Annotated in this window: 41 protein-coding genes and 1 tRNA gene (2 of these 42 cut by a window edge); 13 read left to right on the top strand and 29 right to left on the bottom strand. The window is 45.4% G+C overall.

Going from position 1 to position 57,671, the window contains the following annotated elements; translation table 11 throughout:
- From HQ43_RS03435 to HQ43_RS03415, 5 genes are all read right to left on the bottom strand, one after another.
- On the bottom strand, positions 1 to 450 hold the start of the coding sequence (locus tag HQ43_RS03435) for a hypothetical protein (protein ID WP_036789683.1). 561 nt of this gene lie to the left of the window's left edge; 450 of the gene's 1,011 nt are visible here — the first part of the coding sequence; it begins with the start codon at positions 448 to 450; the stop codon falls past the left edge of the window.
- A 43-nt stretch (positions 451 to 493) separates the two neighbouring features.
- Positions 494 to 916, bottom strand: coding sequence for a 5-fold beta-flower protein (locus HQ43_RS03430; RefSeq protein ID WP_036789679.1), 423 nt, complete (start codon positions 914 to 916; stop codon positions 494 to 496).
- A 41-nt stretch (positions 917 to 957) separates the two neighbouring features.
- A complete protein-coding gene (locus tag HQ43_RS03425; RefSeq protein WP_036789677.1) occupies positions 958 to 2,124 on the bottom strand; it encodes a TPM domain-containing protein in 1,167 nt (388 codons plus the stop codon).
- 817 nt (positions 2,125 to 2,941) lie between these two features.
- The gene (locus HQ43_RS03420) at positions 2,942 to 3,574 is read right to left on the bottom strand and encodes a hypothetical protein (RefSeq protein ID WP_036789676.1); all 633 of its coding nucleotides are present in this window, start codon (positions 3,572 to 3,574) and stop codon (positions 2,942 to 2,944) included.
- Positions 3,575 to 3,610: 36 nt separating this feature from the next.
- The gene (locus HQ43_RS03415) at positions 3,611 to 6,121 is read right to left on the bottom strand and encodes an outer membrane beta-barrel family protein (protein WP_036789674.1); all 2,511 of its coding nucleotides are present in this window, start codon (positions 6,119 to 6,121) and stop codon (positions 3,611 to 3,613) included.
- A gap of 151 nt (positions 6,122 to 6,272) precedes the next feature.
- On the opposite strand from HQ43_RS03415, the gene HQ43_RS03410 reads away from it, so the two are divergent.
- From HQ43_RS03410 to murI, 6 genes are all read left to right on the top strand, one after another.
- A complete protein-coding gene (locus HQ43_RS03410) occupies positions 6,273 to 7,886 on the top strand; it encodes a DUF4139 domain-containing protein (protein WP_036789672.1) in 1,614 nt (537 codons plus the stop codon).
- A 71-nt stretch (positions 7,887 to 7,957) separates the two neighbouring features.
- Positions 7,958 to 8,749 (top strand): YjjG family noncanonical pyrimidine nucleotidase, encoded by a 792-nt coding sequence (locus tag HQ43_RS03405; protein WP_052103048.1) that lies wholly within the window; start codon positions 7,958 to 7,960, stop codon positions 8,747 to 8,749.
- Entirely contained in the window at positions 8,746 to 9,315 is a 570-nt protein-coding gene (locus HQ43_RS03400; RefSeq protein WP_036789671.1) for a 1-acyl-sn-glycerol-3-phosphate acyltransferase, read from the top strand. The genes HQ43_RS03405 and HQ43_RS03400 overlap by 4 nt, the downstream gene beginning before the upstream one ends.
- 36 nt (positions 9,316 to 9,351) lie before the next feature.
- Positions 9,352 to 10,179: a nitrilase-related carbon-nitrogen hydrolase gene (locus HQ43_RS03395; protein WP_036789837.1), complete on the top strand. Its 828-nt coding sequence runs from the start codon at positions 9,352 to 9,354 to the stop codon at positions 10,177 to 10,179.
- Positions 10,180 to 10,205: 26 nt separating this feature from the next.
- Positions 10,206 to 11,453, top strand: coding sequence for a nucleoside recognition domain-containing protein (locus tag HQ43_RS03390; RefSeq protein WP_036789669.1), 1,248 nt, complete (start codon positions 10,206 to 10,208; stop codon positions 11,451 to 11,453).
- Between the two features lie 6 nt (positions 11,454 to 11,459).
- Positions 11,460 to 12,314 (top strand): glutamate racemase, encoded by an 855-nt coding sequence (gene murI / locus HQ43_RS03385; protein WP_036789667.1) that lies wholly within the window; start codon positions 11,460 to 11,462, stop codon positions 12,312 to 12,314.
- A 159-nt stretch (positions 12,315 to 12,473) separates the two neighbouring features.
- Here murI and HQ43_RS03380 read toward each other — a convergent pair whose 3' ends face one another.
- The 3 genes from HQ43_RS03380 to rfbD form a co-directional block, all read right to left on the bottom strand.
- On the bottom strand, positions 12,474 to 12,950 hold the full coding sequence (locus HQ43_RS03380) for a Dps family protein (RefSeq protein WP_036789665.1): 477 nt from the start codon (positions 12,948 to 12,950) through the stop codon (positions 12,474 to 12,476).
- 96 nt (positions 12,951 to 13,046) lie between these two features.
- A complete protein-coding gene (locus HQ43_RS03375) occupies positions 13,047 to 14,627 on the bottom strand; it encodes a peptide chain release factor 3 (protein WP_036789663.1) in 1,581 nt (526 codons plus the stop codon).
- Positions 14,628 to 14,701: 74 nt separating this feature from the next.
- Complete coding sequence (gene rfbD / locus HQ43_RS03370) at positions 14,702 to 15,598, bottom strand: dTDP-4-dehydrorhamnose reductase (RefSeq protein ID WP_036789662.1); 897 nt, start codon at positions 15,596 to 15,598, stop codon at positions 14,702 to 14,704.
- A gap of 145 nt (positions 15,599 to 15,743) precedes the next feature.
- Here rfbD and HQ43_RS03365 point away from each other — a divergent pair, with 145 nt between their 5' ends.
- The 3 genes from HQ43_RS03365 to HQ43_RS03350 all read left to right on the top strand — a co-directional run bounded on the left by HQ43_RS03365 (position 15,744) and on the right by HQ43_RS03350 (position 21,172).
- The gene (locus HQ43_RS03365; protein ID WP_036789834.1) at positions 15,744 to 16,706 is read left to right on the top strand and encodes an endonuclease/exonuclease/phosphatase family protein; all 963 of its coding nucleotides are present in this window, start codon (positions 15,744 to 15,746) and stop codon (positions 16,704 to 16,706) included.
- Between the two features lie 759 nt (positions 16,707 to 17,465).
- Positions 17,466 to 19,217 (top strand): single-stranded-DNA-specific exonuclease RecJ, encoded by a 1,752-nt coding sequence (recJ, locus tag HQ43_RS03355; protein WP_036789659.1) that lies wholly within the window; start codon positions 17,466 to 17,468, stop codon positions 19,215 to 19,217.
- Positions 19,217 to 21,172: a RecQ family ATP-dependent DNA helicase gene (locus tag HQ43_RS03350; protein WP_036789658.1), complete on the top strand. Its 1,956-nt coding sequence runs from the start codon at positions 19,217 to 19,219 to the stop codon at positions 21,170 to 21,172. The genes recJ and HQ43_RS03350 overlap by 1 nt, the downstream gene beginning before the upstream one ends.
- On the opposite strand, the gene HQ43_RS03345 is transcribed toward HQ43_RS03350, so the two are convergent.
- Positions 21,169 to 21,777 carry a hypothetical protein gene (locus HQ43_RS03345; protein ID WP_152565485.1) on the bottom strand — a complete coding sequence of 203 codons (609 nt, stop codon included), beginning with the start codon at positions 21,775 to 21,777 and terminating at the stop codon, positions 21,169 to 21,171. The genes HQ43_RS03350 and HQ43_RS03345 overlap by 4 nt on opposite strands.
- Before the next feature lie 166 nt (positions 21,778 to 21,943).
- Between HQ43_RS03345 and cmk the strand changes: the two genes are divergently transcribed.
- Positions 21,944 to 22,669 carry a (d)CMP kinase gene (gene cmk, locus HQ43_RS03340; RefSeq protein ID WP_036789656.1) on the top strand — a complete coding sequence of 242 codons (726 nt, stop codon included), beginning with the start codon at positions 21,944 to 21,946 and terminating at the stop codon, positions 22,667 to 22,669.
- Positions 22,666 to 23,547 carry a 4-hydroxy-3-methylbut-2-enyl diphosphate reductase gene (locus HQ43_RS03335; protein ID WP_036789654.1) on the top strand — a complete coding sequence of 294 codons (882 nt, stop codon included), beginning with the start codon at positions 22,666 to 22,668 and terminating at the stop codon, positions 23,545 to 23,547. Before cmk ends, HQ43_RS03335 begins: the two co-directional genes overlap by 4 nt.
- Before the next feature lie 83 nt (positions 23,548 to 23,630).
- Here the strand turns inward: HQ43_RS03335 and HQ43_RS03330 are convergent, their stop codons facing one another.
- Positions 23,631 to 24,515: a mechanosensitive ion channel family protein gene (locus HQ43_RS03330; RefSeq protein ID WP_052089712.1), complete on the bottom strand. Its 885-nt coding sequence runs from the start codon at positions 24,513 to 24,515 to the stop codon at positions 23,631 to 23,633.
- A gap of 202 nt (positions 24,516 to 24,717) precedes the next feature.
- Here HQ43_RS03330 and fabD point away from each other — a divergent pair, with 202 nt between their 5' ends.
- A complete protein-coding gene (gene fabD, locus HQ43_RS03325; RefSeq protein ID WP_036789652.1) occupies positions 24,718 to 25,599 on the top strand; it encodes an ACP S-malonyltransferase in 882 nt (293 codons plus the stop codon).
- A gap of 270 nt (positions 25,600 to 25,869) precedes the next feature.
- Here fabD and HQ43_RS03320 read toward each other — a convergent pair whose 3' ends face one another.
- The 5 genes from HQ43_RS03320 to HQ43_RS03300 all read right to left on the bottom strand — a co-directional run bounded on the left by HQ43_RS03320 (position 25,870) and on the right by HQ43_RS03300 (position 34,341).
- Positions 25,870 to 26,823: a PorV/PorQ family protein gene (locus tag HQ43_RS03320; protein WP_036789650.1), complete on the bottom strand. Its 954-nt coding sequence runs from the start codon at positions 26,821 to 26,823 to the stop codon at positions 25,870 to 25,872.
- A 4-nt stretch (positions 26,824 to 26,827) separates the two neighbouring features.
- Complete coding sequence (locus HQ43_RS03315; RefSeq protein ID WP_081964530.1) at positions 26,828 to 29,560, bottom strand: S8 family serine peptidase; 2,733 nt, start codon at positions 29,558 to 29,560, stop codon at positions 26,828 to 26,830.
- A 9-nt stretch (positions 29,561 to 29,569) separates the two neighbouring features.
- Positions 29,570 to 31,045, bottom strand: coding sequence for a BACON domain-containing protein (locus tag HQ43_RS03310; RefSeq protein ID WP_081964529.1), 1,476 nt, complete (start codon positions 31,043 to 31,045; stop codon positions 29,570 to 29,572).
- A 34-nt stretch (positions 31,046 to 31,079) separates the two neighbouring features.
- Positions 31,080 to 32,699: a PL29 family lyase N-terminal domain-containing protein gene (locus HQ43_RS03305; RefSeq protein ID WP_081964528.1), complete on the bottom strand. Its 1,620-nt coding sequence runs from the start codon at positions 32,697 to 32,699 to the stop codon at positions 31,080 to 31,082.
- Positions 32,700 to 33,297: 598 nt separating this feature from the next.
- Positions 33,298 to 34,341 carry an NAD-dependent epimerase/dehydratase family protein gene (locus HQ43_RS03300; protein ID WP_200879547.1) on the bottom strand — a complete coding sequence of 348 codons (1,044 nt, stop codon included), beginning with the start codon at positions 34,339 to 34,341 and terminating at the stop codon, positions 33,298 to 33,300.
- A 547-nt stretch (positions 34,342 to 34,888) separates the two neighbouring features.
- Between HQ43_RS03300 and HQ43_RS03295 the strand changes: the two genes are divergently transcribed.
- Positions 34,889 to 34,959, top strand: a tRNA-Cys gene (locus HQ43_RS03295).
- 883 nt (positions 34,960 to 35,842) lie between these two features.
- Here HQ43_RS03295 and HQ43_RS03290 read toward each other — a convergent pair.
- From HQ43_RS03290 to HQ43_RS09430, 14 genes are all read right to left on the bottom strand, one after another.
- Positions 35,843 to 36,856 carry a hypothetical protein gene (locus HQ43_RS03290; RefSeq protein WP_036867213.1) on the bottom strand — a complete coding sequence of 338 codons (1,014 nt, stop codon included), beginning with the start codon at positions 36,854 to 36,856 and terminating at the stop codon, positions 35,843 to 35,845.
- 223 nt (positions 36,857 to 37,079) lie between these two features.
- Positions 37,080 to 37,532: a YhcH/YjgK/YiaL family protein gene (locus HQ43_RS03285; protein ID WP_036789634.1), complete on the bottom strand. Its 453-nt coding sequence runs from the start codon at positions 37,530 to 37,532 to the stop codon at positions 37,080 to 37,082.
- A gap of 21 nt (positions 37,533 to 37,553) precedes the next feature.
- Positions 37,554 to 38,816 (bottom strand): MFS transporter, encoded by a 1,263-nt coding sequence (locus HQ43_RS03280; RefSeq protein ID WP_036789631.1) that lies wholly within the window; start codon positions 38,814 to 38,816, stop codon positions 37,554 to 37,556.
- 92 nt (positions 38,817 to 38,908) lie between these two features.
- Positions 38,909 to 40,405, bottom strand: coding sequence for a RagB/SusD family nutrient uptake outer membrane protein (locus HQ43_RS03275; RefSeq protein WP_036789630.1), 1,497 nt, complete (start codon positions 40,403 to 40,405; stop codon positions 38,909 to 38,911).
- 20 nt (positions 40,406 to 40,425) lie between these two features.
- Positions 40,426 to 43,680, bottom strand: a complete 3,255-nt coding sequence (locus HQ43_RS03270) for a SusC/RagA family TonB-linked outer membrane protein (RefSeq protein WP_081964527.1) — start codon at positions 43,678 to 43,680, stop codon at positions 40,426 to 40,428.
- A 50-nt stretch (positions 43,681 to 43,730) separates the two neighbouring features.
- Complete coding sequence (locus HQ43_RS03265) at positions 43,731 to 44,909, bottom strand: AGE family epimerase/isomerase (RefSeq protein WP_036789629.1); 1,179 nt, start codon at positions 44,907 to 44,909, stop codon at positions 43,731 to 43,733.
- A gap of 11 nt (positions 44,910 to 44,920) precedes the next feature.
- Positions 44,921 to 45,850: a dihydrodipicolinate synthase family protein gene (locus tag HQ43_RS03260; protein ID WP_036789626.1), complete on the bottom strand. Its 930-nt coding sequence runs from the start codon at positions 45,848 to 45,850 to the stop codon at positions 44,921 to 44,923.
- Positions 45,851 to 46,436: 586 nt separating this feature from the next.
- Positions 46,437 to 47,414: a tRNA epoxyqueuosine(34) reductase QueG gene (queG, locus tag HQ43_RS03255; RefSeq protein ID WP_052103046.1), complete on the bottom strand. Its 978-nt coding sequence runs from the start codon at positions 47,412 to 47,414 to the stop codon at positions 46,437 to 46,439.
- Between the two features lie 15 nt (positions 47,415 to 47,429).
- Positions 47,430 to 48,065, bottom strand: a complete 636-nt coding sequence (locus HQ43_RS03250; RefSeq protein WP_036789624.1) for a polysaccharide deacetylase family protein — start codon at positions 48,063 to 48,065, stop codon at positions 47,430 to 47,432.
- Between the two features lie 10 nt (positions 48,066 to 48,075).
- Positions 48,076 to 51,372, bottom strand: a complete 3,297-nt coding sequence (locus HQ43_RS03245; protein ID WP_052103045.1) for a glycosyltransferase family 117 protein — start codon at positions 51,370 to 51,372, stop codon at positions 48,076 to 48,078.
- A 654-nt stretch (positions 51,373 to 52,026) separates the two neighbouring features.
- The gene (locus HQ43_RS03235; protein ID WP_081964526.1) at positions 52,027 to 54,939 is read right to left on the bottom strand and encodes a M16 family metallopeptidase; all 2,913 of its coding nucleotides are present in this window, start codon (positions 54,937 to 54,939) and stop codon (positions 52,027 to 52,029) included.
- Entirely contained in the window at positions 54,905 to 55,615 is a 711-nt protein-coding gene (gene pepE / locus HQ43_RS03230) for a dipeptidase PepE (RefSeq protein ID WP_036789618.1), read from the bottom strand. The genes HQ43_RS03235 and pepE overlap by 35 nt, the downstream gene beginning before the upstream one ends.
- A 31-nt stretch (positions 55,616 to 55,646) precedes the next feature.
- Complete coding sequence (cobA, locus tag HQ43_RS03225; protein ID WP_036789617.1) at positions 55,647 to 57,170, bottom strand: uroporphyrinogen-III C-methyltransferase; 1,524 nt, start codon at positions 57,168 to 57,170, stop codon at positions 55,647 to 55,649.
- Positions 57,171 to 57,172: 2 nt separating this feature from the next.
- Positions 57,173 to 57,671: the 3' portion of an ATP-binding cassette domain-containing protein gene (locus tag HQ43_RS09430; protein WP_052103044.1), read on the bottom strand. Its footprint extends 1,508 nt past the window's final position; 499 of the gene's 2,007 nt are visible here — the last part of the coding sequence; its start codon lies beyond the right edge, outside the window — the gene reads right to left on this strand; it ends in the stop codon at positions 57,173 to 57,175.

The raw sequence follows: 57,671 nt of genomic DNA, 5'->3' as shown, positions 1-57,671 counted from the left end.
CATGAAAGCATCATTACAAAGCAGAGCATAGACCCACTCGTACTCATCTACCTTTATGAAGTTTTTTGTAGTCTCGAACAAAGCTCCACTCATATAGTAGAAGTTCTGGGTCGTTTCCCTTCCGTTATCTCCCGGATGCTGCCGTTTCATTTTGACGAAGCGTATCGGATAAGTTTTACCCTCATATATCGAGTGGGTAAAATGCTTAAAGAACGAAGAACCTTTACCGTTATTCTGTGCAATGAACTGCTTTCCGTCATCGCTCCCAACCGCCATGGTTACCATGTATTCATTGGTAGGAGTATGATCTTCCTCCGTATAGACTTGAATAGAATCCTCCTTCACGACATCCTCTTGAGTCGTTTGCTCGGATTCATGACTCTTATTGGTTTTACCGCAGGATGCTATCAATAAAAATACGATAGCCAAGCCAATGTATCTCTTTAGCATATCTGTTTCCGTTTTACTTCTGTGCTACACTAATATGGTCTCCTTAGAACGAGAAAAAGAAGAAAGCGACCGCAGCCCACTCTTTCTTCACTCCCGATGCACGACCAATGCTGGAGTTGCTACTGTTACGTACAGTACCATCCGACTCTATCTTGCCTAAATATCTGTTTCCGGAGTCTCTCACTGTTCCGTCAGAGTTGATCCTCCCTATATTGGAGCCACTGCGATCTCTCACTGTACCGTCAGACCCTATCTTGCCGATCTGCTTATTGCTACGATCATAGATATTCCCGTCGGAAGCAATCTTCCCTGCATAGGCTCCGTTTTTACTTCTTATCTCTCCGCTTGAGCTGATACTTCCGATCTGCTCATTGCTGTTTCCGCGAAGGATCTGACCATTAGCACACAGAGGCATAGCCAAACAGAGCAGTATGCCAACAATAAAGATGTAAATTGAATGTCTCATTTTTCATTATGATTTTAGAAGTTAATATTTTATGTCCCAACTTAAAATCTGCTCGAAGCACCACCTCCACCGGAGCTGCCGCCCCCCCAAGAGCCTCCACTGCTTGAGCTTCCGCCTCCGCTCCAACCATCTCTATAAGAGCTTCTAACAGCAGAAATCTGTGTGCGATAATCCACTACTCCATCCCGATAACCTCCTCCGAAGAGTTTTTTATCCGAGAGTCTGATGGAGGTTTGCTCTATATGATTGTGCCCGCAAGCGGTACATCGAAACTCGTGTATCTTTATTCCCGAAGAGGCGACAGAGGGTTCTTTCGGGACGGAATTGCCCACATACTTGGTTGTTCCTGCTTTTCCGCAAGCCTCACAGACAAAAGCTCTTCGGAAGCGGATCTTAATGACCCAAAACCATACAACCATTACAATCAGAGCCGGAATGGAACAACACAAAATGGTACTCCAAACTATGGTAGAGAAGTAAAACGGCGACTCTCTGAGCTTGACCATCGTAAGGTAGGGGTCGTGGACAGACTTCTTCATCTCTTTAAGTACCAACTCGATGCTCGTACCATAAAGAAACACTCCTCCGGCAAGCAGTAAAATGACAATAAAAGCCCACATCATAACCTCTCCGATCCAGTCATCTCCGGCAGACTCCTCGTACTCTTTTTTCAGAGACGACTCCCCGCCAAAGACCTTATCCACCTCTTCCACACCGGCAATAAGCCCTTCGGCTGTGTTACCCTCTTTCAGTAGAGGGATCATAGCCTCTTGCTGAATGAGATAACAGAGTCCGTCCGGAAGGTCGGCTTCCAATCCGTACCCCACCTCGAAGGTGATACTCCTCTGGCTTTTATCGGTGATATAAACCATCAGCAATCCTCTATCGGTCTCTTTGTTCCCAATCTTCCAGGTATTGAACAGCTTGTTTGCAAAATCTCTTTCGGACGGATACTTTGAAGTATCTATCCGCGGTATCACCACGACAGCTATCTCAACGTCTCTTTCCTTCATTACTTTTGCAATGGCAGCATTGAGGCGCTCTCTCATAGATGAGGACATCGTCTCCAACGGATCGCTGACATACTGATCTTTATCTTGAAGATGAACATTGGGGACATCTTCCACATCGTAAACTTCCTGTCCGTATAAGGAAAAAGAGAAGAGAGAAGCAGCTAAAAGTAAGGTAATTAAGATATGTTTTCTCATTATTCTGTCGATGTGATGCGCTACAGGTTCTAAGCTGTGGAAAGGTTTCACAGTGCAAACATACAAGAAATTGCATTTATCTCTGCCACATTTGCCGAAGAAATTGATTTTTTTTAAGATATGAGATACTTTTACTGCTCTTCTCTTTTACTCTTTTTATCCCCTTTTTCTCCCCATACCGCGCCTCTTTTCAAAAGAGATTTTTATACATTCCGCCCCGAAAAATGCTCCCTTTTTTCTTGCTCTCTATTTTGATCGGAGGGGTAGTTTTCAGAGCACGAGAGAATTGTTAAATTCGGGCTGTTTTATTAACACAAATTCCGATACCTGTTCATCCAAAACAGTAAACGAGCATATTGTTTCGGCTTAACGTGTTTAATTTTTCAACGAACACGTTTACCGATTTCATTTAATACGTTTACCGGATTCGATTAAAGCATTTAGCCAAAACCATTAAAACGCTAACAATCAATCACCTACGTATTTCCACCCCAAAATGCACCTAAAAAGGCAGATTTCTTTATTAAGAAACGTTTACAGGTTTAGGCGTTAAAATTCACACCAATTAACGCGAAAAAGCCCCATGAAATGGACTGAGAAAAAAATTTTTCCAAATTCGCGATTTCCCATAAGATTCTGATTACAAAAAGATTGCAAGGGTCAAGCAAAAATCCGGAGTAGAAAAAGCGATCCAAAAAGAGCTTTTTCGCCCTCCGACCGATGCTCCATTTTTATATAAAAACTCCCTTTCAAGAGCTCCAAAACAGAGGCTCTCAAAAGAGAGTTTTCTATATTTAGACAGGGAGAAAATCCGGTTTCAGGTCAGATTCAGATAGCCTCGAAAAAGCTGTGTTTCCGCTCGGTGTCCGCCAATGACCAATGCGCAATGGTAGAGATCCAGGACAATGCAGTGAGAGACCCGCTTCCTGAGACACTCTCTCCATATCCGATACTCCTCTTTGTTACGACGGATGCCGTCGATAAGGAGCATGGGACGATGAATAGACGCTTCACTTCTGTGCAGCAATCCCTCGTTGGTCTCAAGAAGATCCGCAGCAAGAGAGGGGGTGGGCGCATAAACCAGCAGCGGAGAAGCGGTCGGTGCTATCTCTTCGGGACGCTTCACTTCAGTGTGTATGCTGTCGGGGGCTGCACGCTTTCCCCATAGAGGTATTCCGGTGGAGGCGTTGTCCGTGAGGTAAAAAACCTCTCCTTTCGGAGCATGAGCCAGAAGACGAAACAGAAACTGCCCTACTCGCACCTCTCTCTCAGGCGTATCTTCCGGCAGACTCTCCGCTATCTCATCAAAAGCATAAAAGGGTATGGAGCAGGACGAGACACTGCCGACAAGAGTAAATGCCAAGGGAGAGTGTACGCCATGCCCGGCTCTGTATCTGAATCGACGCAGAGCATCTATGGCATAAATCGTATGGTATCCGAACGGTTTCATGCTCCGGCAAAAGTAGTAAAAATATCTGCCTCTTCGCTAAAAACGTTGTTCCACAGCCTTATGGCTGAGCTTTCTTCCGGGAGAGCTCTCTTTGGCTTTTCCAAACTTATAGGAAACAGAGAGGTAGAGCGTGGGAAAAGAGTAGTTGTTATCAAACTCAAACTTTGTGTCTCCCACATAAGCAGTACCGCTGTAACTCGAATTGAGCAGTTCGAGACCGGCAAGAGAGAGAGACAAAGCTCTGTTGAAAAAGAATGCCGTAACTCCGCAACTCAACTCATATTCCGGATCAATATCCGCTATCACGGTAGATCTCTTGCCCATATAAGAGCCGGAAAGAAATCCCGTAAAGGTTCTCGATTTGTTGAAGACAAAGTTGAGGTATCCGTCCACGCCCCACTTCACGCTCTGTTTGCTCTTTTGGAGTTCGGGCAGATGGCTTGTGTAGAGCGTGCCACCATAATAGGCATCCAAAGATGCGGTCATCCACGAAAGTTTATCGAAGTAGTAAGAGCCTTTTAGAGCCAAGAAGCGACTCTGCTGGGCATTCATCGGAGTTTTGTAGATCACACCATCCTTTATACGGGTAACGGATGCAATGATATCCCGTTCCCATTGAGCCTGAGCGGCAAGAGAGAGCACGCCTCTGAATGTATAGCCCAAGTCCATCCGATAAGCGGTTTGCGGTTTAAGATCGGGATTGCCAAAGAGGACGGAGAACGTAGTAGTCTTCCACTCGAACGGGTTCAGATTGTCAAACTGCGGACGCTGTATATCGGAGTTGAGCGTGTAGTAAAACTTATGTCTCCGGGATGGTGTATAGACGATATATGCAGAAGGGAGGAGATGCATCCGTCCTTTCCCCTCTTTGTAGCCGGCATTATCGAGAGACGTTGCCGTAGAGGTGTAGGGAAGTTTGGCTCCAAGACGCAAGAGAACCTCATCGCTCACGGCAAACGTGGTGCTAAAGTAGGGAGAGTAGATGCGCTCCACGACTGAAAAAAGAGCTTTCTGCCTCTGCTCTTCTGCGTCAGACTTGTCCAGATCGGCATAAGGATAGTAGGGTGCTAATGGGTTGTTCGCAGGCTTCCAATAGGCATGGGCATGAGATCTGCGGTTGTCGGTTGTGGAGATCTGCGCACCAAAACCGGCATCCAATACCCACTTGTTGTCCGGGAGAAGCGGTATGGAGAGGTCTATGTTGGAGGCAATTCCGGATGTTTTGACCCTGTCCAAGTCTCTGTAACCGAAGTAGGGCGACTGCACTCTGCTTATAAAAGAGGGATTTCCCGGATCGGGCGAAACAGGTGTATAGGATATTTTGCTTCCGAAGTCCGTTTCTCTGCTTTCGGTATAGCTGTAATAGGAGAGATCAGCCCAGATCTTTGCTCCTTTTGGAGACAGCGTGTGTTCCCAATAGGCGGCTACGGCATACTTCGGCACGGTATCTCTGTAAATGTTATGGTTGTTCAGAGTGGAGTCTGTATGGAGCGTCTCTCTGTTACGAAAAAGCTCGGTACTCTCGAAAATATTTTCCACTCCGGTGCGTTTAAGCTCGGCATGAAGACCTATGTTGCCTAAGCTGCTGTAATCGTACTGTAAGTTCAGATTGAGACCCGCATTGCGTCGCTCTCCGGTACTTGGATTGTTGATGCTGTGTAAGGACTTGGGATGATAATAGACCGCATTCTCAAAAAATTCGGTCTCGCTCCGGTTGGAATAAGGACTTACGGCGAAAGAAAATCTACCCAGATTGAGAAAAGCAGAAGCATATCCACCATAACGAGAGTTCTGCATCTCTCCCGTCATAATCTCCGTTCCAACCACTCCCCCGACATAGTTCAGAAACTCCGACTCCATGGATAGAATAATCATAGCCGTGTTGCCGTCCTTGTCATACTTCAAAGGGGGTTGCATAAGAACCTCCACACTTTTTATGAGTCGGGCATCGTAGCCTTTCAATATACGTGGCAGGCTCTCCGGAGTTGCACGCTGAACAACATTGCCAATCTTGAGTATGATCTGCTTCTTTCCTGGAATGAACAGCTCCTCTCCACGCACAAATATATTGGGAAGCCCTGCCAGCAGATCCAGAGCATTGTTTCTCTCCTCCCGTATCTTCGTTACATCAACCTTGAATCCGGTTTGAGTACTCTTTACGGTCATGGATCTGCCTTGTACCACAACGGTTTGCAGCTCTGTGGGATCTTCTTGAAGGGTAATCTTCCCCATATCCAGATCTTGGTTCGGAAGCAGAGTTATCTTGGAGACATAGAGTTTATAGCCCAAATGACTGACGCCGAAAAAATAGTTTCCCGGAGCCATCGAGAGCGAGAAACGCGCAGAAAGATCCGTATGTGTGCGTTGCAGGATCTTCTCTTCGCCGTCTCTGACTTCTCCTACAAATACTTCCGCGTAAGGGATAGGGGCATTCTGGCTGTCCATGACCGTGCCCGAAATTTGGGATAAGGAGGTCTTATTCTGCGCCGATACGGATGTAAAAAGCAGAACAAACAGCGTTAGTATGGTGATGATTTGCTTTTTCATGTCAAAGATTTTTGTCTGTATTACATAGAGCTCAAAGGTAGTATTTTTCTTAAAAATAGATGGATATAAAGTATAAATGGTGAGTATCTTGTTCAAATGATTAACTTTGTTACAACTACATGAATGTCTAACCTTTTGATAACTTTGAGATATGATGAAATGCAAAAGCATTATAGCAGTATCCGTTCTGCTTCTATCGGGTGTGGCAAGTCTGTTTGCACAGAGCCCTATCTACACCGCAGCCCAACTGCAACAAGCCAAAGTATATAGAACAGGTGCCGAGATGAAGCACCATGTCTCCACTTCCGTCCCTAAAGGAGCGTCTGAAATAGTAATAGGGCAAGTATCCAATGTGATGGACATCTCCACCTTAAGAGTATTGACCAATGCTTCGGGATTGATGGTGTTATCATCGGAGTTTGTTTCAGAATACAAATGGCCTTCTAACATTGACGTCAATACACCGGAAGGAAAAGTTTTTGCCGAAAAAGTGGCAACACTGGAACAGAAACTTGAAAAAGCCATCATCGAAAAAGAGACAAAGAGCAAGGCAATAGAGATGATGGACGGAAATGAGTTTGTTGGTAACAAAGGAGCAACTAATGTCGCACAGTTTCGCGAGCTCCTCTCTTTCTACACCTCACAGCGTATCCAACTGAGCCTTGAAGTGAAAAAGTTGGAGAAAGAGATAGCTGCACTGAAAGCAGAACTGAGTACCCTTAAAGGCAATACCCAAGAAGACGAGACAGAGAATAAGAGTAACAGCAGCAAGAGTGCCATAGTGGTGCGCGTCTCAAGCAGTGTGGCTCAGAACGTGAAGCTAAATATCGAGTACCTGACTCGCTCTGCTTCTTGGAGCCCATCGTATATGCTGCGTGTTGCATCCGAGAAAGAACCGGTGGAGATGTCGCTTAGAGCAAATGTGAGACAAGGCAGCGGTATCAACTGGAAAGGCGTAAACCTGACACTTGTAGACGCAAGACCGACAAAGCGTGTGAATGCACCATCCGTACACCCATGGTTTATCCGCTTGGAAAATCCGAATCACATGAGGCTGGAATCTATGGAAAAGTCTGCTCGAACGATAGCATACAATGCTGTTGCCGAAGAGATCTCCTATGCGGAGTATGATGTGGGAGCGCAGTCTGTGTCCAATATGATGAATCAGAGCTTTGTCGTAAGTACTCCTTATGATATTTATAGCAACAACAGAGACCATCTGATAGTTCTAAACAGCGAGCGCATCAAAGCCTCCTACCGCTACTTCGCTTATCCTGAAGGTGATAGCCGGGCTTTCCTTATGGCTCATATCAAAGATTTGGGTAAGAGTGGACTGGTCGTGGCTCCGGCAACAGTGATCATGCAAGGTATGCAGGTAAGCGAGACTTATATAGATCCGGTGAAGTTTGAAAACGGATTGGATCTCACCCTTGGAGAGGATACCCGCCTGAGTGTTTCTCGCAAACAGATTTCGGATAAGAGCGGTACAAAATTCTTCTCATCGGAAAAAGAGGAGACTCGCACGTATGAAATCTCTATCGTGAATAATAAGAGAGAGAGTGCCGAGATAGAAGTGAAAGATAGAATACCGGTAAGCACGGCGAACAATATTAAGGTAGAACTCCTTGAACAAAGCGGAGCCGAACTGGATGCAGAAACAGGAATATTGACATGGAAACTGAATCTATCCGGTAACTCTACGAAGAAACTTCGGGTGAGCTTCAAAGTAAGATACCCTAAGGATATGAATCTTTCAGGATTCTGATCCCCTATTATATAAGGTATGGAAAGCGGACAAATCGGAGAGTTTGTCCGTCTTTTCATATCTTTGCAGTTATGATAAAAGCAGTTTTCATAGATTTAGACGATACTCTTTGGGCAACAAAGCAAAACAATAGAGAGGCTTTAGAGGAGCTTTTTCATAAGTATGGTTGGGGTGGTAAACCCGGAGATTTGTATCCCTCATTCGAGAAATTCTACGAGGTTTATCTCCCTTATAACGATCTGCTATGGGGAAGGTATGCACGGAAAGAGATTAGCAAAGATGTGTTGAAAATAGATCGCCTTCGTTATGTCCTTTCTCCGCTGTACGAGTATAGCGATGAAACCTATATGGAGATCCATAATGAGTACTTTGCTATTGCAAATAACAAAGAAGCACTTATACCTCATGCTGTTGAGGTGATGAAAGAACTTCATCACAGCTATCCCGTTGTGATAGTAAGCAATGGATTTATAGAAGTTCAACACAATAAGCTTGCAAAAGCCGGACTTACCCCTTACGTGGATCATGTAGTACTTTCTGAAGATGTAGGAGTGAGTAAACCCTTTAAGCAGATCTTTGCAAAAGCACTTTCGTTGGTAGGTTGCAAGCCTGACGAGGTAGTTATGATAGGAGATGCTTGGGAGACTGACATCGAAGGAGCTTTACGCATCGGCATTCATCCGATCTGGCTTAGGCATGACTACACCCCCTCTTCTACGAAAGAGAAAGATGTAACGGAGATAACATCGCTGCAAGAAGCTCTCCCGGCTATCAAAGCAATCAATATGCGTTTACTGGTACACCGGACTTCGGTACGGTTTCCCGGCAAGAGCAAAATGAAATTAGGAATACAGAATATATGACCCAAAAGAAAAGAAAGACATTAAAACAGCGAATAGCACAAACACTCCTGAAGTGGCTGGGATGGAAAGCTCTTGTACCGGAATCACGTCCTCTGAAGAGTGTGATCTGTGTAGCTCCGCATACCAGCAATATTGATTTTATCATCGGGAAACTCTACCATAATTTTACCGGTGTTGGAAGCCATTTTATGATGAAAAAAGAGTGGTTTGTATTTCCTTTAGGACATATTTTCCGTGCAATGGGCGGTATTCCAATAGATAGAAAACATAAAATGTCACTGGTAGATCAGGTGGCAGAGACCATACGCAAAGCAGAGCGATTTCACTTGGGAGTAACACCGGAAGGTACTCGCTCGAAAGTGGCAAAGTGGAAAACCGGATTTTACTACATGGCACTGAAAGCAGGTGTCCCCATAGAGCTTGCCAAAATAGACTACGCACAGAAAGAGGTGGGGATATTTGAGATATTCAATCCGACAGGTAATGCCGAACAGGATATTGCCTATATCCACTCTCGCTACAATAAAAATATGGCCCGTGTTCCGGAATATTTTTCGGAATATTAAATGCACTCATTCAAACAGATAACATCGGAAACTTTTATGAAACCTATCACATATAAAGGGGAACCACAAGAAGAACTCAATGTAGCCATTATACAGATGTCTTTGGAACATCTTAACCCGGCAGAAAATGCCCACGTCATAGATATTCTACTCAAAGATCTCGAACCGATAGAGGATGATCCCATCGACCTTATCGTACTGCCGGAAATGTGGAATACCGGGTATGTAACCGGAGATGAAAAGATTGAGCCTGAATGGTTTTACGAAAGTCTGGAGTGGATGAAGCAAAAAGCCCAACACTACAACACCGCTATCTTCGGCTCCATGATACATATAGAGAATGATGTCCGTACGAATAGAGGGGTGTGGGTATATCCCAACGGAGAGACTCTATACTATGACAAGATGCACCTTTTCGGCCCGGGAGGAGAAGCCAAACACTTTTCTTCCGGCTCTGAACGCTTGTTGGTAGAGTATAAAGGGTGGAAACTGTTCCCGATTATCTGTTATGATCTTCGCTTTCCGGTATGGTGCCGATGGACTAAAAAGCATGATTATGATGCAATAGTCTGTGTGGCAAGCTGGCCTCAAGCGCGTCGTTCTCCTTGGAAAGCTCTTCTAAGAGCAAGAGCATCTGAGAATCTCTGCTATGTTTTGGCTTGTAATCGTGTGGGCGTAGACAGCTACCGACAGGTATATAGCGGGGATAGCCGGATAATAGACCCAAAACTTTCGTTGGTGAAAAAGCTGAACAAAGGAGAGATAGGCATACTATTAGGACGTATAGACAAGAGACAGGTAAGCGATCTACGCAAGAAATTTCCTGCTCTGGAAGATGCCGACGAGTTCACACTACACTTCTGAGTTAATCCCGTAAGGCGATATAGAGAATGATTCTGAACTATATTTGGATCGGTTTTTTCGTCCTTGCTCTGATTGTCTGCCTTTTCAAGCTGATATTTACGGGCGATTTAGAGACCTTGAATGAGGTATCTAAGGCTCTTTTTAGCAGTGCTACCACAGCTTTTGAACTCGCTCTCGGTCTGTCCGGAATACTTACACTCTGGATGGGACTCCTTAAAGTAGGAGAAAAGAGCGGGATGGTTTCTGCTTTGGCAAAAGGGACATATCCTTTCTTTAGAGTGTTGTTCCCCTCTCTCCCCAAAGATCATCCTGCCCTGGGAACCATAATGCTGAACTTCTCTGCCAATCTTTTGGGAATAGATAATGCTGCTACTCCTCTCGGATTGGAGACGATGAAGCATCTGCAAAAAGAGAACAGCACTACACCGGATCGCATCTCGGATGCCATGATTATGTTTCTCTGCATCAACGCATCCGGTCTTACACTTATTCCGATCTCGATCCTGATGTACAGGACAACCATGGGAGCCGCTGTGCCGACGGATGTCTTTATCCCGATATTCATTGCCACAGCAGCCAGCACCCTGTTTGCTATATGCGCCGTAGCTTACAAACAGAAGATTTCCCTCTTTCAACGAGCGTTTCTGATACCCTTATTGATACTGCTGTTCGCCATTGTACTCAATTTTATTCCTTGGGGCGGTGATGGAGAAGTAAGTGGAGAGTCTCTTCAAAAAATATCTGCTCTCATCGCCAATGGTATTATCTTATCTGTCGTTGTAATATTTCTCGTATATGGATTATGGAAAAAGCTGGATGTCTTTTCCGTTTTCATAGAAGGTGCAAAGGAAGGATTCAAGACAGCGATCAATATTGTTCCATATCTTGTAGCCATTCTTGTCGGAGTGGCAGTCTTTAGAGCTTCGGGAGGGATGGATTATATTGTTTCCGGTATAGAGGCTTCTTTTCGCTTCTTCGGCTTACCAAGCGATTGGGTTGGAGCACTTCCAACCATGCTGATGAAGCCTCTGAGCGGAAGCGGAGCACGTGGACTGATGATAGATGCCATGCAAAATTATGGCGCAGACTCCTTTATTGGAAGACTTGCTTGTATGTGTCAAGGAGCATCCGACACTACTTTTTACATCATTGCACTCTATGCCGGCAGCGTAGCAATACGTAACACACGCTATACTCTTGGTATCTGTCTGTTGTCCGACCTGGTCGGCATGACTGTTTCCGTACTATGTGCCTACTTTTTCTTTGCCCCTTAAGAGAGTATGAACAGGTTCCCGATAGGTATATTCGACTCCGGTTATGGAGGCTTGACGATATTGAAGGCTTTAGAAAAGGCTTTCCCTCAATACGACTTTGTCTATCTGGGAGACAATGCGAGAGCACCATACGGTCCAAGATCCTTCGAAACCATCTATAAGTTTACCTCTGAAGGCGTAGCCTTTCTCCTTAAAGAAAAGAAGTGCAGGCTCATTATCTTAGCTTGTAATACAGCATCCGCCCGAGCATTGAGGCAGATACAGCAGACCTCTTTTCAGCCTTGGGCAGAAGAGGGATACCGTGTACTTGGAGTCATAAGACCTACAATAGAATCGCTTGCACCTTTCAGCCGGACGAAACATATCGGTCTTTTGGCAACCTCAGGCACGGTAGCTTCCGAAACCTATCTTCGTGAAGGAGAAGAGTATGCCCCGGATCTCACTATCATACAACAAGCATGTCCGATGCTCGTCCCCCTTATAGAGAGTGGCGAATGCCATTCTGAAGGGACACGTTTCTTTGTCAAGACCTATCTTGAAGAGCTTTTGAGTAAAGATGTGGAAATAGATACCATTCTACTGGCATGTACTCACTATCCGCTTATCAAAGAGATGATTTCGGAGATTGCGCCCCCTCATATCACAATTTTGCCACAGGGAGAGATCATAGTGAACTCTCTTAAATCCTATCTCGAACGCCATCCCGAAATGGAGCAACTACTCTCCAATGGAGGGCAACACCTTTTCTTTACAACGGAAGAGTCTCATGCCTTCGAGCAGGCAGCTCGTCAGTTTGTCGGAAGAGCCATTTCTGCTACGACAGTCAATATTGCCGGAATGACTCTTGACAGAGATTGCTGATCCGTTTTTTCCATACCACTGCTTATTTCGCACACTGTTTTTCTTTCGATAAGATCTGTTCAGACCATAAAAAAGTCTGCAAACCTCTCTACCTCTATAGATAGATAAAGTTTGCAGACTTTTATTCTTTAAGAGTTTGGATAGTCTCTCTTCTCGTTCTTACTTCTTAAGGTAAGCTGTAAGCATCCAAACTAATTTTTCTTGTCCTTGAAGATACTCTGAAAGTAGTCCTACAGTAGTATCGTCTCCATTTTCGGCAGCCAAAGCAAGTCCTTCTCTTTCGATCTTTATGAATAGAGAGATAGATTCCAATACCTGCTCTATGATATCGCTTTCCTTACTTACGTTTACGGCTTGCTTCAGTGTCGCCAACGATTCGATGTCTTTGAAGAAACGTACAGGAGTACCACCGAGTTGGAGGATGCGTTCTGCCACTTCGTCTATATTCTCTGCAAGTTCATCGTACATCTTCTCAAGCTGTTCGTGAAGGACAAAGAAAGAGCGACCTTCTACATGCCAGTGAAATGCTCTAAGGTTTGAGTAATAAATGTGGAAGTTTGCAGCAAGCTGGTTCAACTTCTCTACTGCTTTTACAGTATAGGCTTCATCCAAGTGAAGATAGTTTGTTGTTTTCATATCTTGTAATTGTTTAGTTATCATGTTTATACTGCAAAGATATAAATATATGTATGCAGATACAACAGATACAATCTATAACTGTATAGACAAAATCTAAAACTCGCTTGTGAAGTGGAAACGAATATCCGGGAAATCCTGCCTTGCCATCTGAAGCACGTATGGAGAGTCTGCAAGATAAACGTCTCTTCCCTCTCTGTCGACAGCCATATATTGTGCCTTACGCTTCTTAAAGTTTTCAAGGATGGCAAGATCATCGCTCTCTATCCAGCATGCTTTGTAAAGGCTTACCGGCTCCCAGCGACACTTTGCCTGATATTCGTGCAAAAGTCTATACTCTATCACCTCGAACTGGAGTTGCCCTACCGTTCCGATAATCTTACGACCGTTGAACGTACTGGTAAAGATCTGAGCAACGCCTTCCCCCATAAGCTGTTCAACTCCTTTCTGTAGCTGTTTAGTGCGCATGGGATCCGCATTTTCAAGATACTTAAACATTTCCGGAGAGAAGCTGGGCAGACCTTTGAAATGAAGTATCTCTCCCTCCGTGATAGTGTCTCCAATCTGGAAGTTTCCCGTATCGGGCAGACCGATGATATCCCCTGCAAATGCTTCGTCCACAGTCTCTTTCTTCTGCGCCATAAAGGCAGTAGGACTGCTAAAACGAAACTGTTTTCCGAGAAAACGCATATGGGCGTATGGTTTATTCCGCTCAAAGCGACCGGAGCATATCTTCAAGAATGCGATACTGCTGCGATGATTCGGATCCATATTGGCATGAATCTTAAATATAAATCCGGTCAATGCCTCCTCGTAAGGATCTACGATTCTCTCTATTGCATCAATAGGTCGGGGCGAAGGCGCAAGACGGACAAAACAGTCGAGAAGCTCTTTCACCCCGAAATTGTTCAGAGCAGAGCCGAAGAATACCGGAGCCACCCGTCCTGCAAGATAAGCCTCCTCATCAAGCGAAGGATACACTTCCGAAAGAAGCTCAAGATCATCCCGGAGCTTATCTGCCTGTGCATCAGAAATGTGTTGGGTCAGTTCGTCGGACTGCAAATCATCTATGTGCACACACTCTGTTACTTGCTGCTTGCTCGGTTTATAGAGATCCAATCCACTCACATATCGGTTGTAGACTCCTTTGAAACGTTCTCCGGAATCTATTGGCCATGTTTGAGGAGAGACGGCAATACCGAGTTCTTCCTCTATTTCATCCATCAAATCGAACGGATCCCGTCCTTCGCGGTCCATCTTATTGACAAAGACCATCACAGGAGTATGTCGCATACGACACACCTCCATCAGGCGGCGAGTCTGTTGCTCCACCCCTTTGGCAGAGTCCACCACGATGATTACACTATCCACAGCAGTAAGTGTACGGTAAGTGTCTTCGGCAAAATCCTGGTGACCGGGCGTATCGAGGATATTCACTTTATACCCTTCATACTCAAAACCCATGACAGAAGTTGCTACGGAGATACCTCTTTGTTTTTCTATCTCCATCCAGTCACTGGTTGCGCTCTTCTTTATCTTATTGCTTTTTACTGCGCCGGCTATATGTATCGCGCCTCCGAAAAGGAGTAGCTTTTCGGTCAGAGTAGTTTTCCCCGCGTCGGGGTGAGAGATAATCGCAAACGTTCTGCGACGTTTTATTTCTTCTATATAAGACATCTGTATAATATTCGTCAAAAAGGAAAGATAAGGCTACCTGAAAACCTTGTTCTCCGAACCTCTTGGGTTGTAGCTTATTCCTGATTGTACACCTGCTCCAAAGAGCTTTTCCAGTCGTGTACCGAGTCCGGAAGTATTGCCTCTATCTTACTTGTATCCAATACACTGTATAGAGGACGGACAGCTACCGTATCATAATCTTTTTGCAGACACTTCTCCATGGATAAAGAAGCTGTTTTAGGATCCAAATCCAATATGGCACGAGCAAAATCGTAACGAGAGACAGCGCCTCTGTCGGCAAAGTGATAGAGACCGAACGGAATCTTTCCCTCTTTGGATTTGATGCGCAAAAGAATGCGTATGATAACGTCTGCAAGATTGAGTGCGGAGGTCGGGCTTCCGACTTCATCCGTAACGAGACGCAATTCACCCTGACTAAGGGCTACGCGACGTATCTTGGTGTAAAAGTTGTTGCCATAAGCAGAGTAAAGCCATGATGTACGAATGACATACGAACGCGGACAAGACTCCTGCACAGCAACTTCTCCCTCATGCTTGCTCTTTCCATAAGCATTGCAGGGAGCGGCAGGATCTTCCTCTTTCAGTGGTGAAGAAACCGGCTCTCCACCGCCAAAGACATGATCCGTACTGATGTGCATCAAAATCTTCCCTTTATTATGACACAGCTCGGCAAGAAACTTGGGCACCTCATAGTTGATCCTCCGCAATTCATCGGGGTTATTCTCGGCGGCATCCACCGAAGTAAAGGCTGCGGCATTAAGTATCACATCCGGCTTATAGAGGTCAAAGAAGCGTTGGACATTGGCTCTATCGCTCAGTTCTATCTGATCTCTTGTCGTTGGTAACCACTCTATCTCATCATTCGGAGAGTAGTTCCGCATGATAGCGTTCCCCAACTGACCTGCGGCTCCGGTAAGCCACACTCTCATCTTTTTCTTTATTCTGCTCATATCTGCCACAAAAATACAAAAAGAAAGGGATATTTTCGCGATTCTTTCTACATCTTTGAACGCAAAAATATCTCATTAAAAACTCATAATTAGAGAGTTGTACAACAAACAAGAAAATACTATCTTTGGAAAAACCTTCAATACTATGGCAAAAATATTAGACACCCCACCTCAAGAGGTACAAGAGAACCTCAACACACTTAAAAGAGATCTGGATGAAAAGATTCCATCCAAAAAGTTAGACAAAAACCTGCTTATTGCCAGCTGGAACATTCGTGGTTTCGGCGACCTGACACGAGAATGGGCAAGCAAAGAGAACGACTCCCCAAAACGAGATCTGCACTCCACCCTCTGCATAGCCGAGATCATCAGAAGATTCGATGTTGTTGCCGTGCAGGAGGTCAAAGCCAACATACGGGCATTAAGGGATACGCTGAAAGTTTTAGGAAGCGACTGGTCCATGATCCTTACGGATGTCAATAAAGGCGATGCCGGCAACGGAGAACGGATGGCGTACCTCTTCGACACGAGGAGAGTAAATCTTTCCGGGCTTGCCGGCGAACTCGTCGTGCCGGATCAGTGGCGAAAAGGTGTTTCGGAGAATGTAATGACGGAACAGTTCGTGCGCACCCCTTATGCCGTAAGCTTCAGATCCAAAAATCAAACCTTTATCCTCATCACTCTGCACGTGATCTACGGGAAAAAGTCTAAGGACAGACTCGGAGAGCTGAAAGGGATAGCCCAATGGCTCTCCGGTTGGGCAAAGGACGTTAATGCCTATCACCAAAACCTCATTGTCTTAGGAGACTTCAATATAGATGCTCGTGGAGATCTGCTGAACAAGACTTTCCTTTCGGAGGGGCTCTATGTCCCGGAGGATTTGCAGAATCCGGAGGTTACCCGTTCCATATTCGATAAAACCAAATTCTACGATCAGATCGCATGGTTCAACGGCAAAGATGGAGAGCCGAAACTCTCTTTGGAGTTTATCCGAGGCGGTAGTTACGACTTTGTTCCAACGGCTTTGAACAATAGAGGACTCACCAAACAGCAACTCTCATTCATGATTTCGGATCACTATCCGTTGTGGGCAGAATTTAAGCTCTAACGCCTCGACACAAAAATATAAAAATGCCACCCGATACACTCTTCTCAAAAAGGTATATGGGGTGGTACTTTTATATAAAAACGAGAGCTGAATTTTCCCGAATACAGAATCTCTTCTTCAATTGTTTTTGCTCCCGCAACACACTCTGAAAAACCACAACAAGCTAATAGATAGAGAGATAAAAGAGAACGTCATCTTTCAAACTTTTCTCCTTTCGGTCGGATTTAGGGCTCATTTTACGCACAATAAAAGTTAAAAACAACACCTTTAATCGTAAACATTCTCTAACAACAAAAATTGGATCAAAGAGGGCAAAAACAGGAGAAAACAGCTAAAGCACTAATAATCAAACAAGTAATCAAAATTTCTAAACACGTTAATTGAATCCGGTAAACGTGTTTAATGAAATCACTAAACGTGTTCATTGAAAAATTAAACACGTTAAGCCGACAAAATATGCTCGTTTAGTGTTTTTGCTTAACAGGTATCGGAATTTGTGTTAATAAAACAGCCCAAATTTAACAATTCTCTCGTGCTCTGAAAACGACCCTTCCGATCAAAATAGAGAGCAAGAAAAAAGGGAGCATTTTTCGGGATGGAATATATAAAAATGAAGATTGAAAATCTCTCCCGAACAGAGAGCAAAGAGAGCAAAAAGAAGATAAAGAAGGAGTTATTATATAAATCTCTCATGAAATCCAAGATATTATTGCTATATTTGAGACCTAAGAAAAAAAATGAAAAAAAGAGATTTCACATATGGAATATCTATGGAACTTGAAGAGCTTGACCTCGGAAGAGGAGCGAGTTGCGGCGGAGCTGTCTTCGTCCTCGATGCTTCTACCCATGGTCGCGAAGCTCTTTGTCCAGCGAGGTGTTACTACTCCAGAGCAGGTACGGATGTATCTGCAACCGGAGATAGAGGATCTGCACGATCCGTTCCTTATGCTGGGCATGCGAGAAGCCGTGGACCGTCTCAACAAAGCCTTAGGGCAGAAAGAGAGGATCTTAATATATGGAGACTACGATGTAGATGGAACCACTTCGGTGGCACTGATGTACAAATTTCTCCGGCAATACACTACCCAACTCTCCTACTACATACCCGAACGCTACAATGAAGGCAGTGGCATCTCTTTCCAAGGCATAGATCATGCCGAGAGAGAGGGGTGCAAGCTGATGATTGCACTCGATTGCGGCGTAAAGGCAGTGGAGAAAGTGCGATATGCAAAGGAGAAAGGAATAGACCTTATTATCTGTGATCACCACGTCCCGGATGCAGAACTTCCGGACGCTGTGGCTATTCTTAACCCCAAAATACCCGGATCCACATACCCGTTCGATGAGCTTTCCGGCTGCGGTGTGGGGTTCAAACTCTTACAGGCATTTACTATCGACAATGGAGGTGATCTCCGTCAAGTCTATGATCTATTAGACCTCGTGGCAGTGAGTATCGGCGCAGACCTTGTAAGTCTTACGGGAGAAAATAGGGTAATGGCTTGCCATGGGCTGAAGATTCTGAACAAAAATCCGAGACTCGGACTGCGAAGCATCATGGATGTCAGTGAGATAAAGACCAAACGAATAACCATGAACGAAGTGGTCTTTAAGATAGGTCCGCGAATCAACGCATCGGGAAGAATGCAAAATGGAAGGGAGTCCGTGGATCTGCTTCTTGCCGCAACGGCAGGAGAGGCACGCAAGATGACCAAAAACATAGATAGCTACAACTCCCAACGCCGAGAGTTGGATAAGTCCATCACCGAACAGGCTCTGGAAAGAGTGGAAACGGAGACAGCCACAAGTCCGACAGGAGAACCCCTTGCCAAACAGAAGATTATAGCCCTCTACGATCCGTCATGGCACAGAGGCGTGATAGGTATTGTGGCTTCCAGACTTACCGAGCATTTCAACCGTCCGAGTATTGTCCTCACTCAGACCGGAGGCGGTGAAGATTTGGTCTGTGGCTCGGCAAGAAGCATCGGCGGATTCGATATGTATGCCATCATAGACCAGTGCAAAGATCTGCTGATCAACTTCGGCGGACACACTTATGCCACCGGCTTCACGCTCCATAAGGACAACGTGGAAGCCTTTATACAACGGATAGAAGAGCTGGGAGAGAAAGAGGTGAGCAATGAAGTGCTTACGCCTCAAATCAACATAGACTTGGATATCAAGCTCTCCGATATTACGTCCACTTTCAGAAAGCAATTACGCGAAATGGCACCCTACGGTCCTCACAACGAGAAACCGGTATTCCGCACCACAAATCTGGAGCTTGCCTCCTCGCCCAAGTTTATGGGAAAAACAAAGAGCCACGTGAAGCTGGCCCTTAAAGAGGATGGAACGGACGAGATATTCAACGCCTTTGCCTACAACTCCCAGTATAAGATAGAAGGATATAAGAGAGGAGCACGCATCGACATCGTCTATACCATAGAAGAGTATAGCCGTATGGGTAAGAATATGGCGCAACTCCTGCTTCTTGATTTTAGAGTACTTTCCTGATGGTACGGCAGTCCGTCAATGATGTTGTAAGTGTATCCCCTTTGGATATACTGCGACGCTATTGGGGTTACGATGAGTTTCGCCCGATGCAGGAAGATATTATCTGCTCCATACTGAACGGCTACGACACTCTGGCACTCATGCCTACCGGAGGCGGTAAGAGCATTACCTTTCAAGTGCCGGCTCTTATGTTACCGGGCATTACCATCGTTATCACTCCCCTTGTAGCCCTGATGCGAGATCAGGTAAGCAGGCTTCAAACATTGAAGATCAAGGCAGAGTATCTCCATTCAGGGATGTCGTCCGGCAAGATTATAGAGGCTCTCGACAACTGTCTCTATGGGGAATACAAGCTGCTATACGTCTCTCCGGAACGGCTCGTATCCGAAACCTTCCTCCGCCGAATAACCAACATGAATGTCTCTCTTATTGTCGTAGATGAGAGCCACTGCGTCTGTCAATGGGGATACGACTTTCGACCCAATTATCTTAAAATAGCCGACTTCCGTACTCACTTCGCCGATACGCCGGTCTTAGCCCTTACCGCAACGGCAACGACAGAGGTGGTTGCAGACATTCAGGACAAACTGATGTTTCGGCAACCGGCAAAGCTGTTCCAGAGGAGCTTTTACAGGAAAAACCTCAGCTATGTTGTCAAAACCACGACAGACAAGCTGTCGGATCTGGTAAACATACTCAACAGCGTCAAGGGATCGGGGCTGGTATACGTGCGTTCACGAAAGAAAGCAAAGCTCTATTGTGATCTGCTCAACGAGAACGGTATAGATGCGGCATACTTTCACGCCGGTCTTTCGCACGATAGCAAGGTTAAGAAACAGAAAGCATGGATGAACAATGAGACCCGAATAATGGTCTGCACAAACGCTTTCGGTATGGGGATAGACAAAGAAGATGTTCGGATCGTGGTGCATCCCGAACTTCCTATCGCTTTGGAAGACTATTATCAAGAAGCCGGACGGGCTGCGAGAGACAATCAACCCTCTTATGCCGTTCTGTTATTCGACCCGGCAACAGACCTTTCTGCCGTAGAGAAGAGGGTGGCAAGCGGTTTTCCCCCACGAGAAAAGATACAAAAGATATACGGAGACATCGCCAGCTTTTTGCAGATAGCAGAAGGAGCCGGAACGGGACACCTGTTCGAGCTGAATATTTCTCTCTTCTGTCATCTGTTCCGACACTCTGTACTGGAAGTACATGCCGCTCTTTCGCTCCTGGATATAGCAGGATATATAGACTTTGAAGTGGATCAGAACATGCCGTCAAGAGTGAAGATCACTCTTTCTCGTCATGAATTGTACCAAGTGATGGACGAGTCTTCGGATCTGCATTACAGGGTAATGGAACTGCTGCTAAGGAGTTATACCGGTCTGTTTACAGAGCATGCCATAATAGACGAACCCAAACTCCGTACACAGTTGGATATGGATGCAGATACTTTTTACGGAGCCATGCTGCATCTTAACAGGTGGGGCGTTCTGGACTATATACCGGGCAAGCGAGCCTCTTATATCCGTTACAAAAGACCGCGATGCCTTCCGGAAAACATACATATCTCGCACGACAGCTACGAAAAACGGCTACAAAAAGAACGCGATAGAGCCGAAGCGTCTATCGCGTATGCTTCTTCCTCGGCAAGGAAATGCCGTTCGCAGGTTCTTCTAAACTATTTCGGGGAGACTCACTCCCTGCCTTGCGGTTTGTGCGATGTGTGTCGGGAAAGGAAACCATCCGGACTCACCTTTCGCACGATGGAGGTTATTCTGGATTTTCTATCGCAAGCCTCGTTGCCCATAAACCTGTCCGAGGTATGCAAATCTCTCAATGCCCCGAAAGATTATATACTCCAAAGCATCTCTTTTGCCAAGAGGGAGGGTCATCCTTATGAGGTTCGGGAGGATGGCATGATATTGAAAAAGAGAGCCGAAACGGATTAAAGTATCACAATCTTCATACCCGGATTTTTTCCTCGTACTTCCGGCATTTCGGTAAAGAAGTCGTACTTGATCTCCACATTCCCGATACGGGATATTCTGTCCGAGCTGAAATCATAATCTATCCGGTATGGTCCTATCTGCTCTACCCTGTCGTTGCTGAACTTGTACTTGATCGCGTATGGACCTATCTTTTCCAACTTGTTGTCCCTAAACCGATACTGCAGCTCCCAATTACCTATCCGAGCCAGACGACCACGATAGTCGTATGAGAGTCTTGCGTATCTGTCGTTGTTTTCCCTCATCACATGATCATAAATGACCCTTCTGCGACGGAGGATTTGAAAGTTGGTCAGCTGTCCCTCCACTATCATAAAACGGACTTCTCCATTGATGGTGATATGTGCAGACCTGCCGGTTGGACGAGGCCCGAACGTAAAGTCGGGTTCTTCATCCCTATCCCATTCATCCAGATACTCCCATGTTCCATCGGCATGAAGCAGTACTTCTTCGCCATCTCTGGTTACGGCTATCTTTTGAGCATAAGCAGACGCTGTCGTTCCAAGCACAAGAAAAAACAGGATAAGAATCGAATGGTATCTCTTCATGGTTATGTACAGTTTACTGTTAGGTTTTCTTTTCCGGTCTCTATGCGATCTCTTCACGATCGCTCTGTGGCAAAGGTAAAAATAAAGGGAGAGCTTTGCAAGACTCATACTGTTACTCCCTTATTTTACTATCTTTGTTTTCAACTTATATCAGAATTACAAGTCGATGACAAACAGACAACAAAACGATATTATAGTAGCCATAGACGGACATTCTTCTTGTGGAAAAAGCACTATGGCTAAATGGCTTGCCAAAGAGACAGGATACAGATACATAGATACCGGTGCCATGTTTAGAGCGGTAACACTGCACACCATGCGCAAAGGTCTTTGGGGAACAGACGGGACAGAACCTACCATCTCCGATGTGGAGAAAAGCCTCGGCGATATTTCCATAGACTTTAACCCCGAGAACGGACACACGCTTCTCTGTGGACAAGATGTTGAGCAGGAGATAAGGGGCATGGAAGTCTCGTCCAAGGTTTCGTTCATCTCCACAATACCTGCAGTGCGAACACTGCTCCTGGAACAGCAACGCGCCATGGGTGCTCAGAAGAGAGTCGTTATGGATGGAAGGGACATCGGGACGGTAGTATTTCCGAATGCAGAACTAAAAGTATTTGTAACGGCAAGTGCGGATGTCCGTGCCGAAAGACGCTTCAATGAACTGACAGCAAAAGGAGAAAAGGTCTCTTTTGAGGAGATCCTTCACAACGTTCAAGAGCGAGACCGGATAGACTCATCCCGTGCAGTAGCCCCTCTTAAACCGGCAGAAGATGCAATCATGCTCGATAACAGCGATCTTTCGATAGACGAACAAAATGAAATCATGCTGTCGTACTTCCACGACACCCTAAAAAAAAAAGTTCCTCTAACAGATCCCTCAGCATAGAGATAGATGAAGGATCCGGCTTCTGTTTCGGTGTAATCAATGCGATAAAGCATGCAGAGAAAGAGTTGGAATCGGGAGAAGCACTCCAATGCCTTGGGGATATTGTTCACAACAATCAGGAGGTGGACAGACTCGAAAAGAAAGGTCTCAAAACGATTGACTACTCTAATTTTAATACTCTAAATGGCGGCAAGGTTCTGTTTAGGGCACATGGCGAACCTCCGGCAGTATATGAGTTTGCCCGCCAACACAATATCACTGTGGTTGATGCCACTTGCCCCGTCGTATTGGCACTTCAACGCAACATCAAACGCACCTTTGAGAAAACACGAGATATAGATGCACAGATTGTCATATTCGGAAAGCACGGACATGCGGAAGTGAATGGTCTTGTAGGGCAAACCGGAGGAAAAGCCATTGTAGTGCAGAACATGAATGAAGTTTCCAAGATTGATCTCGACCGCCCTATCGTGTTATTCTCTCAGACCACGATGTCCATAGCTGGATTTGAAGAGCTTATCTCCTACATCGAAACCCATAAAGGTGCAGATGTCATATTCCAATACAAAGACACGATATGTCGGCAAGTTTCCAATAGAATACCTAATATCGAGGAGTTTGCCAAGAAAAAAGATTGGATCTATTTCGTAGCAGGAGACAAGAGTTCCAACGGCAAAGTCCTCTTCGGACACTGTAAAGCGGCAAATTCCAACTCCTACTTCATCTCCTCCGCAGAGCAAATATCAGAACCGCTACCACTATGGGTCAATAGCGTAGGTATATGTGGTGCAACCTCTACACCCAAATGGTTGATGGAAAAGATAGCTGAAAAAGTGGCACAGATCAATAACACAAAGCCCGAGCAGGCAGAACAGTAATCGAAATAAAAACGATACGAAAAAATCCCTAATGGCAGAAGGTCATACCTTGAAGCCATTAGGGATTTTACTTTATGCCCCTCTCAAGAAAAAGGATGTCTACTGCTGTTTGTCCGGATGTGCAGGTCTCTTTGTGGGAATGGCACCTCTATACCATTTGCATTAAATTCATTAAATATCGCATAGTAGAGTTCGCTCTTCAGCACTGTAGGTCTTTGGATGTAGGTAGAAGTCCAAACGATCAACTCAAACTTCAATGCGCTGTCTCCATACTCCACAAACCAAAAGTCCGGAGCCGGTTTACTCAGCACACCGGGGTGATTGCGAGCAACGTTCAACACAATCTCTTTCACTCTCTCCGGCTTTTCCTTATACGCCACACCCACCGGATAACGAAAGCGAACAAGTCTGTCGCTGTGAGACCAGTTGATCACATTTCCATTTATAAACTGTGAGTTCGGCACGATGACCGATATATTATCATTCGTTACCACCGTTGTGGCTCTCATGGAGATCTCTACGACGTCTCCCGAGATATCGCCAACCTGAATGCGATCTCCCACTTTAATGGGACGTTCAAACAGAATAATGATACCCGACAAAAAGTTATTGGTGATATTCTGAAGACCAAATCCGATACCCACACCAAGTGCTCCCAAGAGCCAGCTAAAAGTACCAAGCTCGAAACCGGCTGACTTAAAGATGAGCAGAAATCCCAAAAACAGTATCAAATATCTAATGATGGTAACAATGGCTGCACGTGTTCCCCGCTCGGAGATACGTACCAAAAGTCTGCTATCCAAAAGCTTAGAAATTCTCCGTACAAGAAAGATAAGAACGGTGGATGCTACTATCAAATAAAGTAGCGTAAGCAGCGTAAAGGTGCTTCCCTTTACATCGAATATGACAAAGTTCATAATCTCCTGAAGCTTTGTCCAGATGTCAGTCATTGTAGTAGAAAGGTTCATAAGGTTAAAGATCATCTTGAAAATAAATGGAGAATTTCCCGTGAGAGTCATAAACAAAAATAGGAATAATATTCCACTTTCAATTCTGTTTCCATCACGGATAAGAGACATTATGATGCCTATATAAATGAATTAAAAATGATTATCTTTGTTCAGTTTACCAGTAATAAAGGAAACACTCACAACAAAAAAACTATATCTTATGAAAGCATTTGTATTTCCGGGTCAAGGTGCACAGTTTGTAGGCATGGGGAAAGAGCTTTACAACAACAATGCCGAAGCCAAAGCCATCTTTGACAAAGCAAACGAGGTACTCGGCTTCTCCCTCACAGACATCATGTTTGAAGGAACAGCCGAAGAGCTTAAGCAGACCAAGGTAACCCAGCCTGCTGTTTTCACTCACTCCTATGTTTGTGCCAAGATATTCGGAGCAGACACCCAACCCAATATGGTAGCCGGACACTCTTTAGGAGAGTTCACTGCTCTTGCGGTAGCGGGCGTATTGGAGTTTGAAGATGCACTTCGTCTCGTGTCGGAGCGAGCTCTTGCCATGCAAGACGCGTGCGATGTAGAACCAAGCACCATGGCAGCGATCCTCGGATTGGATGATGCTGTTGTAGAAGAGGTTTGTGCCGGCATCTCCAGCGGTGTCGTCATCCCGGCCAACTATAATTGTCCCGGACAAGTCGTGATATCCGGCTCTAAAGCAGCCATCGAAGATGCTTGTATCGCTCTTAAAGAAAGAGGAGCAAAGCGCGCATTACCTCTGCCTGTAAGCGGTGCATTCCACAGCCCATTCATGGAACCGGCTCGTCAACGTTTGGCGCAAGCAATAGCAGCAGCGACATTCAAGGCTCCAAAAGTACCGGTTTACCAAAACGTGGATGCTCGTCCACATACCGATCCGGAAGAGATCCGCACCAACCTGATAGCTCAACTCACAGCTCCTGTACGCTGGACACAGAGCGTACAACAGATGGTAGCTGATGGAGCAACAGAATTTATAGAATTCGGACCCGGCAATGTCCTTCAAGGTTTAGTCGGGAAGATTGCATCAGGAATGGCAACAAAGGGGTACTCATAAATAGTAACCGGTTTATGGTAAGAACACAGCAATAATTGTAACATAAACATAGAAGCTTAGAGGGTGTGCCCAAACAGTAATTTGTTCACACCCTCTTTCTTTTTGTTGATATTCGATGCCCGTTTTTGAATCGAGGCTGTGCCAAAGTTCAACTTTGACACAGCCTCGACTTATTTTAATTGTAAGATCTGGCCCGAGCACTATATCCTTTCGGATAATTTTGGAAGTCGAACCTAAACCTTCCAAGTTTTGTTTACCATCACATAAATCCTATATATCAATGCGAACAGAGAATGAAAAATTATTAAAATCTTTTTTAGACGCAATCTGATATGCAAAATCCAAAGAACAAATAGAGTATCTATACCCGGCTCCCATTGTATATTTTGAAAAGACTCCTTGGCGATAGTAGCCGGAGCGTAGAGCTATTCCGCTTGAAGTTGAGGCTTCTAAGCCTACCCCTCCATACAGCGGATAACGTTCTGATGAATGAAGTAAGTAACTTCCCATTGCTGCCAAGGTCAATTTATACTCAGTTGAACATTGAACCGATACAGAGCTACCGATCTGAACTTTTGATGAAAAGAACCACTTCTTCTCAGCTTTAGGAGCAAATAAAGCACCAATATCCGCCATTTTTACGGTAAAAATATAGTCCGCCGGCAGTGTTTTGTTAGCTAAGTGGAATCTTCCCTTATAGGAACTACCAACTGAAGCCACAAGAGCCCTGCTAAGATCTCCATAATGACTCTGAAGATATGAAATTCCGGTAAAGGCTGATAGCTGTTTGGAAATCATGGTTGATGTCCCAAAATCCGCACTCCAAACGATAGGATGAATAGTGGCTCCTTCTCTTCCACTCATATCGACAGAGGGAATAAACAGCCCTGACTGGTACCTCATCCCAGCCATGATATTGAAGCGATCAGATATGGGACAACCTAATTCAATCGCATGTGTCTTAAGCCTTCCATTATCGCTCCGAGGAAGAAGTCCCAAGGAGTAATTGGCATAAGGTCCAACGGAAGCACTGCGAGAAATTGGCTGACTGCCATATAGACTTAAAGTATTACCTAAGCCTAAGTATGCCTCACCAAGAGCCGCCCCTTTTACATTGACATTTGTCTGTAACAGATCAAATATCGGTCTTTCTTGTGCGTGAACAGAAAGAGTGATACCACTAAATAAAAGCAGACCAACAAAAATATTCTTTATTCGTATCATTATCTTAGTTGATTTTTATAAAAGGACGCTTTACTCGCTTGCCATTACCCTCCACAATTAAGAAATAAGTTCCGGCAGAAAGATGCCCGATTTGAAGTGGAATCAATCTACCTTCTTCATTCTCTATTGATACATGTTGTAAAAGCATTCTTTGTCCGTTTTGAGAGTAAACTTCGACTTTGGCAGAATATATATCATCCGATAGTCTGACATTCAACTCTTTCTGAGCCGGAATCGGATAGACCAAATAGACAATATCATCCTCTACAAGTTGGAGATCAAATTGAATTCTTGCTACCGCTCCATGAGGATCCTTAGCTGTAACCTCCATGTGAACAAGCCCTTTCTTTTCCGCTTTTATTGATAATTTATCACCATTTATCACCGGAATGGCAATTGTTGGATTATAGGAATGTGCCTCAAAGCTTAAATCCTCACCCTCAAAGTCTGAAAAATACTTCATCAACTCAAGTTCAAAAGAAGAAGCTTTGGTAATAGGTATTATTTTAGAAGAAATCTTCTCTACTACATTAGGTGCTTTATTGACTGCTACTGTGAAAGGAATATCCAAAACACTCCGACTAAAATCATTAAAGACTATCAGCTTGATGTTATATCTTCCAACAGGCAACACTCTGTGAAAACGGAATTTAATAAGATTTCCTTTCCTTTCAGCCTCTACGCCTTTTGTTTCTCCTTCTATTTTATACTTCCAATCATATCCGTCAGAATCTTCGACTGCAACATCAAGACACGCAGGATCCGATCCCACGAGAAGGATATCTTTATTGCTAGAACGGGAAAGTTTAGGAGGAATTGTTTTCAGAGTTGTAGAATGAAAAAAGTATGGTTTAGATTGATGTCCCCATCTGTCCATTGAAATAATAGCCATTGAATATTCAGAGTCTTGTTCAAGAGAAGATAGCCTATACTTTACAACATCTCCGGACTTAAGCTGAGGTTGGCAAATCTCAATTCTCTTTGCTTTCAAAATATTTTTCTCATTCAACTCTTTATCTTTAAGACAGTACAGATAGTAAAGAATGGCAGTTTCGTCATCTTCATCGGCAACTGCTCGCCATGTGAGGTCTAAATAGTTAGGTCCTCTTTCGACATTAACATTTTCAACCATCTCCGGCTTCTTGTTTTCATCTATGCTAAGGGCCTTTGCGGCATCTATAATCCCGATCCCTAATTTTCCCACAAAATTGGGATTAAAAGAATAAAGATCAAACGGTCTCAATGAAGAGAGCAAACGCTTCTTCAAATCTTCATTGGTAAAGCCTTTTCCTCCAAATTTTGAAAGAACCAAACCGGCAACTCCGGATACCAACGGCGCCGCTTGAGAAGTCCCTTGCATATAGCCATACTGATTGTCCGTAACAGTGCTTAAAATGAGAGCATCCGGATTTCCATAGTCATAATCCCCTCCAGGAGCAGCAATATCTACCCAAACTCCACTATTGGAATAAACAGCACGTTTTCCTGCCGGTCCGATAGAAGAAACTGCAACAACCCGGCTGTAAGATCCGGGAATATACCAGATCTCCTTCGCATTGTTACCTGCGGCAAAAACTACGACTCCTCCTTTCATCGGAGATCCAGAAGCTTGCTCTCCTGTTTTAGGATCTATACCCGCCATATCAATAAAATAGTCAATAGCCACTTTATATGATCTGGGCAACTCATCAGGACCCGAAGAGCCTCCCATTCCCCAAGAACATTGGGCTACTACGGCTCCATGCTCCGCGGCATAAACAAAGGCACGAGGTGCGGCAGCAGGATTATTTCCTTGATCGGAGAAGACCTGGCATGACATTATCTTCACTCCTTTCGACGAGACATCTCCACCTGCGACTCCCGCGACACCAATTCCATTCATCCGACGAGCTGATATGATTCCTGCAACATGAGTTCCATGATCATCAGGCTCTATATTCCCATTATTAAGGACAAAATTATACCCATTCACATCATCGCCATACTCTCTTGTTTCCGGAGGATTGACCCAGATATTTTCTTGAAGGTCTTCATGAGTTACCTCTACACCTCCATCCAACACAGCAATGATAACATTTGGCTTACCGGTCTCTATCTCCCATGCAGCCAAAGAGTTGATATCTATCCCCTTCACATATAATGGAAGCTGTTGAACATTGGAGTGATGCCATTGATATGGGAGGCGGGGATCTGCTTTAGGATTTTCGGATCTTAATGCAAAAGAATTATTGGCTCGTATCGGTACACTCTCCGGTTTAATCGGCTTATATATAGGCTCTGTGTAAGAAAAGACATCCTTAAGATCTTCTGCGGATCTGCCGGCACGAAGAACAGTAGTTTTCTCTTTGTCAAACTGAATATCATACCAAAGATGAAGCCCTGCTGCACGCCTGTATTTCTCATAAGCGCCTCCATTTCCGGGGAATACAGGTGTCATAGACTTCGCACCAATAGATGAGAGAAAAAGATCGAGACTGGACGAGCCGGTTCTTAGGCCATCCTTATTTCCTGTTATGGAAAACTCTTTCTCCAACTCAGGAGTCAGCATGACTCTCAGATATCCCTCTTCTATAAAAGCTTTGTTAGATTCTATTTTTTCAACCTCCGGTTTATTATCTCCCTTATCGGGACGCTCCGGATATTCATCTTTCCGACATCCCATAACTCCTACTGCAAATACAATAAGTATTGCTACAAGATTTTTATGAGATACCATTTTCATTTTTATCTTTCTCATAGCAGCCTATTATTCTTGCATTGGGAGGAACATCATCATTACCGAAGGAAGACCGCCGTTAACCTCTTTCACAGAGCTAACACGAACTCCTAAAAGAAGCTTTTTCTCTTTATGTGGATAAAATCGTCCAAACTCATCTCCCGTAATGATAGGATCCCCAAAGCCTTCTTTTTTAAGAAGAGCCTTAAACTCATCTGTTGGGATATAATTATTCTGATTGGATCTATAGAAAAACTTGCTAATATCGTAAGTGAAACAGACCATATTGGCAAGCCCTTTACCATCTTGATTAAAGATGTAATATCTACCGATGTAGGTATTGTCATTTACATCAAAATAGTAAAAATTATTTGCAGATTTTTTTTCTGAGAACTTTCCACCATGAGTAGATTCCCATGCCACTACAGTATTAAGATTTGTATTTTTTGAAAGATCTCCGTATCCGAATGGCAACCTTTCAAAGGTTGGCATCGGTCCCGGTTGACGTCGAATGAAATTGAATTCTATTCTGGGTTCTTGACGAGGGACATCATAAATGACATTAGCTACGATTTCATAGCGAGTGCCATTGGGCAATTCCTTCCTTACGGCATACGCCCTCTCCTTACCATTATCTCCTTTCAATTCAAATCCCTCTTTAAGAAACAACTGATGAAATTCCGGTTCAATCAACATTGATTGTTCACGAGTACGCAAAGTAGCACCTATCAGTTGCTTTGTGCTGAAAGTATATTTAATATCCAGAATAATAGGACTTTTTACATTGTAAGTGTGGGATCCGCCATTTAGATAAGAAGAGTTATGTTCTACCGAATTTCCTCTGCTTTCCTCAAGTTCTTCCACTTCTGCCATAGTAGCTTCCGGGATCAATATAGGAAGGATGTAGTGAATCAATCCTTTCTGGAGGACTTCAATCTCACGTACTTTATCTCCACTTTTCAAAAAGATTTTTGCATTTCGCTCAGATGGGTCGTTGTTTTCTTCAACCTTTACAACAAGAGTATTATCTCCCGGAACATGTGAAAGTTGAATCCAACTTGCGTTGGTTTCACTCTTCCACTCCTTATTATTGGTAATAACGGTTATTCGAGTGGTGCTTTCTCTCTGCAAAAGGTCTATACGATCTTGAGATACTGATATTTCAGTAGGAACTCCCGCTTGAGCTATCGGGATTTTTCTCAACAATCCTCCTGCAACAACAGATACTTCCGCCTCTCTTTTCTGTACAGTCGTGTTCGGTTCAATATTTATGGTTAGTTCTCTACTCGTTTGATTTGTCTTTACCCACTCTGCATTGGAGAATGCTCCCCATTCTTTTTGGTTAGTGGTTATAACAATTGTTTTACTTCCTCCTTCTACAGAAAAGTCCAATGTAGAATAGTGCGAAAGTTCCAATTCGAGAATATCCATTTTAGAATGGTTGCAGCCCGATAGGATCAACAATAGTATAGTAGAAAAAATGAATAATACTTGTTTAGATTTCATTATTTGTATTTTCTAATTAGTCAGACATAAAAACTTAATTTTTCGTTTTAACATCCACGAGCTTAGGATCTGTGAAAATACCACGATCTTTATCAATTCCAAAAACCATTATCACATAGTCTCTATTTTTTCTCATAGGATGAGTCGTTGGAGTTATAGTTATCTCCCCTTGACTAAATTCAAAGTCCTTTTTTCTTAAGTGAATTGATGCCAATTCATACCCTACGGCTTTCAGCTCCTGAGGTGTTCTATTAGGGGCTCTTCCGTCAATGAAGGACTTTCTTTCATGAACGACCATATAGGTATAATTGCTATTTGATGGAGTAACTTTCGCAATGATTCCATTGTTAAGTACTTCTTCGATTTTCACATCAAACGTAAGATCACTGACAGATTGTTCCGGTAGAGTTTTAATCTCTTTATAGAAAATTTCAGAAGTCTCCGTACCATCATAATTGACACCAAAAGCATACACAATGTAAGAGGTTCCCGGTCGTGCCAGTGAAATTCCTGAATAACTCAAATTCTGATTCAACCGAGACCCTTTCGTCGTAAGTTGCCTTAAGGCATCTTCAATAGAACCGGCACTGTTCCAAAAATGTCTTTCATACTCCAAAATACCATTAGCGCCACCTATTTTATCCCACTCTTCCTTTAAAATAGAAGAGAAGTAATAGATACTCTCTTCATCCGAAGGAACAATAGAGAAGTTCGCATCTATTGCTTGTATTCCGTTTATCGTGATATCAAAAGTCAAAGAAAATTTTGGATTTACGACAACTTCGCAAACAGCCTTTACTGATCCTATGGTTGCAGTAATAGTAGCATTGCCTCTGGAGACTCCTCTAACATTTCCATTTTCCACGATAGCAACTTTTTCGTTTGAAGAAGTCCACACAATACGATCGGTAGAAATAGAATTTGGAGTAATTCTGGCTTCAATCACAAAGCTTTCGCCCTCCATTATCTCTTTTGTCGTAGGATTCAAAACGATCTCAGAAGGCACCGGATTAGGAGTAGGATTACCTGACTCTTTTGAGATAACGAAAGTCTGTCCCTTAAATACTATGATGATCGACTTATCTGTCTCCGTAATCTGTAGATCGGAAGTGCTGCCTCCTGTAGCCTCAACAGGTTCGTTGTCTGAGTTCAATACCAGATGCCATGAAGCTCCTCCATCCACACTATATTCCCAATAGTTATTTTTTTTGTTTACTCTCATTATGGGAGTTACTCCGTTTGCTCCATCTTGCCCGGAAGCTTTGATCTTATTGCCATCCGAGTCATACATGTACTGACCATTGATAGTCCAGTAGAACACCCCATCTTCACCACGCTTTACTCCCATTGATGAATTTGTTCCGTCTGTTCCGTTTTTCAAGACAATCTTATCTCCATTACTCATTTCGAGAAGATAACCACTATTGTCATCGAGGGGGCGATAGCTTTTAATTGAAATATTGGAGCCTTGGGTCTCTAAAAGAGTTTTCATCGCCTTGATGTCTCTATTAGCTCCATCTGTCAATTTTTCAATCTTTGCCAGTCTGGTTTCAACTTCATCCAATCTTCTGTAAACATCCTCAAGATTACTGCAAGCCGATAGCATTAGCATACTAAGGAATAAAAAAAGCATTGTTGTGCATTTTGTTCTCATTAACTTCTCCTTTTTTAGTTGTTAAAATATAGTTGTCTGATCTGTTCGATCTTCTTTCAAACTCAAGCCTCCCGATAAAGTGTAAATTTCAGAAACGGTTATCTGTTCTCAAGTAGTCCGAACTCCCTGTACAGTTATGCCGAGAGGATAAGCCTCTCATAAGGGATCTATTCCTGTTTTTTTAAGAGAGCCAAACAATCCCCATACCAGACTTTACACCAACACAATTCAAGTATAAATGGTTTTTCCCGGCAAAGGTAATATTTATTGTGAATAAAGAGGAGCTTCTTTCCATTTTTTTATTCGGCACTTCCGACTTTATCCATTTGCACACATAATTGGCAAAAAAGTCGTTCAAAAGCACTCCTCGTAGATATACACCTCACAACGGATACATTGAAATGTTTCACATATTTCAGACTCATCCATCGGGGCATAAAGAAACGGTCCGGAACCAAGTATTCACAGACTGAAAGGCGAACGCTTTAGAAGATACAACCTCTGCACATCAATCATAAAAGCACAAGCCGGCTCCTCCCTCAGACCATATCTACTCCGGCTTTACCGCAACACTTTCTACCCGACTCTGTCCAACGCTTTAAAAGAACAGCTTTCTGGTATTTTCATTTTGTTCATGCCATACTTTATATGGTTTAGAGAGCGAAAGCAAATACCTTTTTATGTATTTCCGAAAAAGTTGATTTATAAGACGTTGATAGAAAGGCGTATCAGCTGCCACTCTATCGTAATAGGTCTGCAGAGTGTCTCTCCTAAAGTGCAAAATCTTTTCGAGGTTATCTCCATCCGCATACAGCCCACAGTGATAGTTTCGCTCGGCAAAAGCTTTATCAGGAAAGTCGAGAGCGCCCAAACCTCTTATCTTAAAGTTTTTCTCCAAAAGCTCCTTGTACGTTGTCCGGCAAGACTCTCCTCCTCCAAGATTAAAGATATGTCCTCTAAGCTCTTCCCGATGATCCACGGCAGCCACTAAGGCACGAGCCGCATCTTGAGGTGTAATGATCTCTATGGGGGTAGACAAAGGCATATAGAACATAATCTTGGAGAAGTGATGGTTACTTGCACCCATCACCATAGTCAAGCGAAAGATGCTCCAGTCGAGCCTGCTTTTCTGGAGCAACTCTTCCATTCGGATTTTGCTCTCGCCGTAGTTGTCCGGATAAGGAGGAAGCAAAGGATCTCCGACACGAATATTCGGATTATTGAGCCGATCTCCATACACAGCCACAGAAGAGGTCATCACCACAAAAGCATTCGGGGAGTTTTTGGTCAGCAAGTCTATTAAGTTCTCCGTGCCGAAGATGTTCACTCTGAATGTCAGATTGGGATCTTCATAGGCCTTAGGAGGAATCACCGAAGCAGTATGAATACAGACATCTACGCCTTTGGTCGCTTCTTCCAGATCTTCCGGCCTTCTGATATCTCCGTAGAACGACTCAATACGATCCCGATACCTGTTCAGAAAAGCCTCGCTTTTACGAGTCTTCAAATCAAAAGCTCGGATATTGTACTTGTGCGACTCGGACAGAAAAAGCTCCAGCGCCCTACTTCCGACCGTCCCGGATGCTCCTGTAATCAGAATGGTTCGCTTCATATTGACATCTTCATTTTTTTGGTTTGTCATCACACACTTTCATATTATAGCCTCCTACGACTCTATCATTCACCGATCGGCTCAACACAAGGGGGATAAAAGGGGTGGTATACTCTGTCTCAAGACAGAAACTCTGCTTTTAGCCTCTTTCCTCTAAAAAAAATCGACTCAGAGAAGAAGCCTTAGCTTGACATTCTGGCAACAACCATCTGCCAATATTCTTCCGATTCTGCTCTCCCCTGTTCAAAACAGAATAGACACCGAAGCTCCGGACTATTCTCAAAGGTGGGGTACTACTTGAAAGAGCAAACGATACCGGAGGTGAAAGTACTCTCTATCGTCTAAGCAATAAACCGACGAATCTGTTTCGGTCTTCTGTCAAATCATTTTCTGTTACTAACATACAACACAAAAGTAACATTTTAAGTCCAATATATCAAATAAATAGCACCAAATATTTGCCCCATTTTCTTCTTTCGTTTCGTCTCCGAACAGGCTCTTTACAGCATCGCTCCTCGTGATCCGATTTGGCTAATTGAAATATCGTTGCTATCTTTGCGTACCAAATGGAAATAATGGTTCCTTGGCCGAGTGGTTAGGCAACGGTCTGCAAAACCGGAGACGGCGGTTCAAATCCGCCAGGAACCTCTACAACAGATGCTCCGAAATCTTTCAGTAAGGTTTCGGAGCGTTTCTTTTTCGCCCTTCCACCTTGTCTGCCTATTTCCTTGAGCTTTTTACTCGGTCTCTCTTATCCCCTACTTCCAAAAGGGTAAATCTCCTCCCAGAAAAACGTTCTCTGTTTTGAGAAAAAAGGGCAAGCCTATACCCCGTTTTTCTCACCCGAAAAGAGGAGGTTTTCAAAACTCATTTTTATATATTCCATCCCGAAAAATGCTCACTTTTTTCTTGCTCTCTATTTTGATTGGAGGGGGTGTTTTCAGAGCACGACCGAATTGTTAAATTTGGGCTATTTTATTAACACAATTTCCGATACCTGCTAAGCAAAAACGCTAAACGAGCATATTCTTTCGGCTTAACGTGTTTAATTTTTCAATGAACACGTTTACCGATTTCATTAAACACGTTTACCGGATTCGATTAANCATATTCTTTCGGCTTAACGTGTTTAATTTTTCAATGAACACGTTTACCGATTTCATTAAACACGTTTACCGGATTCGATTAACGTGTTTAGCCAAAAACATTAAAATACTAAAAATCAATCATTTACGTATTTTAACCCTAAAAAGCCCCTAAAAAGGCGAATTTCTTTATTAGGAAACGTTTACAGACATGAATGTTAAAATTCACACGTATTAACGCGAAAAACGCCCATGAAATGGACTGAGAAAAAATTTTTTCCAAATTCGCGATTTTTCATAATCACATTATTATCAACCCCTTATAGAGGAAAAATCTCTTTTTGCTCTTGAAACAGGAGAGTCGACGAAGCCATTCAAGAGAAATGTCGGGACTCCATTTTTATATAAAAGTTCCCGACAAAAAAGGTGCTTTTATAGGGGTACGGTTACTCCAAAAGAGTACCGATACCTTTGATGATCCACATCAACGCACCCACGATATTGAGCGACACTTCCGGAGCAGCTTTATTGGTTATCGGGTTGTATCGGTATGCCACTCCCAGCTCAACCGGTCCGCAGCCCGGAATATTGTAGCCCAAACCGCCCCCAAGAACGGGTGAGTAGAGCAGCCCGTAACGTTGAGGGAAATATCCGGGTAGAGAAGTGAAAGAGCTTGCCGCCGATCCGTAGAAATAGACTCCGGCATCCATGGTGTACTGAAGCCTTAGACCTCCGTAAAACTCACGTCCGGAAAACTGCGATGCATACGGAAGCGTGAAAAAGGAAGCACCTCCGTCAAGGTTGAGCCTAAGGTTTTGCGTGAGGAGGATTTGGGAATGAAGTCTGGGATTGATATAGGTCTGCCCCATGTAAGAGCCGAGCGCAACACCTCCCGTAAGTATCCACTTCTCCGTGGGAGTGTAGCTAAGGCCGGAGTAGATCTCTCCAAACTTTTGGTGTGTAGGAAGATGAAAAGAAGAGAGCTGCCCCATGGAGAGATCGTTGTTCCAAGAAAGCTCTTTGCGCAGCTTGAGATCGATGCCGATGGTACGAGAGTCGTGCCGGGTGTTGAAGGCATCTTTCCATTGATGGCTTGAGGCATGCGATTCGAGCCGGAAGCCATTCCAGTCCACCTCCAAAAGTTTAGGGCTGTTGAGCTGAAAGTTGAAAGCCGGAATGCCAAACTGAGAACCGGAGAAGCGTCCCTGCATTGGTCTTCTCCCCTCTTGCTTTATGCCGGCAATATCCACCGTAGGGCGGATGTCGTCTATCTGCTTCCGAACCTGTTTCAGAAGCGCATCCTCCAGATCTTTAGGGAGCTTGTTGCCCACAATGCCTTTGCGTTTGAGAGTATCTGTCGGTATAGAACTGTCCGTCTGGGCCGCTGCGGTAGTAACGATAAAAGTCATTGCAAGCAAGACCAAACAGATGAATGGTTTCGGGAAAGGGCTACACTTCATCACTTGTAAGAGTTATTCTCTATTGTATATGGATGCAACTTATCGGTTCAAAGGTAGAAAAATATAAGTTGAACGGCAATGACAACAATTATAAATAAGCACTCTTTTCACATTCAAGAAGTTAAATATAAAAAAATCCTCCCCGGAAGAGGACGCTGTCTGTGTCCCGACCGGAGAGGATATGCTCTTGCTTCATAAAACCTCTACTTATGGAGGCAGGATATTACCTCACATCTTTCACCTTGATGATGATCTTCCTCTGCACTCCTTCCCCTACAAGCGGAGAGTGGGGGTCTTCGGGAAAAACGATGGTAAGCGTCCCCACGGGCATCGACAGCGTAAGAGCCGGAGTGTCTTCCCATAGAAGATAATCGCCTTCCGCATCATAAGGCTGACGGATGCTCTTACAGAGGTCTTCCGAACTCCAGCCCATACTTTCATCGAACCTCAACGGCACATGGATGTCTATGTACTCCCGATGCTGCTCCATAGGGATAAGTCTGTCGGGAGACATAGCTACCTCTGCGACGTTGGCATATATGTTGTCCCCGTCTATCTCGTTTCGTCCCGTAGGCAGAGCGGACAGATCGGTGCTTCTAAGCCAACCGGCTACCGCTTTGAAGTGCGGATTCAACGGGAAGTATCTTTCAAGCTGTTCTAACGTTGTGATAATCATGTTTTGTAAAAAGTGATGAGGTTAGAAATTTTCGCTCTTCATGTCCACATACTTAGGGCGAAGGATGGTGATCTGTAGCAGTAGTGCCACCAGGACGATACCGGCAAGCATGGCAAATCCAAGTCCTAAGTTGCCCTCTCCGGTCCATGCACCGAGTACCTGAGTAATGAGTGCGCCGGAAAATACTCCTACCATGTTCATGAAACCATAAGCGGTAGAGCGAAGGTTATCCGGGACAAACTGGCAGAGGATAGGCATATTGTTGGCATCGAACATACCGTATCCCACCCCGAAACATAGGGCTGCACCGATGATCGTAACCATACCATGCCCCAAACCTAAGAAGATAAGCGCAGGGATGGTGAGTGCCAAACCTATGGCTCCGATATAGACACGCCCTCTGAGATTGCGCTGTACCCAACGGTCGCTAAGCATACCGCCCACAATGACACCGACGAAAGAAGAGAAGGCGATAGATATAGTGCTCAACGGTCCGGCGTGTTGCATGTCTATGCCAAGGCTGTCTCGGAAAAGTGTCGGCAACCAGTTTTTGGTAGCCCATCCGGGTAGGCTCGGTGCGGCAAAGTAGATGAGGATAACCCAGAAAGCAACATTGCCAAACAGTCTTTTCAGTCCCTTACCAAACGGAATGGCATCAGGATTGGTAACAGCACTTTTCTGTCCGATGGCTGAAACCTCTCTCTTGTCCCGAAGAGCCATGGCAAGCACAAAGGCATAAACGACTCCGGCAAGACCGAAAGAGATAAACGTGGTCTGCCAACTGAAGTGATGCGCCACGGTAGCCCCAAAGCCACCCAATGCCTGACCCATGTATAGACCGGTCATGTGTATTCCCACGGCAAGAGAGCGTGTCCGCCCGGTGTGGTACTCGGTGATGAGAGCTAGTCCGGCAGGAATATAGAGAGCTTCGCTGATGCCCATAATGGCACGAAGAACAAAGATCGTATTGTACGAAGAACTCATCCCCATAAGGAATGTAACGGCAGACCAGACAAGGAGACTGCCTACAATGAGCCATTTCCTACTCATGCGGTCGGCTATGACTCCCGCTAAAGGACTCATAAGACCATATATCCATAGGAAAACTGCCATGAGATAGCCAAAATACTTAGGGTCTTGAAGCTCGGATATATCCACCTTCATGCTGTCTGCCATAGTGGATAACATCTGTCTGTCAAGGTAGTTGAGCAGAGCCACAACCCAAAGGAGTGCGACCACTATCCAGGGATATATCTTTCCTGTGATCTGTTTTGATGTTGTCATAAGAGTATAATGTCTGTGATATAAGCATTAGGGCCGCCCCTTCTAACGGCAAAGACCGAAGGAGCGACCCTAAAGTTAGTCATATTCTTATCTTATTCGTACCCTTCGGTTTGCTTGATAAACTCAGGGTCTTCTGCTATCATTTCTCTGGAGATAGGATAGTAGATGAGGTGTTTTTTGTTCTTGTCGAGCTTCTTGACATACTCGAACACAAGATCGTCTCCTGCACGAACAAGATCCCACCAACGTTTGCCTTCTCCGATGAACTCTTTCAGACGCTCATCCAATATGGCTCGCTTGCCTTGAAGCTTGTCTCCATTGTGAACATACTTCTCGAAATCGCTCTCCTTTGCAGCACGTTGGCGCACTTGGTTGATCTCTGCTGAAGGATCTTCTCCAAGCTGATTCTTCGCTTCCGCAAGTAGGAGCAGAGCATCGGCATAACGGTAGATCGGAATATTTTCGTAGTACTTACGAGATCCGTCGCTCTCCAATACACCCATGAACTTAGCGAGGATAGCACCGCGATAGTTCTTTTCATCCTTAAGATTCTTCGGGTCATACTCTCCCTGTTGAGAGAAGAAGAGGATGAAAGTATCCTGTCTCTTGTCCGGAGTTGAGTAGAGCTTTTCTATAATATCAAAGGAAACACCGTTTCTGTTGTGTCCGTTGAACTTGTACTTCTCAAGCTTTTCACCATTCAAATCCACAAAATTGGCAACGTCTGTGTTACGTGCCGTAAACGTGAAGTAGAAGTGTTGAGCCTGATCTTGTTGGTAGTCTATCGTGAAGATAAACTCCTTATTGCGTTCATTGGAAAGACCCCAAAGGCTCTCGTAAGAAACCAAAGAGTAACCCTCTATGGCAGATAAAGCTTCTTTCGCAGCACGGAAGTCTGCATCTCCACCGCCTAATACCTGACCCTTCCAAAGGAGAGCATCGCCTTTGAGCATAAGAGTCGCAGCTTTTGACCAATACACTTGGTTGTTTTTCCACTTACCATTTGTGCCGGCATAAAGCTCTAAAGACTTTTCGATATCCTTGAGGATAAGAGCCATAACATCCGCTTTGGGCGAACGTGCTCTACGCAGTTTGGAAACATCCTTAAGCTGCTCTTCGTTCAGAGGCTCGGTAGTGATGATGACATCTCCCCACGCTTTAAGCATGGTGTAGTAGATAAAAGCACGCATACCGTAAGCCTGCGCCATCATGTTGGAACGCTCAGACTCATTGCCGAATGGCGCTCTCGGTGCATTGGTAATAAAGTCATTCAACTGGTGGATATAGCCATAGAAGCCAGCCCAATTGGTAAAGACGGTATTCGTTGCATTGAAATCGTTATCAATGAGTATCTGATTTTGGGCAGACTCTGTGGTTATACCACCCCAAATATCCGATCTCGCTTCTCCCATTAAATAGAATGTCGATACAAAATTTCTGAACTGCGCAGCCAAACCAACGTGTGCGCTTCGTACTCCTTCTTCTTGTTCCCAAAATCCGTTGTACGTAAGTTCTGATTTAGGCTTGAAGTCCAAGTTACAAGCCGTAGCGATGACTGCAATCAGAAGTGTATATATATACTTTTTCATATTTTAATCAGTCTCAAAAGTTAGAAAGTAAGATTTAGACCCAAGGTGAATGTCTTAGGAAGCGGATACCTTCCGGTATCAGATCCTCTGGCTTCTTCCGGGATGCTACCGGAATACTTGGTGAAATAGTGCAGGTTAGCTCCTGTAATATAGAATCTCGCATCTTTGATAAGCTTGTTGAAGATAGGCTTACCAAGGGTATAGCTGAGTGTTACTTCACGTAGAGCAAGATAGTCGCCCTTTTCCAATGTTCTTGTAGAGCTGTTCACGAAGTCTCCTTGGTCGGAACCTGCCGCAAGGTGATTCTTTTGCGGGTCGGTAAATCCGTAACGAGGGATATTGGAATCCGGGTTGGTAGGCGACCATGTATCTTTAATCTCCACAGGGCCATTCTGATTACCTTGTGTCTGAGCCAACCCCTTCATACGGCGACCGTTTACAAGATAGTGTCCTACCGCAAAGTCCGTCTTCACATAAAGAGAGAAGCCTTTGTAGTTAAGGTCAGTAGAAAGACCTCCGACAAGCCATGGAGTAGTACGTCCAACCACTATGCGGTCGCGGCTATCTATAATATTGTCTCCATTAAGGTCTTTCCAGCGAGTGTCTCCCAAGAAACGTTTTGTCTTGTTATAGGCAAACTCCACTCTACGATCCTTGTGTTCGTCAAGTTCGGCTTGTGTTTTATATACACCGTCAAAGACATAAGCGGTAACAAGATCGTAGCCGAGGCGTTCTCCTTCTTGTAGTCCTCCCACATAGATAGTCTTTGTAGGATCGTTAGGAGACCAGATCTCTCTACCGCCTTGTCTGTTCTTATCAAGACCATTATTCGGAAGAGACTTTGCGTAAGACTTAACAGACGCAAAGTTGGCGTTGATATTCCATTTGAAATCCTTGGTCTTGATTGCTTCTGCATTGATTTGCAGCTCGAATCCCCTGTTTTGAAGCGTACCGTTGTTGGTCTTAATGCCTGAGAAACCTGTCCATATAGGAAGCGTTTGGTCTGCCAACTTATCCATAACATCACGTATGAAGAAGTCTCCGATCAAGGTAATTCTGTTGTTGAACAATCCTAAATCAAGACCGGCATTAAGTGTAGTAGATCTTTCCCAACGAAGTCCGAGGTTTGGAAGAGCGGTATTGACGTATCCCTTTTCCGAGTTGTAGGTGTTTGTCAAGCTGTACAGACCTTGAACCGTATAGTTGCCAAGAACGTCGATGTTACCATTAACACCATAGCTCAAACGTGGCTTCACGCGAGAAAGGTAGCGGACAAGAGACTCGTTTTCTCTGAAGAACTGTTCGTTGTGAAGGTTCCATCCCACAGAAACACCGGGGAAGAAGCCGTACTTATTTGTACCCAAACGAGATGTTCCATCGTATCGGAATGTGAAGCCGAACAGATAACGGAAGTCGTAGTCGTAGTTCACTTGTCCGAAGATAGAAGCAATAGCATATTCCGTTTTTGAAGAAGATGGTTTACCCGAAGCCTCTGCACCTGCATTCATGGTGTGGATAAGGTCTGTCGGAGAAAGTCTTGTAGAAGCATTGAACGCAAATCCGGAGTTGATGAAATACTCTGACCCTAAAAGGGCAGCTACGTTGTGCTTGTCGAAGAAACGGTCTCGATAGTTTGCAAGAGCCGTAAACTGGTTACGCAACAAACGGTTATGTCCTACCGAAGATGTTCTGTCTGTTCTGAGTGTTCCACCTTCAAGATAAGCCTTGTTGAAGGCCTCGTCGGAGTCGTTTACCGTAAAGTGGCTGCCCTTTGCAGTTAATGTGATCTTATCCGTAAGATTGTAGTCCAACTGAACATTCGCACTCAAGCGTTGTTCCAGGTTGGTTGCAGGGAACTTGTCATGGTAATAAAGCGGGTTACCGAAGTTGTAGCTTGTTCCCGGATGCGGTTTATCTGAGTCTGTTCCATCCGGATTGGTGTACCAGATACGAGTGGTCGGAGCCATACCGGCAGAACGTTGGAACAAATCGTATATTGCGGTATAAGGGTTGTTCAAGTTGGAATGTGCATAAGCCACACTGGAAGAAACCTTGATTCTGTCCGTAATCTTATAAGAGCCGTTAAATGTTCCGGATACACGCTTAAAGCCCGACCCTACAACGAGACCCTTATCATCCAAAAGACCAAGACCGAGATAGTAAGTCGCTTTATCGTTACCACCATCGAAAGAGAGCGTATAGTCTTGAGCGTAGCTGTTTTGATAGAAGAGCTGAGAGTGGTTGTTCGCCTGGAAGATCAGCTTCTTGGTCGGATCCAACGGGTCTTCGATAGAAGTCCAAGTACCTTTACCGAGAAGGTGTTCATTCTCCGGAGTGAGATACATGGTTGTATAGATGCTGTTGGTTGCGTTGTTTCCAACACCGGCACCATTACTTCCGTTCAAGAATGCAGAGAAAATCTTCGGATCGTTACGAACAATCTGAGTGTCCTTTATCGCCAAACGGTTGAAGCGAACATAGTCCTCGGCATTCAAATAAGTCATCGGGTCTACCGGACGATTGTTAAAAGTGTACTTGGTACGAAAGACTATGCTGGAGCGTCCTGCCTTACCTTTCTTGGTGGTAACGAGGATAACGCCATTTGCCGCACGAGCACCATAGATAGCGGTAGAGGCAGCATCCTTCAACACTTCCATAGACTCGATGTCGTCCGAATTGAGTGCGTAGAATGAGCTTGGCACTCCGTCCACAAGGATAAGAGGTGCGCCGGAACCATCGAAGCTGGTACCACCACGCAATACCATGGAAGGAGTAGAACCGGGTTGCCCTGTATTTTGAGTTACCTTAAGACCCGGAATAGTTCCTTGCAACGCTGTGGCTGCATTCGATCTGGGTGCACTCTCCAATACTTTCGTGTCGAGCTTTGATACGGAAGTGGTCATCTGGGCACGCTTCTGCGTAGAGTAGCCCGTTACGACCACTTGGTCCAACACCGTGGAGTGTTCCTTAAGAACAACGTTGATGATCGTGCGTCCGTTCACACGTTCCTGCTGTTCTTCCATTCCGGCGTATGTAAATCTCAAAACGGCATCTTTGGCAACGTTTTCGAGCTTAAACTCTCCTTTCACATTCGTGTACATACCACGAGCAGTACCCATCACACGGACAGTAACGCCCGCCAATGGTTCTTTGTTTGTGCCTACCACTGTTCCCGACACGGTAATACCCTGTGCATAAAGGGAAAGAGGAAGGAGCATGAGCAGCATGAGCAACATGCTTCGGAACGCATGATGCGTGCATTTAATCTGTTTCATGATCTTGCAAAAATTATTGATTTGAATTAAACAGTATTTTTATCTCTTTTCTATTGCTTACTTATCTCATCGCACAGAAGCGATGCCTTTACCAACATTCTGGGGATATGGAACGGTCCCTTGAAGATATTTCCCTTTGCAGGCTGTGCCACCGTACCATCGCGATGCAGATAGCCGTACCACTCTCCATACTCTTTATCGGGGAAGTGTGCGTATGTCCAGTCGTGTACCTTCTTGTGCCAGTCGAGATACTTCCTATCGCCTGTCAGCTTGTAAGCATAAAGCAGGGCAATGATTGCCTCCGTCTGAGGCCACCAGAACTTCATGTCCTGAGAGTAGTCCTGATGAGGGAATCCCTTGGCATCTTTGAAGTTGATGATACCACCATACTCCTCATCCCATCCCCATACCAAAGCATCATCGAGAATGGTAAGCCCGAACTCTTTCATCTCCTCTGCGATGGAGAGTTGTGGGAACAATGCTGCCGCTTCCATCAGAAACCATGCCGTCTCTATGCAGTGTCCCGGATTGATGGTGCGCCCCATGCAGCTGTCTATCATCGTTCCGTCACGGTTTACAACCTCCAGCAGCGTGCGGTACTCCGGTTTATAGAGTTTGTTCTTTATCAGATCGAACGAAGTGCGAACCTGTTCCGCAAGAGCCGGATCGTCCGAAACATCGCTTATGACACCTGCCACACCAAGCATGATCATTGTGGGGCTGTGTCCTATGCAGTCCATCACCGGAAGATATTTCGGTTCCAAAATACCAGGAGTAGATAGCCACTCCTGCATCTTCTTGAACAACCTTACCGCTTTCTCCGCATACTCCCGATCTCCGGAAGCCTTGGCATACTCTGCAAAAGCGATTGCGGCGAACGACTCGCTGAATATGTATCTTCTCTTTCTCAGGGGAGTCCCGTCCGCCATTACTTCAAAGAACATCCGTCCATCTTTATCGAAGCAGTGTGCTTCCAAGAAAGCGATGATATGTTTGGATGCATCGAGCCACTCCTGCCTTTTCTCTATATTATTGTAGGCATAGGCAAAAGAGAATGCTCCCCGTCCTTGAAACCAGACAGACTTTGTACCATCCATCAGTGTGCCGTCTCTGTCCACACAGGTATATATCCCTCCGTGAACACGATCCAGACCATATTTTAGCCAAAAAGGGAGTATATCCTCCTTCAACTGAGAGGAATAAACCTCTCTATACTGCTGTATCTCCATTTTCTACTCCGTTACAGCTTGTTGCAGTGAGTAAAAAAGTCTATGGCTTCAAGATCTGCAAGAAGCTGCTTCTCTTCTTGTTCCGTTACGTTACGGAATGGAGTTCTGTTCGGACCGAGATCAAGCCCGATAAGCTTCATGATACGCTTTCCGCCCACAATGTTTCCTCTGTACTTTACAATGACATTGATCACATCCTGAGCATAGTTTTGCAAGCGACGAGCCTCTGCAATGTCTCCCTTTTTCCACGCTTCTATGATACCCACAAGGCATCTGCCGTTGTAGTTGGTAGTACCACCGATACCGCCTTGCGCACCTCCCATGACAAGAGAAGAGAGGATAGTCTCATCCTGACCATGCAGCATATCATACTTTCCGTCCTTGTAGAGCATACACTGGTTGTATTCGTAAAGGCTCTCGAAGGTGTACTTGATTCCGGCAAACGTAGGCACTTCCACCTCCATCTGCTTGATAAACTCCAACATAGGCAGGAATGCTCCGTTGAATGCAGGGATATGATAATAGTAGAAAGGAAGCTCCGGTGCTCCGGCAGCTATCTCCTTGCAGTACTGTACCAGCTCTTCCACTCTGCCGATCTTCGGAAATGGAGGTGCCATGGCACCGATACCGAACGCGCCGATCGCTTGGGCATGTTCCGCCAATCTGCGACTGCTCTTCACGCAAGTGGATCCGACGTGTACAATCAACTTGAAATCGTCCCACTTTATGGCAGATTTCCAAGCATCCGCAAGCTGGATGCGCTCTTCTTCCGTAAGCATATAGCCCTCGCCGGAAGAGCCATTGATGAAAACACCTGAAAGTCCGTTCTTATGCAGCATCTCTGCATAAGCCGGGATCTTTTCGTAGTTCACTTCGTGCGTATCCTTGTGGAACGGTGTAAATGGAGCATCTATAAGCCCCTTTATTTTCTCAAAAAACATGGTAATAAAGTTTGTCTATTCTTCTATAAAAGGTGTATTCTCTCTTTGTGAAACCATTATGACGCAAAGATAAGTATAGTTTTTATTCAATCGTTATATTTTACCTCCCAATTTGAGAACAAACTTTGATTGTGAATTTTAATTAGTAAATATTTTAAGCCAAATCGAACACCATTATAGCCAGCCGGCATATTTTCTAAAAATATAGACAGATAGAAGAGCAGAAAAAAGCGATTGGCAGAGAAGCAAATATCGGATAGAAATCGGGATAAACGTTAAGACTATTTGATTTTATCCCGTTTAGAAAGTGAGTTCATAAGGTTCGGAAGTTCAAGTCAAGGCTTAAAGGTTGCGATTCAAACTTTGATTGATAAAAATCAAGGCTCGGTTTCTGTCCGTCACGCCGTGAAAATGAGATTTGAGCGGATTAAACCGAATTTATATCCCTGTTAAAACAATGTTCTTAAAGCAGTCGGCACAAGTTTGTCAAGCGGTATCTTTCCCCGAAAAAGCGACAAAAAAACCTTGAAAACAGAGTCTCATCTCCTGCCTTCAAGGTTCATAGGAACAGCCGAATGGTTCCCGGCTACTTCTTTCTATTTTTTCTTTGGATGAAGTAGCGGATATTCCGCTTCATTCCACTCCATTTGGTGCGCGTGAGAGAGGTGCCAAAGAACATGTCTCCATACTCTTTCTCCTCCATTTTGGAGAGCATCTCCAGCGAAAGATCGAGCAACGACTCTTTGGGCAACAGCTCCAACTCCGTCGTCGGAGGTACGTTCTTGTTATAGGGACACACATCCAGACAGGTATCGCAACCCACAAGACGAGAAGCCATTTTGCTGTTGATCTCTTCGGGGATCTCTTCCGAGCGGTTTTCTATCGTCCAATAGTTGATGCACTTTCTGGCATCCAACGAAAAGGGAGACAAGGCTCCCGTGGGGCAGGCACGGACACAGCGGTCGCACTCCAAGCAGATGTCCGCTCCGGTATCAGGGAAAGAGAGTGCCTCTTTTCGAGGGAGATCGGTTACCCTTACGGAGGTAAGCAGAGATCCTATCACGCACCAAGAGCCCATGCCGGGTACTATCAGGCAGGTGTTCTTTCCTATCTGCCCCACCCCTGCACGTGCTGCCCAATATCTTTCGGGTATGGGTGCGGTGTCCGTTACACCCCTGTAAGTGTGGGGAAATCTCTGAGAAAGTTTTTCGGCAAGCATCTCTATCCGTTTTTTCAACACCTTATGGTAGTCTCGCCCTAAGGCGTACTTCGTAATCTTCGGAGCGGATGCCGCCTGCTTCTGAAGAGGAGCGTAGCTCAGTGCGATGATGATAAGTGAGTTGGCTTCGGGCAGTAGGGCTTTGGGGGTTCGCCGTACATCTTCGTAGCGGGTCAGGTATTCCATATCCGCGTGTTGCCCTTCCTCTATCCAGCGATCGAAGCACTGCTGATACCATGAATCCACATCGGGATTTTCCTCAAGGTCTATTACGCCGATGTTGAATACATTGATCTCCTCTGCCAGAGCTTTGAGGTCTGAAAAAGAAATGGTTGGGAAAGACATCTGTTAACGCCTGATCTACCGGAAAAGAGAGAATGTGTATCCCTCCGAAAGAAGAAAGTCTATGGCTTTAGGCAGGGCATATCTCAGATTTGCCTCGCTTTTGATGGAGTCGTGAAAGACAATGATAGAGCCGTTCTGCACGTACTTGCGGACGCTTTCGAGCGTTCCTTCCGGAGTCTGGCACTTGCTGTAATCTCGTGTAACGATGTCCCACATCACCATTTTATATCTCCTCCTAAGACGGAAAAACTGACTCCATCTGAGGTGTCCGTGAGGAGGTCGGAAGAGAGAGGTGTTGAGCCATCTGTCTGCCTTCTCCGTATTTTCGATGAAAGCATTGAAGCCCACTTTCCAGCCCTGCAAGTGATTGAAGGTGTGGTTACCGATGTCGTGCCCTTCCGCTTTGACCTGTTGGAACACCTCCGGATATTTCCGGACATTATCCCCTACACAAAAGAATGTTGCCTTTACTCCTTTCTCTCTAAGCACGGAAAGCACCCAAGGTGTAACCTCCGGTATGGGTCCGTCATCGAATGTAAGATAAACGACCTTCTTGTCTCTTTGAGGAAGACGCCACAATGCGCCAGGGAAAAGGGCACGATAAAGCCGGGGAGGATGTTCGACCAAGGCGGTACACCAAGCCGGCCACATCCCTTTACGTTTACGAGTTTCCACCGAAATAGCTGAGATATTTAAGAACGTCCGGCTCTATGGACTTGTAGTATTCCTCGTTATAAATCTTGTTGATACGAGCTATCGTGGTTGAGACAAGCAGGGCTTCGTCTATCTCTCTTGAGCTTCCGGTCTGTCCGTCGATGGATTGCGAAGCCGCCCAACGCAGAATATCGAGAGAGCGGGATACCATCTCTTTGGAGAGAGCAAGTGCCTCTTCTTTCATGCCTGCATTGTAAAGCGCATCCACCATCGGGATAGAGGTGCGTGTGTGCGGTATTACTTCAGCCGGCAACACCTGCAAGCCTTTCTTGAGAACCTCTTGAGCGCGAACGGTATCGCCCTTTGCCACCAAAGCATTGGCAAGTACGGCAAACACTTCTGTCCTGTATCCTTCAAACATTCGTCTCGCATTCTCATCCATGTAGACGCCTTTGCGATCCGCGCCACCCCATCTGAACTTGTTCATGACATTGTCATACATTCTCTCCGTATCCACTTGGGTAGCGATGCTGTCGCCTGCACGGAAAGGAAGTACCCTGTATGCAAGACCGGTCTGACGGAAGTACGGCTTCATGCCAACGTATTCACTGTCCGGTACGGTAGTGCAATAGTAGATAGGACGTTCAAAGTTGTTGTTCGCCATGATATTCAATATCACACTCTCGTGCTTACCTAAAAGCTGTTTCTCTTTCATGTTGAAGATCATCTTTCGAGAGGTCGGGATGAATGCGGTATCGGCAGGATAGATCGCGCCTTTACGGATCAGATCATCCGGATCATATTGTAAGCTGAACGTTTCGGTGGGGATATAGTCTATTTGACGATTGACATTCGGCAATGTTTTATTCTTCGGATCTGTGCTTGTAGCGAAATCGAGAGCCTTGTCGAGCGCAACGGTATCTTGCAGGATAGGCACAACATAAATCACGGAGAGCTTCTCCCCGGCATACTGATTCGGATGCCAGCTTATCGGAAGCGCTTTACTGTCGTACATATCCTTCTTCATCTGATCCACGTACCAGTCTGCTTGCAAGTACGAAGTATTACATACCCTGAGGTCTCGACGTACTCCTTCCACCTCTTGAGCGTACCAAAGTGGGAATGTATCGTTGTCTCCGTTACAGAAGATTATGCCATTGGGGTCGCAAGATTCGAGATAGTTGTATCCGAAATCCGAAGCCAGCGTACGCCCATGCCTGTTGTGATCATCATAGTTCTGCGCAAAGACAAGAGCCGGAACGAACATACAGAGCAGCGTTGCTATGATCGGAGCTTTCTTGCTTTCTGTTCCCTTGAAAACGTAATAGTCTATAATCTCACTGATATATGCCACTCCGAACGCAATCCAAATAGAGAAAGCGTAGAAAGAAGCGGCGAAAGTATAATCTCTTTCACGTACTTGGTAAGGCGACTGATTGATGTACAGGATAATGGCCAAACCTGTCATAAAGAAGAGCATGAATACGATAAAGAGTGTTTCCAGGCTCTTCGGACTCTTGGATGCATTCCTCGAAACGAGCAGGAAGAATATACCCAGCAGACCCAAAAGAAACGGCAGCATGAAATACTTGTTCTGTCCCTTGTTCTGCTTCATGTGCTCCGGCATGCTGTCCAGATCTATACCGAGCAGGATGTTATCCAGCGGAGTGATACCGGTGATCCAGTTTCCTCTTGTCGCTTCTCCCTGTCCGGCGAGGTCATTTTGCCTTCCGCTGAAGTTCCACATAAAGTATCTCCAGTACATGTAACCCACTTGGTAACGGAAGAAATAGGTAAGATTGTCTCCGAAAGTAGGCACCACCACGGTCTTCATCTGCCCACCATCGTTTACGCTCATTGTTCTTCCCTTGTGGTCGCTCCACATTTTGTAACCTTGTGGAAAGTGTGCCTGCGTGCTGTTAAAGACACGAGGGAAGAGCATATTCATATCCGATCTGTATACCGGCTCCTGTACTGTCAGTTTTTCGTAGCGGTCTTTGTCTGTCTCGGAGCTCTTTGAAGCGCGCTGCCACTGTACCGACTCTTTGAACTTAGTGGAGCCGTCGCTGTTTCTTTCCGGCAAAGACGCATAGGTTTTACCATAAAGATGCGGAGTGGATCCATACTGCTCACGAGAAAGATACCTCTTCAAAGTAAAGACATCTGACGGATTGTTCTGATTGAGTTGAATATCCGAATTGGCACGGATAAGGATTACCCCATAAGTGGACACACCGACAAAAAACACCGCCAGGCAGAGCATTGCCAGATTCATCAGCTTTGAGGTGAAAGAGGGACGGGTAAATGCCCACCATGCGACAAGCGCAATGATAAGCAACGGCACTATCCAGCTGCTTCCCATGAAAGGAATACCCATGAGGATCACCACGACAAGGAAGATCGCCTGCATCAATCGTCTTCTCGGTTCGATGCGGATACTCTCCACATAACCCACGATGAGCAGCAGAGAGAGGACTATCAGATAGAGGATAAGACCGCTGTTGAACGGCAATCCCAAGAGGTTCACGGTAAACAGCTCAAACATCCCTGCCACAGCCGGAGCACCCTGAACGATACCGAACATAACGATGGCGATAAGCGCAAAAGAGCCCAACAGAGCCCCGATAGAGCCTTTGAAGGTAGGGTTAGGAGATCTCTTGTAGTAGTAGATAAGCCCCATCGCCGGCAAGCAAAGCAGATTGAGCAAGTGTACTCCGATGCTAAGCCCCATCAGGTAAGCGATACCCACAATCCAGCGATCCGCCGTACTGCTGTCCGCAGCCGCTTCCCACTTGAGCATGAGATAGAATACAAGCGCCGTAAAGAGGGAAGAAAAAGAGTAAACCTCTGCCTCCACCGCACTGTACCAGAATGTATCGGTAAACGCATAGAGCAGAGAACCCACCAGGGCAGACCCTAACACCACATAGCTCATATAGCCTCCCATGCGACCCTCAGCCTGCTCCTCTTCCGAGCGCACAAAGCATCGGCGCACGAGGTGAGAGATACTCAAGAAGAGCAGCATCACGGTGGCACCACTCATCAACGCGCTCACCGTATTGGCTGCAATGGCTACATGATTGGAACCGATGGGAAGAATGGTAGAGAAGAAGTTGTACACCAACATATAGAATGGTGCTCCGGGCGGGTGTCCGACCTCCAAACGGTCGAAAGTGGTAATGAACTCCGGACAGTCCCAAAGGCTGGAACTCTTCTCCATAGTCAGGATATAAACAATAGAAGAGAGTAGCATCACCACCACTGCTCCTATCATCTCTATTCTCTTGAATATCTGTTGTTTCATACTTCTGCTGTTTTTACTACGTTTCAGAGTAGTTTAGCCGCAAAGTTAATCATTTTGACGCATTTGGTACATCTATTCTCCGTTTATGCCTCTCCCTTTCCCCTTTTCTTCCATTCGCCTCTCCTCAAAAAAGTCAAAACCATGTCCCGATTTCCCGACCGCAACAGAGCATTTGAGGTGGGAGCTTTTATATAAAAACGGATACCTGAAAATCTCTCCGGGAAGCTCGTTCCGAAATCCGATTTTTGTACTCAAAGGAGAAGACAGTTCCGTAAACATCATGTTTCCAGAGCAATATGAAAAAAAACACGTTAATCGAATCCGGTAAACGTGTTTAATGAAATCACTAAACGTGTTCATTGAAAAATTAAACACGTTTAGCCGACAAAATATGCTCGTTTAGCGTTTTGGCTTAACAGGTATCGGAATTTGTGTTAATAGAATGGGGCAGATTTAACAATTCGGTCGCGCTCTGAAAACGACCCCTCCGAGCAAAATAGAGAGACCGAAAAAAGTGAGCATTTTTCGGGATGGAATATATAAAAACAGAGTTGAAGAGGGGAGGTATAAGGCATGCTTCGGAGAATAAAAAATGATCCCGAAAAGAGCATCTCTTTCCGGGATCATTCCATAACATATCGTTCGGAAGGTGTCCTACCTGTAAATCTTCTTGGGATCTACCACAACCACCTCTCCAAGCTTTGCAAGAGCTTTCATATCGAGCTTCTTAGGATTGCCCACTACGACATAAGCCCTCGGATGACTCTGCTGTAACTTCTCCGATATATACCGGGCAAAGTCCGATCGATCCACGTCTTCTATCCGGTTCAACAACCATAGAGCCGGATCTTCATCGAATCCGCGTCTTACGGCTCTCACCGCCGTCTCACTCTTTTTACGGAATGTAGGATAATTGTTGGATGCGGCACTTCTTAGAGCTTCTTGTGCATACTCTATCCGTCCTGCATCATCGGGCTTCACGTTCAGTAGGGAGTCCAGTAGCAGCAAAGCCTCCGTAGCTTTGTCTCCCTGCGTGGAGAGATGCGCCTCCAATATGGTTGCTTTGCTTGTCTGAGAACGTTTGGAGGGGAGATAGCTCACGGAGTATGCTCCGTATGCAAGCGATCTCAACTCGCGCACTTCCTGGAAAAGCAAAGAGTTCATACCGCCTCCCAAATAGACTCTGTAAAGTTCGAGATAAGCACGCTCCTTATCACTCTCGAAAGGAGGAGCAAAGAGATAACCTTTGATAATGGTCTGGGTGCTCTTCTTATCGGGCAGGATGTAGAGGTAGGGCTTCTTGGGCACAACGGCATCAAGGTCTATGGGATTGGCTGTCCGCTCTTCGACCTTATCCAAAGGCAGGTACTGCTTCAGCAGTGAAGCCACTTGCTCCGCAGACTCATTACCCACATAGTGGATGTCGCACTCTTTGAAGAGAACGCTTTTCAGCTCTCCCACAAGGCGGTCTGCCTTAAGGGCTTTTATCTCTTTTAAGGACAGCTGCATTGCGTAGGTCGATTTATCTCCGAAGCGAACCCATTCGGAGAGCGCCTCACCCATATCTTGCGAAGACTTCAAGATGGCTTTTCGGGAGATTTTCTTATTCTCCACCAACTTCTTCAAAGCCTTCTTTTCTCCTTTCACATCGGTCAGGAAGTGTCCGAGAAGCTCAAGAGTCGGTTTCAGTTGCGCGTCAAACCCTCTCACGTTGATCGTAAAGGTTTCGTTGTATGCCTCGAAAGAGAGTGTCGCTCCAAGCTGTTGGAGCTTGTCCTTAAACTGATCGCTACCATGCCGAGACGTGCCCAGCAGAGAGAGATAGAAGGCAACCTGTTCGAGAACAGGGCGTTCGTAGATTCCGACCTGATAGTTCAGCTTGAGCGTGAACAGGTCGTTTATAGGATTCGCTCCCGTATAGAGCTTCACCAGATCGTTGCCCTCTATCACGCTTACCGGCTTCGCATCTGTCTCGAAATCGAGGAAACGAAGATCGCTGTTGCCTACCGGAAGTGTTTCGAGAAAGCGTGCAAACTCCGACTTAGCCCCCTTGTTGTGAAGAGGTAGAGGCGCAAAAGGAGGTTTCTGTATCCGGTCTTTGGGGTATCTGCCCGTCTTCTTGGAGACTTGCAGATAGTTTCCGGTGAAGTAGCGATTCACCACATCCACCACATCCTGCTTGGTAAGGCTGCGCACTCTCTCCAGCTTTTGGTGGTGAGAAGACCAATGCTCTCCTGCGGCAAAGAGAGAAGCGTATGTCCTGCCCCTGCTTGTGAGATCTTCCAAAAGGGTTGTGTAGTCTTGCAACATCTCATTCTTGAGCTGTTGGAAGAGATCATCGCCAAACTCTCCTCTTTTGACCTGCTCCAAGATCTTTGTTGCCTCTTTCTGTGCAGAGGATATGGTGCCGAACGGAAGCTTTGGAACAAAGAAGATAGCCGCGGCTCCCATATCGTTCATATTGTTAAACTGTGCGCCGGCAGTCATTACCTTGCCCGTCCGATAGAGTTTATCCAAAAGCCCGGTCTCCCCTTTGTTGGAGAATATACGGATAGCAACCTCCATGGCAGCCTCATCTTCGTGTCCGCTTGGTACTCCTCGCCAAATGAGGACACGCCCCTGAATGAACGGTATAGGGAATTTGACGGAAAACTGCTCTACCCCATTGAACGGACGAGGCTGTTCGCACACCGGACGAGGCGGATTGCCGGGACGGATGCGCCCGAATGTCTTTTCCAAGACAGGAAGCACCTCTTCCTCCGAGAAGCTTCCGCAGAGGATAAGACCCATATTGCCTGCAACGTAGTACGTGTTGTAGAACTCCTCCATCTTCGCCAAGTCGGGCTTCTTGAGGTTCTCCGTACTTCCGATGATGGTGTACTGGTAAGGGTGTGGAGCGGCTACTCGTGCTATCACTCTGTCCATAGCCTCTCTTCCCATGGCATCGGAGTACATGTTTTTCTCCTCATAGACGGTCTCCAGTTCGCTTTGGAAAAGTCTGAATACCGGGTTGATGAGTCTCTCGCTATTGAGATAACACCAATGCTCAAGGTATTGAGGAGAGAAGGTATTGAAGTAAGCCGTATGGTCCCAGCTCGTATAGGCATTCAGTCCGGAGCCTCCATACTTCGAGATGAGATTGGTAAACTCATTCGGGATAGCATATTTGGCTGCCTCTATGGATAGCGTATTGATGCGCTTCTGAATATCTTCGATCTCTTTCGGATCCGATGTTTGGCTCAGCAGGCTGTACTGTTTCTTGATTTCGTCAAGTAGCGGTTTCTCCTTCTCGTAATCTACCGTACCGATCTTATCCGTCCCTTTGAACATGATGTGTTCAAAGTAATGGGGAATACCGGTATTGGGAGAGTCTTTCGCACCGATACGTACAACGAGGGTGCCGATCACTTTGTTTTGGGAGTGATCCTCGTTGAGCCAGACGGTAAGACCGTTAGAGAGACGATGCTCTGTTACTTTGGAGTTTTGTGCATTCAGTGAGGGAATGGTCATAAGCAGTAGAAGTAAGACTTGCTTAACGCGCAAGGAGGAAGCGAATATCGTCTTCATGGCTCAACTCTTTAATCTCTTCTCCATACTTAAACAGGCGCATGGTGCGTTCTCCCAAGAGTTCGATCTTTTCTCCTTCCACCCATAGACGAGAGCCTTCACGAAGTCCCGCCACATACATGTGCGGATTAGCCTTGATGTATTCCAGGATACGCTGCTCTCTTGTCTCGCCTCCGTGACCATCGGGATGAGCATCAAGATAGTGCGGATTGATTTGGAAAGGAACAAGATTAAAGGCACGGAAGCTCTCCGGTTCTACGATAGGCATATCGTTGGTTGTGCAGATGGTCGGGCATGTTACGTTACTGCCGGCACTCCAACCGATATATGGCACTCCCGCCAATACCCTTTCGCGGATGGCTTGTATGAGCCCCATCTGTTGCATCATCTTGGTCAGCATAAACGTGTTACCCCCTCCCACGAAGATGGCAGACGCTTTCATGACGGCTTCTATCGGATTGGAGCAAGTGTGTATGCCCGTTACTTTCACACCGATAGCCGCAAGGGCGTTGTTCACCTTAGCCGTATAAGCGTCATACTCTACGGTAACGCCGGCAAATGGAATAAAGATGATATTATCTGTTACTGCGCCAAGAAAACGCTTGATATCCTGTAAAGGTTTTTCGAGATAGCTCTCTCCGGGAGAGGCTGAATTGGAAATAAGAAGAAGTTTCATACTCTGTAGTTTTTATTGGTTTATATTCGTTTTACTCTTTCGATGCTTCTATCAAGGCATCCACAAGGCTCTCGATCTTGGCTTTAGACGGTTCGAGAGCCACGGTGTAGCCATGCTTTCTCAAAGCGTTGGATGTTTGCGGTCCTATGGAAGCCATCTTACACTTCTCCGCCCATGCTCTAAGGTCGTGCCTTTCTACCAGTGACGCAAAGTTTTCTACGGCAGAAGAGCTGCAGAAGAGTATCCAGTCCGGAACAGAGGAGTGCATCATCTCTATACGCTCACTGTAATACTCGATGGGGACATTATCGTACAGTGGCACGAAGCGACACTCTGCACCGAGGGCGTTAAGCTCTTCCACGAAAAGGTTCTTCGTCAGCAGAGAGCCGGAGACAAGTATTCGTTGCGAGCGGATTTCCGGATGCGTCTCCGCAAATGTACGTATAAAATGTTCTGTTTTATGGTATGGAGGCGTAAAGTCGGGCAGGAATCCGAAGTGTCCCAATGCCTCTGTGGTTACTTTCCCGATGGTCGCAAAGCGAAGATGAGACAGGCTACGGAAATCGACTTTTGCCTCTCGGAGTCTCTTAAAGAAAAGCTCCACACCGCTGACGGAAGAGAATATCACCCAGTCCGTACGGAATAGATCGGATAGTGCGGATGTGATCTCTTCGCTCTCTGTTACGGGAGCAACCTTCATGGTAGGCAGCACAAATACCTCCGCTCCATGCCCTTCCAACGTATCTGCCAGTGTGGACGACTGATTGTAAGAACGAGTAACGATGATACGCTTGCCTGCCAAACTGCCCGGCTTGACCCACTCATACGCTTTGTGAAAATCTACCACATTGCCTATCACGATAAGACCCGGAGCAAGTGTCGAATAGTCTGTATAATCGGGAGTAAAGGCATCCAGCCGGTCGCTGATGATTCTCTGCGTCGGCAATGTTCCCTCCGAAATGATCGCCATAGGGGTAGCAGGATCCATACCTGCCTTGATCAAGTTTTCGGTAATAATGGGAGCGGTGTTGGTCCCCATATAGAACACCAATGTCCCTTTCATGCCTGCGAGAGCCTCCCAGTTGAGTTTCGGCACACCGTGATGCTTGGAAAACCCGGTGATGAGAGAGACCGAAGTGGCGACACCTCTGTGTGTAACCGGGATGCCGAAGAAGGCAGGCACGGAAACTCCTGCCGTTACGCCCGGCACGATTTCGTACTCCAATCCCGAAGCATGAACAGCCATCATCTCCTCTCCCCCTCTTCCGAAGACAAAGGGATCGCCTCCTTTCAAGCGGAGGACGCTATATCCGGCTTGCGCTTTCTCTATCAATATATTGTTGATCTCCTGTTGCTTGAAGCAGATTTTACCGGAACGCTTCCCGACATAAATAAACTCCGCTTCCGGATTGGCATCATCCAGAATAGCCGGATTCACCAATGCGTCATACACTATAACGTCTGCTTCCTTTACCAGTTGGGCACAACGGACGGTCTGCAGCCCTATGGAGCCGGGACCTGCGCCTGCCAGATAGATCTTTCCTTTCTTTATCATTTCTACTTTTTAGCCTCAAGGGCATTTATAAATCGCTCTATTTCTACTTCGTAAGCTGCCTTATCTTCTCTTCTCAAAGAGGAAAGGCGGTTCAAATCTTCCTCCATCTCTTCCGGGATGGTCGCCTTGAAATGCTTGGCAAAAGCCTGAAGCACTCTGGGCTGCTTATATTTTGTTCGCAGAGCCAGCTGCAATCCTTCCTTCTCGAAAGAGAGTGGAAACTGAACGGGAGAGAAGTCCGCCCTGCTAAGATCCATATAGAGAAGAGAGTGTATGGCTGCTCTCCGACAGACGGACTCGTTCAAAGAGGGATCGTCTGTTGCGGCAATCACAATCTCGAAACCATCCAATGCTTCTCCCCGATAGGCTCTCTGCTCCAGTCTCAATGCGTTGTCCGAACGGTGCCGGAGCAGTCTCTCCGAAAAAGCAGGAGCCATGACCGTGGTCGCCACACCGTAACGCAACAGCGTCTCCACCTTTATGGCTGCCCCTTCGCCCCCG

The sequence above is a fragment of the Porphyromonas canoris genome (genome assembly GCF_000769115.1).
Lineage (GTDB): Bacteria > Bacteroidota > Bacteroidia > Bacteroidales > Porphyromonadaceae > Porphyromonas_A > Porphyromonas_A canoris.
This window is presented reverse-complemented; position numbering and strand designations above follow the sequence as displayed.

Excerpts from the sequence above, each read along its gene's own strand:
- HQ43_RS03305 (WP_081964528.1), bottom strand. The coding sequence starts at position 32,699 with ATGAGAACAAAATGCACAACAATGCTTTTTTTATTCCTTAGTATGCTA.
- HQ43_RS03235 (WP_081964526.1), bottom strand. The coding sequence starts at position 54,939 with ATGAAGACGATATTCGCTTCCTCCTTGCGCGTTAAGCAAGTCTTACTT.
- HQ43_RS03405 (WP_052103048.1), top strand. The coding sequence starts at position 7,958 with ATGATAAAAGCAGTTTTCATAGATTTAGACGATACTCTTTGGGCAACA.
- HQ43_RS03395 (WP_036789837.1), top strand. The coding sequence starts at position 9,352 with ATGAAACCTATCACATATAAAGGGGAACCACAAGAAGAACTCAATGTA.
- HQ43_RS03420 (WP_036789676.1), bottom strand. The coding sequence starts at position 3,574 with ATGAAACCGTTCGGATACCATACGATTTATGCCATAGATGCTCTGCGT.
- recJ (WP_036789659.1), top strand. The coding sequence starts at position 17,466 with ATGGAATATCTATGGAACTTGAAGAGCTTGACCTCGGAAGAGGAGCGA.
- HQ43_RS03250 (WP_036789624.1), bottom strand. The coding sequence starts at position 48,065 with ATGTGGCCGGCTTGGTGTACCGCCTTGGTCGAACATCCTCCCCGGCTT.
- HQ43_RS03350 (WP_036789658.1), top strand. The coding sequence starts at position 19,217 with ATGGTACGGCAGTCCGTCAATGATGTTGTAAGTGTATCCCCTTTGGAT.
- HQ43_RS03260 (WP_036789626.1), bottom strand. The coding sequence starts at position 45,850 with ATGTTTTTTGAGAAAATAAAGGGGCTTATAGATGCTCCATTTACACCG.
- fabD (WP_036789652.1), top strand. The coding sequence starts at position 24,718 with ATGAAAGCATTTGTATTTCCGGGTCAAGGTGCACAGTTTGTAGGCATG.
- HQ43_RS03275 (WP_036789630.1), bottom strand. The coding sequence starts at position 40,405 with ATGAAAAAGTATATATATACACTTCTGATTGCAGTCATCGCTACGGCT.
- HQ43_RS03315 (WP_081964530.1), bottom strand. The coding sequence starts at position 29,560 with ATGAGAAAGATAAAAATGAAAATGGTATCTCATAAAAATCTTGTAGCA.
- HQ43_RS03265 (WP_036789629.1), bottom strand. The coding sequence starts at position 44,909 with ATGGAGATACAGCAGTATAGAGAGGTTTATTCCTCTCAGTTGAAGGAG.
- HQ43_RS03280 (WP_036789631.1), bottom strand. The coding sequence starts at position 38,816 with ATGACAACATCAAAACAGATCACAGGAAAGATATATCCCTGGATAGTG.
- HQ43_RS03330 (WP_052089712.1), bottom strand. The coding sequence starts at position 24,515 with ATGAACCTTTCTACTACAATGACTGACATCTGGACAAAGCTTCAGGAG.
- murI (WP_036789667.1), top strand. The coding sequence starts at position 11,460 with ATGAACAGGTTCCCGATAGGTATATTCGACTCCGGTTATGGAGGCTTG.
- HQ43_RS03300 (WP_200879547.1), bottom strand. The coding sequence starts at position 34,341 with ATGACAAACCAAAAAAATGAAGATGTCAATATGAAGCGAACCATTCTG.
- HQ43_RS03290 (WP_036867213.1), bottom strand. The coding sequence starts at position 36,856 with ATGAAGTGTAGCCCTTTCCCGAAACCATTCATCTGTTTGGTCTTGCTT.
- HQ43_RS03425 (WP_036789677.1), bottom strand. The coding sequence starts at position 2,124 with ATGAGAAAACATATCTTAATTACCTTACTTTTAGCTGCTTCTCTCTTC.
- cmk (WP_036789656.1), top strand. The coding sequence starts at position 21,944 with ATGACAAACAGACAACAAAACGATATTATAGTAGCCATAGACGGACAT.
- rfbD (WP_036789662.1), bottom strand. The coding sequence starts at position 15,598 with ATGAGCAGAATAAAGAAAAAGATGAGAGTGTGGCTTACCGGAGCCGCA.
- HQ43_RS03285 (WP_036789634.1), bottom strand. The coding sequence starts at position 37,532 with ATGATTATCACAACGTTAGAACAGCTTGAAAGATACTTCCCGTTGAAT.
- HQ43_RS03375 (WP_036789663.1), bottom strand. The coding sequence starts at position 14,627 with ATGTCTTATATAGAAGAAATAAAACGTCGCAGAACGTTTGCGATTATC.
- HQ43_RS03430 (WP_036789679.1), bottom strand. The coding sequence starts at position 916 with ATGAGACATTCAATTTACATCTTTATTGTTGGCATACTGCTCTGTTTG.
- HQ43_RS03245 (WP_052103045.1), bottom strand. The coding sequence starts at position 51,372 with ATGAAACAACAGATATTCAAGAGAATAGAGATGATAGGAGCAGTGGTG.
- HQ43_RS03410 (WP_036789672.1), top strand. The coding sequence starts at position 6,273 with ATGATGAAATGCAAAAGCATTATAGCAGTATCCGTTCTGCTTCTATCG.
- HQ43_RS03270 (WP_081964527.1), bottom strand. The coding sequence starts at position 43,680 with ATGAAACAGATTAAATGCACGCATCATGCGTTCCGAAGCATGTTGCTC.
- pepE (WP_036789618.1), bottom strand. The coding sequence starts at position 55,615 with ATGAAACTTCTTCTTATTTCCAATTCAGCCTCTCCCGGAGAGAGCTAT.
- HQ43_RS03345 (WP_152565485.1), bottom strand. The coding sequence starts at position 21,777 with ATGAAGAGATACCATTCGATTCTTATCCTGTTTTTTCTTGTGCTTGGA.
- HQ43_RS03320 (WP_036789650.1), bottom strand. The coding sequence starts at position 26,823 with ATGATACGAATAAAGAATATTTTTGTTGGTCTGCTTTTATTTAGTGGT.
- cobA (WP_036789617.1), bottom strand. The coding sequence starts at position 57,170 with ATGATAAAGAAAGGAAAGATCTATCTGGCAGGCGCAGGTCCCGGCTCC.
- HQ43_RS03400 (WP_036789671.1), top strand. The coding sequence starts at position 8,746 with ATGACCCAAAAGAAAAGAAAGACATTAAAACAGCGAATAGCACAAACA.
- queG (WP_052103046.1), bottom strand. The coding sequence starts at position 47,414 with ATGTCTTTCCCAACCATTTCTTTTTCAGACCTCAAAGCTCTGGCAGAG.
- HQ43_RS03310 (WP_081964529.1), bottom strand. The coding sequence starts at position 31,045 with ATGAAATCTAAACAAGTATTATTCATTTTTTCTACTATACTATTGTTG.
- HQ43_RS03380 (WP_036789665.1), bottom strand. The coding sequence starts at position 12,950 with ATGAAAACAACAAACTATCTTCACTTGGATGAAGCCTATACTGTAAAA.
- HQ43_RS03415 (WP_036789674.1), bottom strand. The coding sequence starts at position 6,121 with ATGAAAAAGCAAATCATCACCATACTAACGCTGTTTGTTCTGCTTTTT.
- HQ43_RS03390 (WP_036789669.1), top strand. The coding sequence starts at position 10,206 with ATGATTCTGAACTATATTTGGATCGGTTTTTTCGTCCTTGCTCTGATT.
- HQ43_RS03365 (WP_036789834.1), top strand. The coding sequence starts at position 15,744 with ATGGCAAAAATATTAGACACCCCACCTCAAGAGGTACAAGAGAACCTC.